General features: G+C 72.1%; 48 protein-coding genes, 1 tRNA gene and 3 pseudogenes (2 of these 52 cut by a window edge). 29 read left to right on the plus strand and 23 right to left on the minus strand.

Translation table 11 applies throughout. The features are described from left to right. A protein-coding gene (gene uvrA, locus IF88_RS0103315; protein ID WP_030707043.1) for an excinuclease ABC subunit UvrA crosses the window boundary here: on the minus strand, window positions 1-2,308 show its 5' portion. It extends 677 nt beyond the left edge of the window; only the first 2,308 of its 2,985 coding nucleotides appear in the window; the start codon lies at window positions 2,306-2,308; its stop codon lies beyond the left edge, outside the window. Between the two features lie 185 nt (window positions 2,309-2,493). On the opposite strand from uvrA, the gene IF88_RS0103320 reads away from it, so the two are divergent. The 3 genes from IF88_RS0103320 (at window position 2,494) to IF88_RS0103330 (ending at window position 5,428) form a co-directional block, all read left to right on the plus strand. Further along, entirely contained in the window at window positions 2,494-3,183 is a 690-nt protein-coding gene (locus IF88_RS0103320; protein ID WP_030707045.1) for a maleylpyruvate isomerase family mycothiol-dependent enzyme, read from the plus strand. Between the two features lie 9 nt (window positions 3,184-3,192). Beyond that, complete coding sequence (locus tag IF88_RS0103325; protein WP_030707047.1) at window positions 3,193-3,849, plus strand: MBL fold metallo-hydrolase; 657 nt, start codon at window positions 3,193-3,195, stop codon at window positions 3,847-3,849. Between the two features lie 262 nt (window positions 3,850-4,111). Next, the gene (locus IF88_RS0103330) at window positions 4,112-5,428 is read left to right on the plus strand and encodes an MFS transporter (RefSeq protein ID WP_030707049.1); all 1,317 of its coding nucleotides are present in this window, start codon (window positions 4,112-4,114) and stop codon (window positions 5,426-5,428) included. 13 nt (window positions 5,429-5,441) lie between these two features. Here the strand turns inward: IF88_RS0103330 and IF88_RS0103335 are convergent, their stop codons facing one another. From IF88_RS0103335 to uvrB, 4 genes are all read right to left on the minus strand, one after another. Beyond that, window positions 5,442-6,425 (minus strand): TerC family protein, encoded by a 984-nt coding sequence (locus IF88_RS0103335; protein WP_030707051.1) that lies wholly within the window; start codon window positions 6,423-6,425, stop codon window positions 5,442-5,444. A gap of 238 nt (window positions 6,426-6,663) precedes the next feature. After that, window positions 6,664-8,646: a TerD family protein gene (locus tag IF88_RS0103340; RefSeq protein WP_030707053.1), complete on the minus strand. Its 1,983-nt coding sequence runs from the start codon at window positions 8,644-8,646 to the stop codon at window positions 6,664-6,666. 55 nt (window positions 8,647-8,701) lie between these two features. Continuing rightward, window positions 8,702-9,280 carry a TerD family protein gene (locus IF88_RS0103345; protein ID WP_030707055.1) on the minus strand — a complete coding sequence of 193 codons (579 nt, stop codon included), beginning with the start codon at window positions 9,278-9,280 and terminating at the stop codon, window positions 8,702-8,704. A gap of 88 nt (window positions 9,281-9,368) precedes the next feature. Then, window positions 9,369-11,525, minus strand: coding sequence for an excinuclease ABC subunit UvrB (gene uvrB / locus IF88_RS0103350; protein WP_030707057.1), 2,157 nt, complete (start codon window positions 11,523-11,525; stop codon window positions 9,369-9,371). A 234-nt stretch (window positions 11,526-11,759) separates the two neighbouring features. Here uvrB and IF88_RS0103355 point away from each other — a divergent pair, with 234 nt between their 5' ends. The 3 genes from IF88_RS0103355 to IF88_RS0103365 all read left to right on the plus strand — a co-directional run bounded on the left by IF88_RS0103355 (window position 11,760) and on the right by IF88_RS0103365 (window position 14,785). After that, entirely contained in the window at window positions 11,760-12,662 is a 903-nt protein-coding gene (locus tag IF88_RS0103355) for a glycerophosphodiester phosphodiesterase (RefSeq protein WP_030707059.1), read from the plus strand. A 107-nt stretch (window positions 12,663-12,769) separates the two neighbouring features. Then, window positions 12,770-13,333 (plus strand): methylated-DNA--[protein]-cysteine S-methyltransferase, encoded by a 564-nt coding sequence (locus tag IF88_RS0103360; RefSeq protein WP_030707061.1) that lies wholly within the window; start codon window positions 12,770-12,772, stop codon window positions 13,331-13,333. 156 nt (window positions 13,334-13,489) lie between these two features. Next, the gene (locus tag IF88_RS0103365; RefSeq protein WP_030707063.1) at window positions 13,490-14,785 is read left to right on the plus strand and encodes an MFS transporter; all 1,296 of its coding nucleotides are present in this window, start codon (window positions 13,490-13,492) and stop codon (window positions 14,783-14,785) included. A 25-nt stretch (window positions 14,786-14,810) separates the two neighbouring features. Here IF88_RS0103365 and IF88_RS0103370 read toward each other — a convergent pair whose 3' ends face one another. Together IF88_RS0103370 and IF88_RS40000 are read right to left on the minus strand one after the other, a co-directional pair. Beyond that, window positions 14,811-15,179 carry a cupin domain-containing protein gene (locus IF88_RS0103370; RefSeq protein WP_030707065.1) on the minus strand — a complete coding sequence of 123 codons (369 nt, stop codon included), beginning with the start codon at window positions 15,177-15,179 and terminating at the stop codon, window positions 14,811-14,813. A 73-nt stretch (window positions 15,180-15,252) separates the two neighbouring features. Next, window positions 15,253-16,061 (minus strand): annotated as a pseudogene (locus IF88_RS40000) (class I SAM-dependent methyltransferase). Window positions 16,062-16,143: 82 nt separating this feature from the next. Here IF88_RS40000 and IF88_RS0103380 point away from each other — a divergent pair. Next, on the plus strand, window positions 16,144-17,088 hold the full coding sequence (locus IF88_RS0103380; protein ID WP_030707066.1) for a pseudouridine-5'-phosphate glycosidase: 945 nt from the start codon (window positions 16,144-16,146) through the stop codon (window positions 17,086-17,088). Continuing rightward, the gene (locus tag IF88_RS0103385) at window positions 17,085-17,984 is read left to right on the plus strand and encodes a carbohydrate kinase family protein (protein ID WP_030707068.1); all 900 of its coding nucleotides are present in this window, start codon (window positions 17,085-17,087) and stop codon (window positions 17,982-17,984) included. Before IF88_RS0103380 ends, IF88_RS0103385 begins: the two co-directional genes overlap by 4 nt. Window positions 17,985-18,192: 208 nt before the next feature. Here IF88_RS0103385 and IF88_RS0103390 read toward each other — a convergent pair whose 3' ends face one another. After that, entirely contained in the window at window positions 18,193-18,846 is a 654-nt protein-coding gene (locus tag IF88_RS0103390) for a uridine kinase (protein WP_030707070.1), read from the minus strand. 93 nt (window positions 18,847-18,939) lie between these two features. On the opposite strand from IF88_RS0103390, the gene IF88_RS0103395 reads away from it, so the two are divergent. Continuing rightward, window positions 18,940-20,394 carry a WGR domain-containing protein gene (locus tag IF88_RS0103395; protein WP_030707072.1) on the plus strand — a complete coding sequence of 485 codons (1,455 nt, stop codon included), beginning with the start codon at window positions 18,940-18,942 and terminating at the stop codon, window positions 20,392-20,394. Here IF88_RS0103395 and IF88_RS41930 read toward each other — a convergent pair. After that, window positions 20,347-20,751 (minus strand): cupin domain-containing protein, encoded by a 405-nt coding sequence (locus IF88_RS41930; RefSeq protein ID WP_051836376.1) that lies wholly within the window; start codon window positions 20,749-20,751, stop codon window positions 20,347-20,349. The genes IF88_RS0103395 and IF88_RS41930 overlap by 48 nt on opposite strands. Before the next feature lie 138 nt (window positions 20,752-20,889). Here IF88_RS41930 and IF88_RS0103405 point away from each other — a divergent pair, with 138 nt between their 5' ends. After that, window positions 20,890-21,546, plus strand: a complete 657-nt coding sequence (locus IF88_RS0103405) for a DUF2293 domain-containing protein (protein ID WP_030707078.1) — start codon at window positions 20,890-20,892, stop codon at window positions 21,544-21,546. Here the strand turns inward: IF88_RS0103405 and IF88_RS49290 are convergent. After that, window positions 21,539-22,252: a chaplin gene (locus IF88_RS49290; protein WP_030707080.1), complete on the minus strand. Its 714-nt coding sequence runs from the start codon at window positions 22,250-22,252 to the stop codon at window positions 21,539-21,541. The genes IF88_RS0103405 and IF88_RS49290 overlap by 8 nt on opposite strands. A 127-nt stretch (window positions 22,253-22,379) precedes the next feature. On the opposite strand from IF88_RS49290, the gene IF88_RS0103415 reads away from it, so the two are divergent. Beyond that, the gene (locus IF88_RS0103415) at window positions 22,380-22,928 is read left to right on the plus strand and encodes a hypothetical protein (protein ID WP_030707082.1); all 549 of its coding nucleotides are present in this window, start codon (window positions 22,380-22,382) and stop codon (window positions 22,926-22,928) included. On the opposite strand, the gene IF88_RS0103420 is transcribed toward IF88_RS0103415, so the two are convergent. The 3 genes and pseudogenes from IF88_RS0103420 to IF88_RS48980 form a co-directional block, all read right to left on the minus strand. Beyond that, window positions 22,909-24,114, minus strand: a complete 1,206-nt coding sequence (locus tag IF88_RS0103420; protein WP_030707084.1) for an SWIM zinc finger family protein — start codon at window positions 24,112-24,114, stop codon at window positions 22,909-22,911. The genes IF88_RS0103415 and IF88_RS0103420 overlap by 20 nt on opposite strands. Next, window positions 24,111-26,781: pseudogene (locus IF88_RS40005) on the minus strand (DEAD/DEAH box helicase). The gene IF88_RS0103420 and the pseudogene IF88_RS40005 overlap by 4 nt, the downstream one beginning before the upstream one ends. Window positions 26,782-26,901: 120 nt before the next feature. Beyond that, a complete protein-coding gene (locus tag IF88_RS48980; RefSeq protein ID WP_051836381.1) occupies window positions 26,902-28,251 on the minus strand; it encodes a helix-turn-helix domain-containing protein in 1,350 nt (449 codons plus the stop codon). A 172-nt stretch (window positions 28,252-28,423) separates the two neighbouring features. On the opposite strand from IF88_RS48980, the gene IF88_RS45220 reads away from it, so the two are divergent. After that, window positions 28,424-29,053 carry a hypothetical protein gene (locus tag IF88_RS45220; RefSeq protein WP_030707088.1) on the plus strand — a complete coding sequence of 210 codons (630 nt, stop codon included), beginning with the start codon at window positions 28,424-28,426 and terminating at the stop codon, window positions 29,051-29,053. A 69-nt stretch (window positions 29,054-29,122) separates the two neighbouring features. Beyond that, window positions 29,123-29,383, plus strand: a complete 261-nt coding sequence (locus tag IF88_RS0103440; protein WP_030707090.1) for a DUF6343 family protein — start codon at window positions 29,123-29,125, stop codon at window positions 29,381-29,383. A gap of 34 nt (window positions 29,384-29,417) precedes the next feature. On the opposite strand, the gene IF88_RS0103445 is transcribed toward IF88_RS0103440, so the two are convergent. Further along, complete coding sequence (locus IF88_RS0103445) at window positions 29,418-29,804, minus strand: tetratricopeptide repeat protein (protein ID WP_030707092.1); 387 nt, start codon at window positions 29,802-29,804, stop codon at window positions 29,418-29,420. Window positions 29,805-29,911: 107 nt separating this feature from the next. Continuing rightward, window positions 29,912-30,520 (minus strand): dephospho-CoA kinase, encoded by a 609-nt coding sequence (gene coaE / locus IF88_RS0103450; RefSeq protein WP_030707094.1) that lies wholly within the window; start codon window positions 30,518-30,520, stop codon window positions 29,912-29,914. 198 nt (window positions 30,521-30,718) lie between these two features. On the opposite strand from coaE, the gene IF88_RS0103455 reads away from it, so the two are divergent. Both IF88_RS0103455 and IF88_RS0103460 read left to right on the plus strand, forming a co-directional pair. Then, the gene (locus tag IF88_RS0103455) at window positions 30,719-31,546 is read left to right on the plus strand and encodes a PhzF family phenazine biosynthesis protein (RefSeq protein WP_030707096.1); all 828 of its coding nucleotides are present in this window, start codon (window positions 30,719-30,721) and stop codon (window positions 31,544-31,546) included. A 99-nt stretch (window positions 31,547-31,645) separates the two neighbouring features. Further along, window positions 31,646-31,891: pseudogene (locus tag IF88_RS0103460) on the plus strand (hypothetical protein); the annotation flags it as partial. 99 nt (window positions 31,892-31,990) lie between these two features. Here the strand turns inward: IF88_RS0103460 and IF88_RS0103465 are convergent. Both IF88_RS0103465 and rpsA read right to left on the minus strand, forming a co-directional pair. Next, window positions 31,991-32,929, minus strand: a complete 939-nt coding sequence (locus IF88_RS0103465; protein ID WP_030707100.1) for a PAC2 family protein — start codon at window positions 32,927-32,929, stop codon at window positions 31,991-31,993. Between the two features lie 237 nt (window positions 32,930-33,166). Continuing rightward, window positions 33,167-34,675, minus strand: coding sequence for a 30S ribosomal protein S1 (gene rpsA / locus IF88_RS0103470; protein ID WP_030707101.1), 1,509 nt, complete (start codon window positions 34,673-34,675; stop codon window positions 33,167-33,169). A 353-nt stretch (window positions 34,676-35,028) separates the two neighbouring features. On the opposite strand from rpsA, the gene IF88_RS0103475 reads away from it, so the two are divergent. After that, window positions 35,029-35,877 carry a class I SAM-dependent methyltransferase gene (locus tag IF88_RS0103475; RefSeq protein ID WP_030707103.1) on the plus strand — a complete coding sequence of 283 codons (849 nt, stop codon included), beginning with the start codon at window positions 35,029-35,031 and terminating at the stop codon, window positions 35,875-35,877. Window positions 35,878-35,881: 4 nt separating this feature from the next. Continuing rightward, window positions 35,882-38,512, plus strand: a complete 2,631-nt coding sequence (locus tag IF88_RS0103480; protein ID WP_030707105.1) for an ATP-dependent RNA helicase — start codon at window positions 35,882-35,884, stop codon at window positions 38,510-38,512. On the opposite strand, the gene IF88_RS0103485 is transcribed toward IF88_RS0103480, so the two are convergent. From IF88_RS0103485 to IF88_RS41935, 3 genes are all read right to left on the minus strand, one after another. Then, on the minus strand, window positions 38,502-39,488 hold the full coding sequence (locus tag IF88_RS0103485; protein ID WP_030707107.1) for a DUF3068 domain-containing protein: 987 nt from the start codon (window positions 39,486-39,488) through the stop codon (window positions 38,502-38,504). The genes IF88_RS0103480 and IF88_RS0103485 overlap by 11 nt on opposite strands. Before the next feature lie 14 nt (window positions 39,489-39,502). Continuing rightward, window positions 39,503-39,643 carry an SPW_0924 family protein gene (locus IF88_RS45225; protein WP_107050459.1) on the minus strand — a complete coding sequence of 47 codons (141 nt, stop codon included), beginning with the start codon at window positions 39,641-39,643 and terminating at the stop codon, window positions 39,503-39,505. 170 nt (window positions 39,644-39,813) lie between these two features. Continuing rightward, window positions 39,814-40,467 carry a hypothetical protein gene (locus tag IF88_RS41935; RefSeq protein ID WP_234323430.1) on the minus strand — a complete coding sequence of 218 codons (654 nt, stop codon included), beginning with the start codon at window positions 40,465-40,467 and terminating at the stop codon, window positions 39,814-39,816. Between the two features lie 402 nt (window positions 40,468-40,869). Here IF88_RS41935 and IF88_RS0103500 point away from each other — a divergent pair, with 402 nt between their 5' ends. After that, window positions 40,870-41,049: a hypothetical protein gene (locus IF88_RS0103500; RefSeq protein WP_030707111.1), complete on the plus strand. Its 180-nt coding sequence runs from the start codon at window positions 40,870-40,872 to the stop codon at window positions 41,047-41,049. Here the strand turns inward: IF88_RS0103500 and IF88_RS0103505 are convergent, their stop codons facing one another. Next, complete coding sequence (locus IF88_RS0103505) at window positions 41,050-42,345, minus strand: lytic transglycosylase domain-containing protein (RefSeq protein WP_051836383.1); 1,296 nt, start codon at window positions 42,343-42,345, stop codon at window positions 41,050-41,052. It lies immediately after the preceding gene. 197 nt (window positions 42,346-42,542) lie between these two features. Between IF88_RS0103505 and IF88_RS0103510 the strand changes: the two genes are divergently transcribed. Next, complete coding sequence (locus tag IF88_RS0103510) at window positions 42,543-43,400, plus strand: DUF4184 family protein (RefSeq protein ID WP_051836385.1); 858 nt, start codon at window positions 42,543-42,545, stop codon at window positions 43,398-43,400. A gap of 35 nt (window positions 43,401-43,435) precedes the next feature. Here the strand turns inward: IF88_RS0103510 and polA are convergent, their stop codons facing one another. Further along, a complete protein-coding gene (gene polA / locus IF88_RS0103515; RefSeq protein WP_030707117.1) occupies window positions 43,436-46,156 on the minus strand; it encodes a DNA polymerase I in 2,721 nt (906 codons plus the stop codon). A gap of 130 nt (window positions 46,157-46,286) precedes the next feature. Here polA and IF88_RS0103520 point away from each other — a divergent pair, with 130 nt between their 5' ends. The 8 genes from IF88_RS0103520 (at window position 46,287) to IF88_RS0103555 (ending at window position 56,009) form a co-directional block, all read left to right on the plus strand. Continuing rightward, a complete protein-coding gene (locus tag IF88_RS0103520) occupies window positions 46,287-48,557 on the plus strand; it encodes an FdhF/YdeP family oxidoreductase (protein ID WP_030707119.1) in 2,271 nt (756 codons plus the stop codon). Window positions 48,558-48,611: 54 nt separating this feature from the next. After that, window positions 48,612-49,106 carry a PaaI family thioesterase gene (locus IF88_RS0103525; protein WP_030707121.1) on the plus strand — a complete coding sequence of 165 codons (495 nt, stop codon included), beginning with the start codon at window positions 48,612-48,614 and terminating at the stop codon, window positions 49,104-49,106. 175 nt (window positions 49,107-49,281) lie between these two features. Then, on the plus strand, window positions 49,282-49,680 hold the full coding sequence (locus tag IF88_RS0103530) for a hypothetical protein (RefSeq protein ID WP_030707123.1): 399 nt from the start codon (window positions 49,282-49,284) through the stop codon (window positions 49,678-49,680). A gap of 541 nt (window positions 49,681-50,221) precedes the next feature. Next, the gene (locus IF88_RS0103535) at window positions 50,222-51,454 is read left to right on the plus strand and encodes a branched-chain amino acid ABC transporter substrate-binding protein (protein ID WP_030707125.1); all 1,233 of its coding nucleotides are present in this window, start codon (window positions 50,222-50,224) and stop codon (window positions 51,452-51,454) included. Between the two features lie 109 nt (window positions 51,455-51,563). Beyond that, window positions 51,564-52,496 (plus strand): branched-chain amino acid ABC transporter permease, encoded by a 933-nt coding sequence (locus IF88_RS0103540; protein WP_030707127.1) that lies wholly within the window; start codon window positions 51,564-51,566, stop codon window positions 52,494-52,496. 5 nt (window positions 52,497-52,501) lie between these two features. Continuing rightward, on the plus strand, window positions 52,502-54,223 hold the full coding sequence (locus IF88_RS0103545; protein ID WP_030707129.1) for a branched-chain amino acid ABC transporter permease: 1,722 nt from the start codon (window positions 52,502-52,504) through the stop codon (window positions 54,221-54,223). Between the two features lie 5 nt (window positions 54,224-54,228). After that, window positions 54,229-55,296 (plus strand): ABC transporter ATP-binding protein, encoded by a 1,068-nt coding sequence (locus IF88_RS40015; RefSeq protein ID WP_051836442.1) that lies wholly within the window; start codon window positions 54,229-54,231, stop codon window positions 55,294-55,296. Beyond that, entirely contained in the window at window positions 55,293-56,009 is a 717-nt protein-coding gene (locus IF88_RS0103555) for an ABC transporter ATP-binding protein (protein ID WP_030707133.1), read from the plus strand. Before IF88_RS40015 ends, IF88_RS0103555 begins: the two co-directional genes overlap by 4 nt. Window positions 56,010-56,078: 69 nt before the next feature. Here IF88_RS0103555 and IF88_RS0103560 read toward each other — a convergent pair whose 3' ends face one another. After that, window positions 56,079-56,705, minus strand: coding sequence for an ANTAR domain-containing response regulator (locus IF88_RS0103560; RefSeq protein WP_030707135.1), 627 nt, complete (start codon window positions 56,703-56,705; stop codon window positions 56,079-56,081). A 119-nt stretch (window positions 56,706-56,824) separates the two neighbouring features. Between IF88_RS0103560 and IF88_RS0103565 the strand changes: the two genes are divergently transcribed. Beyond that, a tRNA-Leu gene (locus IF88_RS0103565) sits at window positions 56,825-56,907 on the plus strand. A gap of 86 nt (window positions 56,908-56,993) precedes the next feature. Further along, window positions 56,994-57,115, plus strand: the start of a protein-coding gene (locus tag IF88_RS0103570) for a hypothetical protein (RefSeq protein WP_030707137.1). The gene runs 667 nt beyond the window's last position; only the first 122 of its 789 coding nucleotides appear in the window; the start codon lies at window positions 56,994-56,996; its stop codon lies beyond the right edge, outside the window.

The raw sequence follows: 57,115 nt of genomic DNA on the forward strand, positions 1-57,115 counted from the left end.
ACACCTCGCACGGGACGTAGACGTCCGGCAGGAAGTTCATCTCGATCTTGATCGTGCCGTCGCCGGAGCAGTTCTCGCAGCGGCCGCCCTTCACGTTGAAGGAGAAGCGGCCCGGCAGGTAGCCGCGCACCTTCGCCTCCATCGTCTCCGCGAAGAGCTTGCGCACGTGGTCGAAGACACCGGTGTACGTGGCCGGGTTGGACCGCGGGGTCCGGCCGATCGGCGACTGGTCGACGTGCACGACCTTGTCGACGAGGTCGTCCCCGTCCACCCGGGTGTGCCGCCCCGGCACCGAGCGGGCGCCGTTCAGCTCGCGCGCCAGGTGCGTGTAGAGGATGTCGTTGACCAGCGTCGACTTGCCCGAGCCGGACACGCCGGTCACGGCCGTGAGGACGCCCAGCGGGAAGGACACGTCGATGTCCCGCAGGTTGTTCTCCTTGGCGCCGTGGACCGTGAGCCTGCGCTCGCCGTTCACGGGCCGGCGCACGTCCGGGATCGCGATGGAGCGCTTGCCCGACAGGTACTGCCCGGTCATCGACTCGGTGTTCTTCAGCAGGTCCTTCAGCGAACCGCTGTGCACCACCTTGCCGCCGTGCTCACCCGCGCCCGGGCCGATGTCGACGACCCAGTCGGCCACCTTGATGGTGTCCTCGTCGTGCTCGACCACGATGAGCGTGTTGCCCATGTCCCGCAGCCGGACCAGCGTCTCGATCAGCCGGTGGTTGTCCCGCTGGTGCAGGCCGATGGAGGGCTCGTCCAGCACGTACAGCACGCCGACCAGGCCGGAGCCGATCTGCGTGGCGAGCCGGATGCGCTGGGCCTCGCCGCCCGACAGGGTGCCGGCGGCCCGGTTGAGCGAGAGGTAGTCGAGACCGACGTCGACGAGGAAGCGGAGCCGCTCGTTGACCTCCTTCAGGACCCGCTCGGCGATCTTCTTGTCGCGGGCGTCGAGCCGCATCCGTCCCAGGAAGTCCGCGCACTCGCTGATCGACATGGCGGCGACCTCGGCGATGGACTTCTCCATCACCGTCACGGCGAGCACGATCGGCTTGAGGCGGGTGCCCTCACAGGTCGGGCAGGGAACCTCGCGCATGTAGCCCTCGAAGCGCTCGCGGCTGGCGTCGCTCTCCGATTCCGCATGCCGCCGCTTGACGAACGGCACGGCCCCCTCGAAGGCCGTCGTGTACGCCCGCTCGCGCCCGTACCGGTTGCGGTAGCGGACCTCGATCTGCGTCTTGTGCCCGTAGAGCAGGGCCTTCTTCGCGCGCGCCGGCAGCCCGGCCCACGCGATGTCGGTCCGGAAGCCCAGCTCCCCGGCGAGCGCGCCGATCAGCCGCTGGAAGTAGTCCTTGGTGTGGCCGAGCGACCACGGCGAGACCGCGCCCTCGTCCAGGGACTTGTCCTCATCCGGAATGATCAGCTCGGGGTCGACCTCCATGCGCGTGCCGATGCCGGTGCACTCGGGGCAGGCGCCGAAGGGAGAGTTGAAGGAGAAGGAGCGCGGCTCCAGCTCCTCGAAGGAGAGGTCGTCGTACGGGCAGTAGAGGTGCTCGGAGTACATCCGCTCACGCTCGGGGTCGTCCTGGGCGAGGTCGACGAAGTCCAGGATCACCATGCCGCCGGAGAGGCCGAGGGCCGTCTCCACGGAGTCGGTGAGCCGGCGCTTGGCGCTGTCCTTGACGGTCAGGCGGTCGATGACCACCTCGATCGTGTGCTTCTCCTGCTTCTTCAGGGTGGGCGGCTCGGAGAGCTGGATGGTCTCCCCGTCCACCCGGGCCCGGCTGTAGCCCTTGGTCTGCAGGTCGGCGAAGAGGTCGACGAACTCGCCCTTGCGCTCGCGCACCAGCGGCGAGAGCACCTGGAAGCGGCTGCCCTCGGGGAGCGCGAGCACCTTGTCGACGATCGCCTGCGGTGACTGCCGCGAGATGGGGCGGCGGCACTCGGGACAGTGCGGCTTGCCGATGCGGGCGAAGAGGAGGCGGAGGTAGTCGTAGACCTCGGTGATGGTGCCCACGGTCGAGCGCGGGTTGCGCGAGGTGGACTTCTGGTCGATCGAGACGGCCGGGGAGAGGCCCTCGATGAAGTCGACGTCGGGCTTGTCCATCTGCCCGAGGAACTGGCGTGCGTACGACGAGAGCGACTCGACGTAGCGGCGCTGGCCCTCGGCGAAGATCGTGTCGAAGGCCAGGGAGGACTTGCCCGAGCCGGAGAGTCCGGTGAAAACGATGAGTGAGTCGCGGGGCAGGTCGAGCGAGACGTTCTTCAGGTTGTGCTCGCGAGCGCCACGAACGATGAGACGGTCGGTCACGCCGGTCCGCACCTTTCTTGAGAGAGCGGGGGCACGGGCCCCCGTCCCAGGGTATGGGGGGCGCCTCTGCGGTGGAGATGGAGTCTGGACTTCGAGCGTATAGCACGCACATTCGATTTACGGCACTCCGAAGACCTCTTCACCCGATCGTGTGGCCGAAGTCCCGGGACCACTAGGCTCGACTCATGACTGATCATGTGCACGACCTGCGATCTGTACGTGAAGCCACGGACCGGCTGCTGACCGCAGTCGCGAAAATGGACGACGCGGCCCTCGCCGAGGAGTCACATCTCCCCGGCTGGACGCGCGGCCACGTCCTGGCCCACCTCGCGCGCAACGCCGACGCCCTGGTGAACGTCTTCGAGGGGCGCCCGATGTACGAGAGCGCCGCCTCGCGCGACGCGGACATCGCACGCGACGCCGGCCGGCCCCTGGAAGAACACCTCACGGACCTCCGTGATTCCGGGGCCCGCTTCCTCGCCATTACGGAGCCCGACCAGGACTGGTCCCGCACCGTCGAACTGCGCAACGGCATCACCGACCTCGCCGCCAACGTGCCGTTCCGCCGCTGGGTCGAGGTCGAGCTGCACCACGTCGACCTGAACATCGGCTACGAGCTCGACGACCTGCCCGCGGAGTTCACCGACCGCGAGATCACCTTCCTCGCCGACCGCTGGTCCGCGCGCCCGGAAGTGCCGCCGACGGCCCTGGTCACCACCGACGGGCGGACCTGGCGCACCGGATCCGCCGGGGAGCCCGTCGTGACCGTGTCCGGCACCGCCGCCGGCCTGCTGGCCTGGCTGGCCGGCCGCGGCGACAAGGGCGCCTCCCTGACCACCGCGGGCGGCCCCCTGCCCGAGCTCCCGCCGCTCTAGGATCAGGACATGACGTACACCGGAGAGGTCAAGGTCGGCGGTCCGGCCGACGTGCACGAGCTCGCGGACCTGATGATTTCCAAGGTCGCGGTGGGCCCCATGAACAACAACGCGTACCTGCTGCGCTGCCGGGCCACCGACGAGCAGCTGCTCATCGACGCGGCCGCCGAGGCGGACACGCTGCTGAGCCTGATCGGGGACGACGGCATCGCGTCCGTCGTCACCACCCACCGGCACGGCGACCACTGGGGCGCGCTCGCCGAGGTCGTCGCGGCGACCGGCGCGCGGACCTACGCGGGTGCCCAGGACGTCGAGGGCATCCCGGTGGCGACCGACGTGGCCGTGGCGGACGGGGACACGGTCCAGGTCGGGCGGGTCAAGCTGACCGCCCGCCACCTGGTCGGACACACCCCCGGCTCGATCGCCCTGATCTACGACGACCCGCACGGCCACGCGCACGTGTTCACCGGCGACTGCCTCTTCCCCGGCGGCGTCGGCAACACCCAGGGCGACCCGAAGGCCTTCGCGAGCCTGATCGACGACGTGCAGCACAAGCTCTTCGAGCAGCTGTCGGACGAGACCTGGGTCTACCCGGGCCACGGCAACGACACCACGCTCGGCGCGGAGCGTCCGCACCTGGCCGAATGGCGCGAGCGCGGCTGGTAGCCGGGGCGACGCGTCAACTTCGGTACGCGACGCACTCCTTCCGGTCGTTGACGGCCGAACGCACGTCCCGAGGGGCGGGGGACGGGGTAATTGGTGCACCATGCACCAGGACCCCTCCCCGCCCCTCGCGTCCTCCCCCGTTCCCTCCCCCGCCTCACCCGTCTCGCCCGTCTCCCCGACCACCGCCGCGTCCGCCGGCGCCCGGCCCGCCGATGCCGATACCGACGCCGATACCGGGGCCGACGACGCGACCCGCCCCGGCATGCTGCGGCTCGCCTTGGCCTCGCTCGCCGGTACCGCGATCGAGTTCTACGACTTCTTCGTGTACGGAACGGCCGCCGCCCTCGTGCTCGGCCCGCTCTTCTTCCCTTCCTTCTCCCCGCTCGCCGGGACCCTCGCCGCGTTCGGCACCTTCGCCGTCGGCTTCCTCGCCCGCCCGCTCGGGTCGGCGGTCTTCGGCCACATCGGCGACCGCTACGGCCGGCGCCCGGTGCTCCTCGCCTCCCTCCTCCTCACGGGCCTCGCCACGGTCGCCGTCGGCTGCGTGCCCACGTACGGCTCGATCGGCGTGGCCGCGCCCGTGCTGCTGCTCCTGCTGCGCTTCGTGCAGGGCCTCGGGCTCGGCGGCGAGTGGGGCGGCGCGGTGCTGCTGACCGCCGAGCACGCGCCGGAACAGCGGCGCGGGCTGTGGTCGAGCTTCCCGCAGATCGGCCCGCCGGTGGGCTTCCTGCTGGCCAACGGCCTGATGCTGGGGCTGTCCGCGTCGCTGAGCGACGCGCAGTTCACCTCGTGGGGGTGGCGGGTGCCGTTCTGGGCCGCCGGGCTGCTTGCGCTGGCCGGTCTGTGGCTGCGCCGCTCGGTGGAGGAGACCCCGCAGTTCAAGGCGCTGACCGGGACCGGGCGGCGGGCCGAGGCTCCGCTGGCCGAGGTGGTCCGCGGCCACTGGCGGCTGCTCCTGCTGACCGGCGGGGCGCTCGCCGTGGCCTACGCCGTCTTCTACACGGTCACCACCTGGGCCCTCGCGTACGCCACCGAGCGCCTCGGCCTGGCCCGGACGGGGGTCCTGGCCTGCATCATGGGCGCCGTGGCGCTGATGGGCCTGGTCACCCCGCTGGTGGCGGTGCTCGGCGACCGGTACGGACGTCGGCCGCTGTGCCTGGCCGGGTGCACGGCCTGCGTCCTGTCGATGTTCCCGCTGGTGGCACTGCTCGGTACGGCCGACCCGCTGCTGATGACGCTGGGCTTCGCGGTGGCGCTGCTGGGCATGGTGACGATGTTCGCGGTGGTGGGCGCGTACCTGCCGGAGCTGTACGCCCCGCGCATCCGCTGCACCGGCGCGGCCGTCGGCTACAACCTGGGCGGGGTGCTGGGCGGGGCGCTCACCCCGGTCGTGGCGACGGCGTTGGCGGACGGCCCGGGTCCGCCGTGGGGCGTCGCGGTGTACCTGACCGGGATCGCCCTGCTCAGCCTGGGCTGCTTCGCGCTGCTGCCGGAGACCAGTCCGCTGGTCGTCCGGGCGGGATCGGGCGCCGGGAGGGAAACGGAAGCGGGGGCGGCCGAAGCGGCCGCCCCCGCATAGCTCGTAGCCGCGGTTACGCGTCGATGCTCTCCTCGCGGGTGGCGGCCTCGGCCGCCGCCTGCTTCTTCGAGGCCATCAGGCTGGTGATCGTGGTGATGACCAGGACACCGCAGATGACGCCCAGGGAGACCGGGATCGAGATCACCGGGACGTGCACCCCGTTCTCGTGCAGGGCGTGCAGCACCAGCTTGACGCCGATGAAGCCCAGGATGATCGACAGGCCGTAGCTGAGGTGGACCAGCTTCTTCAGCAGGCCGCCGATGAGGAAGTACAGCTGGCGCAGGCCCATCAGGGCGAAGGCGTTGGCGGTGAAGACGATGTACGGGTCCTGGGTGAGGCCGAAGATCGCGGGGATCGAGTCCAGGGCGAACAGCACGTCGGTGGTGCCGATGGCGAGCATGACGACCATCAGCGGGGTCAGCACGCGCTTGCCGTTGCTGACGATGAAGAGCTTGGTGCCGTGGTACCGGTCGGCGACGCCGAACTTCTTCTCGACGGACTTGAGGAGACGGTTCTCCTCGAACTCCTCGTCGTCCTCGTCCTTGCGGGCCTCCTGGATCAGCTTCCACGCGGTGTAGATCAGGAACGCGCCGAAGATGTAGAAGACCCAGGAGAAGCTGGCGATGATCGCGGCGCCGGCGGCGATGAAGACCGCGCGCAGGACCAGGGCGATCAGTACGCCGATGAGCAGCACGCGCTGCTGGAGGTGGGACGGCACCGCGAACTTCGCCATGATCAGGACGAAGACGAAGAGGTTGTCGACGCTCAGCGACTTCTCGGTGATGAAGCCCGCGAAGAACTCCTGGGACGCCTGGGGGGTGCCGAAGAACCACAGGCCGAGGCCGAAGAGCGCGGCGAGGACGATCCAGACGACCGTCCAGGTACCGGCTTCCTTGATCGATACGTCGTGCGGCTTGCGGCCGATGAAGAAGTCGGCACCGATGAGGAGGGACAGACCGAGAATGGTCGCGGCCCACAGGGCCCAGGAAACTTCCATGGTGAACACGCCTCCGGCGGATGGCTCAGGACTACGTCAGCGTCATCGCTGCCGGAGGTCTCTTCCACCCGGGCGGCCTGGAGGCCGTGGGCCGACGCCCCGGGACCGACCGCGGTCACATCACCGCAGTGGTCCGTATTGACGGGTACGCCGTAGCAGGAAAGCAGGAATACTCCCCTCCGCACACACGAGCATACCCATCGAGGGCCGAAAAGGTAAAGGGAATACCAAGCGATGGTCACGGGCGGGTAGTGCGTCGCGCCTCCGCCACCCGGTCCAGCGCCTGTTCGAGGACCCGGCTGCCCTGCGGCGGCAGGTCCGGTTCGAAGGTCCAGGCGTGATGGACCCAGGGATCGGCGAGGTGGCTGTCCGGAACCGGCGACAGCCGCATCAGCGAGCGCCACAGCGGGTCGAGCAGCGGCCCGTAGGCCGAGGCCTCGTCGCGGTCGGCGACCATCAGCAGGTGCACGCCGACCGCCGGGCCCTCGTCGGCGAGGTACCGCAGCTGGGTGACGGCGCGGTCGTCGAAACCGTGCGGGAAGTCGTGCACGATCAGCAGCTGCTCGGCCGTGTCCACGTCAGGCGGCAGGTCCTCGGGCGCCCCGGCCCGCAGCGCCATCTGTACGAGGTCCACCCGCCGGGTGAGGCCGGCCAGCGTCTGGGTGACCCCGTGGGCTCCTGCGGCGGGCGGCGCGGCCAGCACCCCGGCGCGGACGAGGGGCGCCAGGGAGGCGGTGCCCGCCCCGGCCGCGTCGATGACGTGGACGGAGAACCGGTCGGCCGGGTGGACCGCGAGCAGCCGCACCGCGTGCGCGACGGCCATGTCCATGGCGGCCCGACGCAGCCGGTCGGTGTCCATGGCCATCGCCGCCTCGGAGCCGGTACGGCCGTTGTCGATCCAGATCCCGCGCTCCAGCGGGACCCGCATCAGCATGGGGATCCGCAGGTCGGGGCGCTCGGGCAGGCAGAGGTCGCCCAGGCGCAGGGCCAGCGGGTTCTCCTCGGGCGGCGCGGTCGCCCGGCTGTCGTGCCAGACCGGGTTGCCCCAGCGGGCGTACGCGGCCGGCAGCGCGGGCTCGACCACCTCCGACTCGGCGATCAGCTGGGCGAGGTCCCGGTCGAGGACGGCCTGGGCCTGGGCGACGAGCTCCTCGCGGCGGGCCCGGGCGGTGTCGCGGGCGGCGTTGCCGGAGCCGCCGAGGCGGTGGCGCGGGTCGGAGAGGGCCTCGTCGAGCTCGCGGTCCATGCGGGAGTCGGCGAACTCCACGGCGCTGCGGTAGGCGGCCACCGTGCGGGCCAGGTCCTCGAACATGCCCCAGACCTGGTTGTAGAGCCGCTCCTCCATGGACCAGCCGCTGGCGTCACCGGCGACGGGCCGCGGGGGCTGTCCGGGCTCCTGCGGCGCGGCGGCCCGCGGCGCCGGCTCGGGCGGCTCGGTGCTGCTGCGGCGACGGCGCGGGTGCGCGTAGTCGATGGTGGGCGGCGAGCCCCCCGTGTCGCCGCCGGGCGCGGGCCCGGGCGTGCCGGCGTACGGGATCCCGGAGACGGGGACCGGGTCGGGCGGCTCGGGGGCGGCCGCGGGGCCCTGGGCCGGGTCCTGGGCCGACGTCTGCGGGACGCGCAGGTCACCGGCCAGGGTCCGCACGGCCGCGCGCGTGGCGTCGCCCTGCGCGGCCGGGGCGGCCGTGCGCAGCGCGGCGGCGGCCAGGGCCGCGGCGTCCGCCGCGGGCAGTCCGCCGTCGGCCAGCAGGGCGCCGAGGCCGTCGGCGTAGCCCTGGCCCACGGCGCGGACCTTCCAGGCGCCCTGGCGCCGGTACAGCTCCAGGGCGACCACGGCGGTCTCGGCGTCCAGCCCGGTCAGGGTGTAGCAGGCCAGCTCACCGCCCGCCGGGTCGGCCACGGCCACGGAGGAGGCCGGGACGGAGCCGAAGCGCACCGGGCCGCCGGGCGGCAGGACGAGCAGCACGCCGACCCGGTGGACGTCCGCCGCGACCGCGTCGAGGTCGACGGCGAAGGTGTGCCTGTCGGCGAGCTCCCCGGGCGCCTGCACGCCGGGGAGGGACCTGGCCCCCGGGTGGGCCAGTACCGCGTCGCCGGCGAACCGGCCCTGTTCGTCGGCGAGCGAGGCCAGGGCGAGCACGGCCGTGCCCGCCGAGACCCTGATCTCCACCCGGCTGTGGGACACGGGGTGGTTCTGCCCCCGGACCAGTTCGGCCGTCATCGTGCAGCCCTCCCCCGTGCCTTGTTCTCTCGTGCCTTCGTCTCGTCCGGTACTGCTACAGGTGCGGCAGGATCGCCGGCATGAGGTCCTGGAAGGTGCGGCCGTTGGCCGGGTTTCCGAGGGCCGTCATCTGCCAGCCGCCGCCCACGCGCGACACCTTCGCCATGATCTGCGCGGTGTACTGACCGCCGCCGTCGAGGGTGTAGCGGGCCAGCTCCTGGCCGTTGGTCTCGTCGACGATGCGGCAGAACGCGTTCTGCACCTCCTGGAACGTCTGGCCGGTGAAGGAGTTCACCGTGAAGACGATCTGGTCGATGTGGACCGGCACGCGCTGGAGGTCGACGAGGATCGCCTCGTCGTCCCCGCCCTGGCCGACGCCGCCGACGAGGTTGTCACCGGTGTGCCGGACGGAGCCGTCGTCGCTCTGCAGGTGACGGAAGAACACGACGTCCACCGGCTGCTTGTCGGCGAAGAGCACGGCCGAGGCGTCGAGGTCGATCTCCCGCGTCCGCGAGCCGAACAGTCCGCGGCGCTTCGCCGCCTGCCAGCCGAGGCCCATCCGGACCGCGGTCAGCGTTCCCCCGTCCGCCTTCTGCAGACTGATGGCCTGACCCTTGGTCATATTGACCGTCACGTGCTGTCCCCTCTCCATGGCCCGCCCCATTAACGGGCGCGCAGGGTGTACCTGCGGCTGTGATTCAACCCTACTGACCCGCTCCGGGTCAGGCGAGGCCCGCTTCCTTCATCTGACGCAACTCCTTCTTCAGCTCGCCCACCTCGTCCCGGATCCGGGCCGCGACCTCGAACTGCAGCTCCGCGGCCGCCCCGCGCATGCGCTCGGTCATCTGCTCGATGAGCGCGGCCAGCTCCTCGGCGGGCCGGTCGGTGAGCACCTCGGCGCCCTTGGCGGCCTTGGCCCCCTTCACGCCCTTGCCGCCCGCCTTGGTCTGGGCGGCCCGGCCGCCGAGCGCCGGCACCGGCGCCTTGGCCCCCTTGCCGTCCTTCGCCTGCCGGTACCCGGTGCCGAGGAGCTCCTCGGTGTCGAGCTCCTCGCGGGCGATCGTGGCGACGATGTCGTTGATCTTCTTGCGCAGGGGCTGCGGGTCGATGCCGTTCGCCGTGTTGTAGGCGATCTGCTTCTCCCGGCGCCGGTTGGTCTCGTCGATGGCCTTTTCCATCGCCGGGGTCATCTTGTCCGCGTACATGTGGACCTGGCCCGAGACGTTGCGCGCCGCGCGGCCGATGGTCTGGATCAGGGAGGTCCCGGAGCGCAGGAAGCCCTCCTTGTCGGCGTCGAGGATCGCCACCAGGGACACCTCGGGCAGGTCGAGGCCCTCGCGGAGCAGGTTGATGCCGACCAGGACGTCGTACTCGCCGGCCCGGAGCTCGCGCAGCAGCTCGATGCGGCGCAGGGTGTCCACGTCGCTGTGCAGGTAGCGGACCTGGATGCCGAGCTCCAGGAAGTAGTCGGTGAGGTCCTCGGCCATCTTCTTGGTGAGGGTGGTGACGAGGATCCGCTCGTCCTTCTCCACCCGCTGCCGGATCTCGTGGACCAGGTCGTCGATCTGCCCTTCGGTGGGCTTGACCACGACTTCGGGGTCGATGAGGCCGGTGGGGCGGATGATCTGCTCGACGAAGCCGTCGCCGCGCGAGAGCTCGTACTTCCCGGGGGTCGCGGACAGGTAGACGGTCTGGCCGATGCGCTCCTGGAACTCCTCCCACTTCAGCGGACGGTTGTCGAGGGCGGACGGCAGCCGGAAGCCGTGGTCCACCAGGGTCCGCTTGCGGGAGGCGTCGCCCTCGTACATGGCGCCGATCTGCGGCACGGTCACGTGCGACTCGTCGATGACCAGGAGGAAGTCCTCCGGGAAGTAGTCGATGAGGGTGTTCGGCGCGGAGCCGCGCTCTCGGTCGTCCATGTGCAGCGAGTAGTTCTCGATGCCGGAGCAGGACCCGATCTGCCGCATCATCTCCAGGTCGTACGTGGTGCGCATGCGCAGCCGCTGCGCCTCCAGCATCTTGCCCTGCTTCTCCAGCTCGGCGAGGCGCTCGGCCAGCTCGGCCTCGATGCCGTTGATCGCCTTCTCCATGCGCTCGGGGCCGGCGACGTAATGGCTGGCGGGGAAGACGTACAGCTCGCGGTCCTCGCTGATGACCTCGCCGGTCAGCGGGTGGAGGGTGGAGAGGGCCTCGATCTCGTCGCCGAACATCTCGATGCGGACGGCCAGTTCCTCGTAGACCGGGAAGATCTCGATGGTGTCGCCGCGCACCCGGAAGGTGCCGCGGGTGAAGGCCACGTCGTTGCGCGTGTACTGGATGTCGACGAAGCGTCGCAGCAGCTGGTCCCGGTCGATCTCCTCGCCGACCTTGAGGGAGACCATCCGGTCGACGTACTCCTGCGGGGTGCCGAGGCCGTAGATGCAGGACACGGAGGCGACGACGATCACGTCGCGCCGGGTCAGCAGCGAGTTGGTGGCGGAGTGGCGCAGCCGCTCCACCTCCTCGTTGATCGAGGAGTCCTTCTCGATGTACGTGTCCGACTGCGGTACGTACGCCTCGGGCTGGTAGTAGTCGTAGTACGAGACGAAGTACTCGACGGCGTTGTTCGGCAGGAGCTCGCGGAACTCGTTCGCCAGCTGGGCGGCGAGCGTCTTGTTCGGCGCCATGACCAGGGTGGGGCGCTGAAGCTTCTCGATCATCCAGGCGGTGGTCGCCGACTTGCCGGTGCCGGTCGCACCCAGCAGGACGACATCCTTCTCACCTGCGCGGATGCGCTTCTCCAGGTCGGCGATGGCCGCCGGCTGGTCGCCGCTGGGCTGGTAGGGGCTGACGACCTCGAAAGGCGCCACCGTGCGTTCGATCTTCGATACGGGCCGCATGAGTCAACCGTACGACCCCCCACTGACACTCACGCATCCCCGCCGGTCCGCGGCGCGCTCCGGCGGCTCCGGACGCCCGGGAGCCCCGTCATCCGTTCTGGTCCGTTTGTCGTAGTTCGGTGGCGGCTCGGTGATCTTCAACCCCATGATCGCCGTGAAGTGCATCGCCACAACGTCTGCCGCTCCGCACCCGTCTGACGCAGGAACAGGGCTCACGACCCGAGGAGAACGCACATGTACGTCCGACCCGCCGCCGCGGCCGCCGCCGCATTCCTGGGCTTCACCCTCACGCTGCTGGGCGGGACGGCCTCGTACGCCGCCAGCGGCCCCGGATCCGCCGCCGACCGGGCAGCGCTGGGGGAACCTGTCGTGTACGCCCACCGGGGGGCCTCGGCGTACGCCCCGGAGAACACCCTGGCCGCGATCGACCTGGCCATGCGGCTGGGCTTCGACTGGGTCGAGAACGACGTGCAGCGCACCAGCGACGGCGAGCTGGTGGTGATCCACGACGACACCCTGGCCCGGACCACGAACGTCGAGCAGGTGTTCCCCGGCCGCTCCCCCTGGAAGGTCAAGGACTTCACCGCGGCCGAGATCACCCGGCTGGACGCGGGCAGCTGGTTCGGCGAGGAGTACGCGGGCGCGCGCGTGCCGACCCTGCGCCAGTACCTCAACCGGGTACAGCGCAACCAGCAGAAACTGCTGCTGGAGATCAAGAAGCCGGAGCTCTACCCGGGGATCGAGGAGCAGACCCTGAAGGTACTGGGCGACGCCGGCTGGCTCGACGAGCGGCACGTGACGAAGCGCCTGGTGGTCCAGAGCTTCAGCGCCGACTGCGTGCGCGTCGTGCACCGGCTGCGCCCGGACCTGCTGACCGCCTTCCTGGGCACCCCCACCGTGGCCGAACTGCCGCTGTACGCGGAGTTCACCGACCGGATCAACCCCTGGCACACCACGATCTCGGCCGACTGGGTCGCGGCCGTGCACGGCCTGCTGGGGGCCCACGGCAGGGCCATGGAGGTGGACACCTGGATCGTGGACGACGCGGCGACCGCCCGGAAGGTCCAGGACATGGGCGTGGACGGGATCATCACCAACGCCCCGGACGTGGTGCAGGAGGCGGTCGACGGGTTCTGAGCCCGCCGACGTGCCGCGGCGGGCGTGGGTGATGCGGGTGGTGCGGGCGAGGGGGCGATGTGGCCGAAGCGGCCGGGTTTGTCAGGGGGGAGCCGTACGGTGGACGGGTGGACACCACCGAGCGGCCCCGCGGGCCGCACCTCGAATGGACCGTCGTCGCCAGCGACATCGGCCCCCTGCTCCTGGCCGCGACCCCGGAGGGCCTGGTCCGGGTCGAGTTCCATGCCACCCCGGACCGGGTCGAGAAGATGATCGGCCCGCTCGTCTCCCGGCTGGGCGCCGACGCGCGCCGTCCCGCGCCGGGCGAGGAGGTCCTGCTGGCCGAGCCCATACGCCAGCTCCAGGCGTACTTCGCCGGCACGCTGCGCCGCTTCGAGCTGCCGCTGGACTGGCGCCTCAGCTCCGGATTCAACCGTCAGGTGCTCCAGGAGCTGGACCGCACCGTGCCGTACGGATCGGTCGTCGGCTACGGGGAACTGGCCGCCCGCGCCGGACAGCCCGGCGCCGCCCAGGCCGTGGGCAACGCCATGGGCTCGAATCCGCTGCCGCTGGTGGTGGCCTGCCACCGGGTCGTGGAGACCGACGGGGGCATCGGGGGATTCGGCGGCGGGGTGGAGACCAAGCGGCAGCTGCTCGCACTGGAGGGCGTGCTTCCGCAGGCGTTGTTCTGATCGGGGTCCTGACCTGCGGGCCGGCCGGTACGCACGGACGGTTCCGCCGGGCGGTAAGGGGTGGCACACTGCGGCGGTGACTACTGCTGCCGCCGCACCCGGCTCCCCCGCGCCCTCCGGGCCCCGCGTCACGCACCCGCGGAAGCGGGGTGCGGCATGACGGCCTCCCCCGGCACGGACCGGCCGGCTCCGCCGCTCGACCTCCCGGACGTGGCCCGGCTGCAGCGACGCACCTCCTGGGTCCTCATCGCCGGCCAGATCCTCGGCGGCCTCGGCGTGCCCATCAGCATCGCCCTGGCCCCCGTGCTCGCCACCGAGATCAGCGGCACCGAGGCCCTGTCCGGCCTCGCCTCCACCGCCGCGGTGATCGGCACCGCCCTGGTCTCGCTGCCGCTCGCCGCCCTGATGACCGCGCGCGGCCGACGCCCCGGCCTGGTCCTCGCCTACGCGATCGGCGCCGTCGGGGCGGGGCTCGTCGTCCTCGCCGCGACGATCCGGAACTTCCCGCTGCTGCTGCTCGGCATGGCCGCCTTCGGCGCCGCCTCCTCGGCGAACCTGCAAGCCCGGTTCGCCGCCGCGGACCTCGCCGCCCCGGACCGCCGGGCCCGGGCGATCTCCGTCGTCGTGTGGGCGTCCACCCTCGGCGCGGTGCTCGGCCCCAACCTCTCCGCGCCGGCCAGCCGCAGCTTCGCCGGGACCGCGATACCCGAGACGGCGGGCCCCTTCGTGTGGGCCGCCGTCGTCTTCCTGCTCACCGGCACGCTGATCGGCGTACTCCTGCGCCCCGACCCGCTGCTGACGGCCCGGGCGCTCGCCGCTCCGGCGGAGCAGACCCGCGAGGGCCGCTCGCTGCGCGCCGGGTTCGCCGCCGTCCAGGCCTCCCCGCGGGCCCGGCTCGCGCTCGTCACCGTCGCCGTGTCGCACACCGTCATGGTCTCGATCATGGTGATGACCCCGATGGACCTGGGCCACCACGGCGCCGGCCTGGAGCTCATCGGGTTGGTCATCAGCATCCACATCGCGGGCATGTTCGCCTTCTCCCCGCTGATGGGGTGGCTCGCGGACCGGCTCGGACGGCTGTCCGTCATCGGCCTGGCCGCCGGGCTCCTGTCGGTCGCCGCGCTGCTCGCCGGGACGGCCGGGCCCAGCCACGGCCGGAGCATGCTCGGGCTCTTCCTGCTCGGGCTCGGCTGGTCCGCCGGGATGGTGTCCGGCTCGGCCCTGCTGACCGACTCGGTGCCGCAGCCCGCGCGGGCCGCCGTACAGGGTCTGAGCGACCTCACGATGAACGCGTCCGCGGGGGTGGGCGGCGCGGCCGCCGGCCTGGTCATGTCCCAGGCGGGCTACGGCTGGCTGAACGCCGTCGGCGCCGCGCTGCTGCTGCCGATGGCGGCGCTCGCCCTGTTCACGGCGCGCCGCCACCCCGTCGCCGCGAAGACCGTCGGCGGCTGAAGGGGCGGCCCGTGGCCGGAGGGCCTCAGTAGCTGATGTGGTAGGCCTTGCGGAGCGTCTCGTGCACGGTCCAGGTGGTCTTGTCGCCCTCGCGCAGGACGCAGGCGGAGCCGGGACCCACCTCCAGGGTCTCGCCGCCCTCGACCTCGACGGTGGCGCGGCCGCTGACCACCACGAACAGCTCGTTGGCCTCGGTGTCGGTGACCACGCCCGGCGTGATCTGCCAGATCCCGCGCACCTGGCTGCCGTCCGGCGACTCCCAGAGCACCTTGCCCGTCACGACGGGCTCCCCGGAGACGATCTGGTCGGGGTCGAGGTCCTCGGGCTCCAGTTCCACGTCCGCGACGGAGACGGAGAAGGAGGCGGGGGCGGCGGAGTGATCACTGGTGCTCATGGCGCGCCAGCCTAGACCGGCCCGCCCCTGCGTCGCGGTGACCACAGCGTCCAGGAACGGCCCGGCCCACGAGTCACCCTGTCCAGTCGGGCCCGGGCGGCGGCGGTGGCCGGTGGGCGGTGAGGACCGGCTGGTGGAACCCGGTGTCCGCCGGTGCGTGCCAGACCGGGTCGCGCAGGCCGGCCTCCCGGGCGAACTCGGCGGTCCGCTCCTGCGGCGGCGCCCAGTACGTCGCGCTCGACGTCCGCGTGGTCCAGGTGTCGCCGGTCGGCAGCAGCTGGAAGAGCTCAGGTCGTAGCGTTCCCCGTCGGCGTGCCAGTGCGTGCCAGTGCCACAGCTGGAAGGTGATGGTCCGCCCGTCCGGGCCGGTGCGTACGCGCGGGGCCTCGCTCTGCGGGCGGGCCCGGAGCAGTTCGCCGTACGGGCGGGTGGAGAGCAGCAGCAGTCCGCCGGGGCGCAGGACCCGCCGGGTTTCGGCCAGCGCGGCGCGCACGTCCTGAGCGGTGAGCAGGTGCGGCAGCGCGTTGTCGGCGCAGACCACGGCGTCGAAGGAGGCGTCCGGGAAGGGCAGGGCTCGCATGTCGGCGGCCGCGACGGGCAGGTCGAGTCCCCGGCCGGCGCCCTCCTGGGCCGCGCGGGCCGCGGAGGCGGGGCTCAGGTCGGTCCCGGTGACCCGGTGGCCCGGTGGCCCAGGGCCGCGAGGCCCAGGGCCTGGGTGCCGATGCCGCAGGCGTTGTCGAGGACGGTGTGCGGTCCGGGGCCCAGCGCGGTGCTGAGGAGGGCGTCGAGGGCCCGGCCCTGCCGGGCGACGGAGGCGCGCCAATCCGCGTACAGGAGGTCGTAGCGGTCGGCCGGCTCGTCGTAGAACCCGCGCGTGTCCATGGGGGAACGCTACTCGGACAGGTTGGGACGGGTGTGGCGGGAGTGCGTTTGGGGGCGTCAATCCCGTGCCATGGATGGGGACATGTCACAGCACACAGCAACTGCACCCTTGTCGGGCGGACCGGTCCTGTCGGAAGAGGTACGCGACGCACTCGCCCGGGGCAAGCCCGTGGTGGCCCTGGAGTCGACGATCCTCGCGCACGGCCTGCCGCGCCCCCGCAACCTGGCCGTGGGCCTCGAACTGGAGGCGCTGGTCCGCGCGGAGGGTGCGGTTCCGGCGACGGTGGCGGTCGTGGACGGGGTGGCGTACGCGGGCTTGGACAAGGCGCAGCTGGAGCGGATCGCGGGCGGCGACGGCGTGCGCAAGCTCGGCCACCGGGACCTGGCCCCCGCGCTGGCGACGCGGGCCACCGGGGCGACGACGGTGTCCGCGACGGCCTTCCTGGCCGCGCGGGCGGGCCTGCGGGTCTTCGCCACGGGCGGGCTGGGCGGCGTACACCGGGAGTGGGCGCAGACGCAGGACGAGTCGGCGGACCTCGCGCTGCTGGCGCGGACGCGGATCACGGTGGTGTGCGCGGGGGTGAAGTCGATCCTGGACGTGCCGGCCACGCTGCAGCGGCTGGAGACGCTGGGGGTCGGGGTCCTCGGGTACGGAACCGACCGCTTCCCGGGGTTCTACCTGGCCGATTCCGGCGAACCGGTGGACTGGACGGTGCACCGGCCCGAGGAGGTCGCGGCGGTGATGGCCGCTCAGGACGCGCTGGGCGGAGCGGAGTCGGCGCTCTTGGTGGCCAATCCGGTGGCCGAGGCGGAGCAGCTGGACCCGGAGCTGCACGACCGGGTGCTGGCGGAGGCGCTCGCGGAATGCCGTGAGCGGGGGATCACGGGGCAGGCGGTGACCCCGTTCTTGCTGGGGTTCCTGGTACGGGCCACCGATGGCGCCTCCCTGGAGGCCAACCTGGCGGCGGTCCGCGGCAATGTGCGGCTCGGGGCCAGGATCGCGGGAGCCTGGGCGGCGCGGGGATGACCGCGCCGGGAGCCCTGGTCGTCGTCGGGGACGTGGTGACGGACGTGGTGGCGATACATCCGGAGCCGCTCGCCCCGGCCACGGACACGGCCGCCCGCATCCGCACCCTGCCGGGCGGCGCCGGAGCCAACGCCGCCTGCTGGGCGGCCCGTACGGGGACCGCGGAGGTACGCCTCCTCGCGCGGGTGGGCAGCGAGTCGGCGCGGTGGCACGAACGCGCACTGGTCGACGCGGGGGTGCGGCCGCGGCTGGTGATCGACCCGGAGGAGCCGACCGGGACGGTGGTCGCGCTGGTCGGGAAGGACGCGGAGCGCACCTTCCTGACCGACAGCGGGGCCTCGCTGCGGCTGTGCCCCGCCGACTGGGCCCCGTCGCTGCTGGACGGGGCGGCCCACCTCCACCTGTCCGGCTACCTGTTCTTCGCCGACAGCAGCCGGGAGCTCGCCCTGGTCGCGCTGCGGGCGGCCCGGACCCGGGGAGTTCCGGTGAGCGTGGACCCCGCCTCGGCCGGATTCCTGGCCGCCCTGGGCCCGCGGCGCTTCCTGGACGCGGTGGCGGGGGCGGAGGTCCTGCTGCCCAACGAGGACGAGGCCCGGCTGCTGGCCGGGCTGCCGGAGCCGGCCGGGGTGGCCCGCGCGGCGGTGGAGCTCAGCCGGCGGACACCACTGGTGGTGGTGACGTTGGGCTCGGCCGGCGCGCTGGTCGCCGAGGGCGGCCGGATCACCGCCGAGGTCGCCGCCGAGCCGGCCGAAGCGGTGGACTCCACGGGCGCCGGAGACGCCTTCACCGGCGGCTTCCTCGCAGCCCGCCTCCAGGGCGCGGACCCCACGGAAGCCACCCGAGCCGGCTGCCGCACCGCCGCCCTCTCGGTAACCCGCCCAGGCGGCCGCCCGTAAACCACTCGCGCCAGCCCCGCCGGCAAGCCCAACCCCGCCGGCGTTTGAGGCGCGGGGTCCGGGGCGCAGCCCCGATCTCTCAGCCGCACCGGCAACCCCAACCGCACCACCCCACTCCGGCCCCGCCGCACCATCCAGCCCCGCCGGCGTTTGAGGCGCGGGGGTCCGGGGTCAGCGCCCCGGCAACGGCGCCGCGCCCGGACCCACGTCACCGCCCCGGAACCCGCACCCCCGTCCACGCGGGATGCCTGGAATCATCGGCCCGCACCACCACGTCCGCGCCGGCCCCGGGATCCGCCTCCGCCTCGTACCGCGCGAACGCCGCCACCGTCCACCGCTCCGACTCCTCCGTCCGACGGCCCAGCGCCCCCGGCGACAGCCGGATGTGGACGCTCAGGTCGAAGGGGAACCACTGCCCGAGCAGCAGCGGACCGTGCACCAGCAACACCCCTCCGGCCGGGAGTTCGGCGTACGGGCTGCGCGTCGCCCGGTCGGTCACCGGGTCCCACAGGTCCGGCAGCACCCGCCCGGTCCCGCCGGGATCGGTCGGGCCGAACACCTCCCGCCAGAGCGCGGCCGTGTCGTACCAGCCGCCGAGGTACGAGTCCACGTCCTGCCGCCCGAACTCGAAGCGGAGGGAGGCGGGCCGCAGGAACCCATCCGTCGCCACCACCAGCACCGCCCGTCCTCGCCTCCGCAACGCCTCCGCGAGCTCCTCCGCGAGCACGCCGGTCCGGGCGACCGGCGCTCCGTCAATGCCCACCCGCTGCCAACTGCCCTGCTCGGGCAGGTTCTCGGGGTCGTCGAGGTGACCGGCGAGCCGCTCGGCCATCCGTTGCCATGTGATCGCTTCCCACTTCACCGGCCCATTGTCAGTGGTGGGACTTAGCGTTTTTCACGAGGGATCACCGGCGGAAACGGAGCCGGCGGCCCGGCCTTCGGGGAGGGGTTTGTCATGGCTCGGGAGACGACGTATCTGGAGCTGTCGCAGGACGGCGGCGGGGCGCACAAGTTCTACGAGGTGACCGTCGACGGCACGGCCGTCTCCGTGCGGTACGGACGCATCGGCGCGGACGGCCAGCTGCAGAGCTCCTCGTTCCCGACCGCCGAGAAGGCCCGGGCGGCCGCCGCGAAGAAGATCGGCGAGAAGGTCCGCAAGGGGTACGCCCCGGCGGTGCGGGGGCAGCGCGCCGCCCGCTCGGTGACCCGCCGCCAGGTGACGTCGGCGCCGTCGACGGCGCGGGCGGTGGCCCCGGTGCTGTGGCGTTTCCGCACCGGCTCCTCCGCTTTCGGGATCCACGTGGACGAGGACCGCTGCTGGGTCGGCAACCAGGCCGGCGACGTCTACACGCTGAGCCACGGCGGTGAGGTGCTGGCCCGGTATTCGCTGCCGGACGGGGTGAAGTGCCTGGTGGCGGACGAGTTCTGGATATACGCGGGCTGTGACGACGGCACGGTGTACGACCTGTCGTCGAAGGTTCCCTTCGGTGCGTACGACATCGCGGAGGACGTGGACATCTTCTGGCTCGACATCCGCGAGGGCGTCCTGAACGTCTCGGACCGCAACGGCGGGCTGACGGTCATCGACCACGAGGACGAGTTCCAGTGGTCGAGGCGCTCGGCCGGCTCCAACGCGTGGATGGTCCGGGCGGACGCGGACGCCGTCTACCACGGGCACAGCAAGGGGGTGACTGCGTACGCGCCGGACGGCGGCCGGGAGCTGTGGCACACCGCGACCAACGGCTCGGTGCTGTTCGGCTGGCAGGAGGACCACGCGGTGTACGCGGGCACCGGGCGGAACACCGTGCAGCGGCTGTCGAAGACGACGGGCGCGGTGGAGGCCACCTACCGGTGCGACGCGGCGGTGTACTCGTGCGCCACCTCGCCGGACGGGCGGCACGTCTTCGCCGGCGACCTCTCCTCCTCGGTGTACTGCTTCGACGCCGACGGGCAGCGGCTGTGGAAGCTGGGCACGGGCAGTGGGTCCGCGCTGTCCATGCAGTACCTGGACGAGCGGCTGTACCTGGTCACCACGGACGGCTCGCTGGTCTGCGTGGATGCGAGCGGGCAGGCGATCGCGGCGGCCCAGCAGGGCTCGGTGCCGGCTCCGGTGGACGTGAAGTCGGCGGCGGCCCTGCCGGTGTTCACCCCGGCCGCGTCGGCCTCTGCGGTGGCGACCGTTTCGATGGCCGTGGTGACCTCGGAGCCGGCCGGCGGTGTGGTGGTGGAGTGCGTCCAGCAGGGTGGCCGGATGCGGGTGCAGGTGGTGTCGGACGGCTTCGAGCCCTCGTGGAACGTGCAGTTCCCGCGCGGGATACGGGAGCCGGGCGCCCGGTACGTGGTCGAGGGGCTGCACGCGGCCTCAGGTGGCTTCTACCGGGTCCGCGGAGAAATACGACGGCTTGTGTGAGCGGCAGGCCGCCGGGGTGGCACCGGCGGGGGCCGGCGTGGGTATCGCGAAGGGCGTTCCTTCGGGGAGCGCGGGGGTCACGTACAGCACGACCGGTTCGGTGCCGAGGTTGTGGCCCAGGTGGATGTGCCCGATGCCCGCGGGTTCCACGAAGGTGGTCCCGGCCCGATGCACCTCGACGGTGCGGTCGTGGAGGACCCGGGTCAGGGTCCCCGCCAGCACCACGGCGTCCAGCCGGACCCGGTGGAAGTGCCAGCCGGTGCAGCCGCCGGGCGGGATGACGATCTCCCGGCCCGACGGGGCCGCGGCACCACGTGCCCTGCCCGGCCGTGCCGTCGTCGCCTGCCGTCCACCCATGAGCCCTCCTCCGTGGACCGGCCTCCGGTCCACGGCCCCACCGTAGAAGGCGTCCCGGTATCGAGGAAGAGTTGGTGAAACATCAACCGCCCCTCGCCACCAGGTGATATGAGGCCCCTACGGCGGTATCACACCTCTATGAGCCTGGTGGTTTTCGAGTCGCTGAAGCAGATCCACTGCGCCGAGTGCCGACAGGGCCCGCTCCGGCACCTCGTGCGCGAGGCTGGCGTGCCGCGCTGTCTGGACTGCGCGGATCTGGGACACCTGGTCTACCTGCCGCGCGGGGACGCGGCGCTCACCCGCCGTTCACGTGAGGCCAGTTCGCTCTCGGCCGTCGTCGTCCGCTTCCACAGGCGCCGCCGTCGGTACGAGCGCCTGGGGCTCCTCGTCGAGGACGCCGCCCTGGCCCGGGCGGAGCGCGACTGTCTCGCGGACTCCGAGGCACGGGCGCGCCGGCGGGAGCGCGACCGGCTGCGCCGCGCGGCCGAGGACACCCGGTTCACGGCGGCGTTCGCCGCCGAGATAGTGCGGCTGTTCCCCGGGTGTCCGGCCGACCGGGCGGTGGCGATCGCCCAGCACGCCTCGGTGCGCGGCAGCGGCCGGGTGGGCCGCACCGCGGCCGGCCGGGCCCTCGACGAGTCGGCGGTCTCGGTCGCGGTGCGGGCGGCGGTGCGGCACACCGACACCGAGTACGACGCGCTGCTGATGGCGGGCGTCCCCCGGTTCGCGGCCCGCGCCCGGCTGGCCGCGCGGATCGACGCCATCCTGGACGGGTGGCGTTCCCTGCCTAGTTGAGGCGGAAGCGACGGTAGAGGAGGACACCGCCGAGCAGGAGGGCTCCGCTGCCGGGCAGCAGGTATCCGAGGCCGTCGGCCCCGGTGTGGGCGAGGGCCTCGGTGTGCCGCGGCGGTGCGGGCGGGGTGACCGGCCGTTCTGTGACGGGCGGTTCGGTGACTGGCGGTTCGGTGACGGGCGGTTCGGTGACGGGCGGCTGGGCGGGCTTGCCACCGGTGGGCTCCTCACCGTTGACGGAGGTGTTGCCGTGCGAGGAGTTGCCGACGCCGACGACGCTCACGGAATTGCCGCTGAGGTTCAGCGGGAGCTCGACGGGAAGCTGCAGGCCGTTGCCGGACAGCACTCCGGGCGAATCCTTTTCGCGCCCTTCCGCCACTGCCCCTCCCCCGTTTCCCGCTCCCGGTTTCGACGGATGTGATGAGGTCCCCTGCCCGGGATGCCCGCCACCGCCTCCCGGTGTCTCGTTGGCACAGCGGTTCCCGGCGGCCGAGTTGAGCACGCCGACCACGCTCACGGTGTTCCCGCACACGTTCACCGGGACGTGCACGGGCAGCTGCGCCAGATTCCCGGACAGCAGCCCGGGCGAGCCTTCGGCCCGGCCGCCCGCGTCCGCATCGGCGTAGGCGAAGCCGCTCACGCCCGCGACCGCCAGTCCACCTCCCGCAACCACCGCCGCGATCAAGCCATTCCGACGACTGTGACGCATGAGTTTCCCTGCTTTCCGGAGGATTCAGCGGGTGCTGCACCCGCACCGGAGATAACGCGGTAAACCCATTCGGGTTATAGAGGCGATCGGCATTTCACTCCATCGTGTACTGGGTAATGCCTACTTCATGACTGATCGCCCGCTGCTCCTCCTCGACGTGGACGGACCGCTCAATCCCTTCCGTTCGCCCCTCGCCGGCCTGCGCGGCTACCGGAGCCACCGGATGCGGCCGGACGTCTGGCTCTCCTACCGCGACCCCGATTCGCGCAGCGCCCGGCGCGGTGCGCGGGTCCGCCTCCACCCGTCCCACGGGGCCCGGCTGTTGGCCCTGCCCTTCGAACTCGCCTGGGCCACCGCCTGGACGCACCAGGCCAACACACTGATCGCCCCGCACATCGGACTCCCCGGCGACCTGTCCGTCATCGACTGGCCGGAACTCTTCGTCGAGGACCCCGACGGCCTCTCCTGGAAGACCCGCCATCTCGTCGACTGGGCGGCGGGGCGGCCCTTCGCATGGGTCGACGACATGATCAACCCGCGCGACCGCGCCTGGGTCGCCGCCCACTACCCGGCCCCCGCCCTCCTCCTGCGCATCCACCCCCGCCACGGTCTGCGGGACCGCGACTTCACCACGTTGACGGGCTGGGCCGCCGGGCTCAGCCCAGCAGAGCGGTGACCGGGTCCGCCGAGGGACGGCCCCTGGGCCACCAGTCGTTGTCGCCCAAGCGGTCCTCGTAGCAGTACCAGAGGCCTTCGCGGCCTAGGCGGAGCTGGCGGGTGCGGATCGTCAGGCGGTTGCGGTCCGGGCGGAAGGAACCCTGGCCCGCGGCGAGCAGAGCCGGCCGGGCCCGGTCGAAGGGACCCGCCGGCGGGTCCCAGGGCTCCTCCAGGGCGGCCAGTGCCGGGCGGCCGCCCTGGCGCCACGCAGCGGCGGCCCTGGCGAGCTCGGTGGTGGTACGGCCGGTCGCGCGGGCCAGGTCCCGGTAGAGGGTGCGGGCCGTGCCCGTCAGGCCCGCCGTGGGGTGCGCGGAGGCGAGCCGGACCGCGTCCTGCCAGAGGTCGAGCCCGGCGATCGGGTCCTCGCCGGTGGTGAGGAGGGCCAGGGCGCGGGCCGCCGCGTCGCAGGCGAGCTGGTCCAGGGCCAGCGGGTCCGGGGCCGCCGGATCGGCCGGATACGCGGGCGGGAGGCCCGCGGCGGCGGGCGCCGGGAGCGGCGCGGGCAGCGGCGGCAGACCGGTGCGCGCGAGCGCCGCCCGGGCCGGCACGCCCGGGAAGTCCGGCGCCGCGTCGGGCTGTTCGCGCGCGGCGTGGGCGGCGTTGCGGCGGGTGAGCTCGTCGAGGAGCTCCCGCTCGCCCCGGCCGCGCAGGAGCAGCAGGACGAAGGGGTCCTCGTCGAGGAGGCGGGCCGCCCGGTAGCAGAGGGCCGCCGCGTGCTTGCACGGCGGACGCCCGAAGTCCGGGCAGGAGCAGTGCGGGACGAGCTCGCCCGCGCGAGGCAGGACGCTCTGCGCGAGCGACTGCGGAACCTCCCGCTCCAGCAGGGCGGCGAGCGCGCCGGGGTCGGCCGCGACCGCCTCCAGGAGCTCGTCCCACTCCGGTTCCGCGAAGGCGGGCAGGGTCAGCTCGGTACGGTACGGGCGGGCCCGGCTGCCCCGGACGTACGCCACGATCCGGCCGGGCGTAACGGTCACCGCGTCGACGTGCCCCTCCTCGGCGTACGCTCGGCCCCGGGCCAGCCGGGCCGCATCGTGCGAGACCTCCTCCAGCGCCGTCACCCAGGCCCGGCCCCACCAGCTCACGGCCGCCGCCCCGGCGGGCACGGTCTCGAAGGTGCGGCGGCGGTCGTCCCGCGCGGTGATCATGCGGGCCTTCGCAGGGAGACGAGGTCGGCCAGCTCGCGGTCGGTCAGCTCGGTCAGGGCCGACTCGCCCGAGCCGAGGACGGCGTCGGCCAGGGCCCGCTTCGCCTCCAGCATCTCGGCGATGCGGTCCTCGACGGTGCCTTCGGCGATGATCCGGTGGACCTGGACGGGCTGGGTCTGGCCGATGCGGTAGGCACGGTCGGTGGCCTGTTCCTCCACGGCCGGGTTCCACCAGCGGTCGAAGTGGATGACGTGGCCGGCCCGGGTGAGGTTCAAGCCTGTGCCCGCCGCCTTCAGGGACAGCAGGAACACGGGGACCTCGCCCGCCTGGAAACGGTCGACGAGCTCCTCCCGGCGCGGCACCGGCGTCCCGCCGTGCCATGCCGCGTCGTTCCATGCCCTCGCTCGACTCGATCACGGCCATCGCCTCGTCCACCGCGGCCTGGTAGAGCGAGGCCTGCTCCCGGGTGAGCGAGACGGGGTGGTCGGTCTCCGTCTTCGGCGGCAGCTCGGGCGCGATGCCGGGGTCGGACTTCTTGCGCCGCAGCAGGAACGGCCGTACGAGCGCGGACAGCCGGGCGACCGCCGCCTCGTTGCCGCCGTCCTCCTCCGTCTGGTGCTCCACCGGGCGGGCGTGGCGGGCCCTGAAGGCGGTGAGCGGCCCCAGCAGACCCGGCGTGGTCCAGTCGAGCAGCGCCCACAGCTCGGAGAGGTTGTTCTCCACCGGGGTGCCGGTCAGCGCCACGCGGGCCGGCGCCGGCACCGTGCGCAGCGCCTTCGCGGTCGCCGAATGCGGGTTCTTGACGTGCTGCGCCTCGTCGGCGACGACCATGCCCCAGCTCTGTGCCGCCAGCAGGGCGGCGCTGGCGCGCATGGTGCCGTACGTGGTGAGCACGAACCCGCCCTCACAGGACGTCAGGTCCTCGATGCTGCGCCCGCCGCCGTGGAAGCGGCGCACGGGCGTGCCGGGAGCGAACTTCTCGATCTCCCGCTGCCAGTTGCCCAGGAGGGACGCGGGACACACCACGAGCGTCGGCTCGGGCCGGTCCCGGTGCAGGTGCAGCGCGATCAGGGTGACGGTCTTGCCCAGGCCCATGTCGTCGGCGAGGCAGCCGCCGAGACCGAGGGAGGTCATCAGGTCCAGCCAGGCCAGGCCGCGGGCCTGGTAGTCGCGCAGGGTGGCCTTGAGGGCGGCGGGCTGCGGGAGCGGGGCAAGCTCCCCCGTCAGCCGCTCCCGCAGGGCGGCCAGGGCCCCCACCGGCACCGCCTCGACCGGCTCGCCGTCGACCTCGGCCGTCCCCGACAGCGCGACGGCCAGCGCGTCCACCGGGTCCAGCACGCCCAGCTCCCGCTTGCGCGCCTTGCGCACCAGCTCCGGATCGACCCGCACCCACTGGTCCCGCAGCCGCACGACGGGCCGGTGGGCCTGCGCCAGCGCGTCCATCTCACCCGGGGTGAGCCGGTCCCCGCCCAGCGCCAGCTCCCAGGAGAAGGCGAAGAGGTGCTCGGCGTCGAAGAAGGCGGTGCCCTCGGTCGCGGAACCGGGCGCGGTGGACCGTACGACGGCGGTCGCGGACAGCGTACGGGCCAGCTCGCGCGGCCAGTGGACCAGGACCCCGGCGGCCGCCAGCCGGCTCGCGGCCACCCCCAGCAGGTCCTCCAGCTCCGGGTCTGACAGGGCGAGGGCATCGGGCACGGGCTGGTCCAGCAGCCGCAGCAGGGGCGGCCAGACCCGAGCGGCCCGGCGCAGCGCGAGCACGGCGTCGATCCGGGCGCGGGATCCGAAACCGGCGGCCGCCGTGCCCGCCCACAACTGCGCCGCGTCGGTGACCAGGGTCGGGTCGGCGAGGCTGTGCACCTGGACGACGGCGGCCCCGGCGCGCCGGACGTCCTCGCCCTCGGCTTCGTCGAAGAGGCGGAAGGAGGACAAGTCGAGCCGCAGCGAGATCCCGACGCCCGCGTCGGCCCCGGCCGCGACCTGCGCGGCCCAGTCCTGTATCCCGGGCACCCGCTGCGCCTCCCGCGCGGCGAACGGCCGCCCGGCGGCCACGGCCGCGGCCGGGGTACGGGGCAGGCTGTCGGCGACGGCGTCGAGGAACGCGCGGACCAGCGCCTCCGGTTCGGGCAGCTGGAGCGGACGGCGGCCGGCGAGGGGCGTCGCGTACCCCTCGTGCGGAAGGGCCGCGGCGACCGCGCGCAGGTGGTCGATGTCGGCGGCATCGAGCGGCCCGGCGCGCCAGGCGTCCATGCCCTCGGGGGTGAGCCCGGGGAGCAGCCGGCCGCGGGCGGCCAGGGTGAGCGCCTGCGTGGCGGCGGTCCCCCAGGCGCGGGTGGCGGGGTGCGCGGCGGGGCTCCGGGGCGCCCGCGCGAGCAGGGGCAGGGCGGAGGCGACGGAGAAGGTCACGGCGGGCACGGTCCGGCTGCGGACCCCCTCGCCGTGCGGGCGCACGACGGTGAGCGGCGCCGGCGTACCCATCTCGGGCAGGGCGTCCCCGTCGGGTGCCCAGAAGGCGACCCGCCCCTCGCGGGGGACGGCGGCGGGCAGGAAGACGGCGGCGTGGCGCAGCAGCGCGGCTGCCCGCGGCTGCGACCCCGACTGCGGCTGCGACCCGGGCTGCGGCTGTGGCTGCGACCCGGACTGCGGCTGCGGCTCCCACTGCGGTGTCACGTGTCCCCCTCCCCCGGCTTTCCCGTCGATCTGCTTGCGGATCCGCTGATTGCGGATCTGCTGACATCCCCTGCCGACGAGTCTAGGCGCGGCCACCGACAAAGGCCTCTGACCTGCGGATCAGCGCCCCCAGCGGCCCTGCTCCGTCGCGTAGCCGTACACCGGCCGGCCGGGCGCGGCGCTCGTGCGCAGCGGCCGCCCGCCGTCGTCGATGCGCAGGGTGCCCGAGCCGGAAGGCCCGGACCACCGGAGGTCGAGGAACCAGTCGCAGTCGCAGCCCGTGGTGATGGCCTCCACCCGCAGGACGACCGGTTCGGCCGCCGAGACGCGCATCGGGAAGGCGGGGGCGGGCAGGGTGCCCCCGGCGTCGTTCCCGGCGACCGGGCGGGCCAGCGGCCGCGGCGCGTCCAGGTTGACGGCGAAGACGGCCGGGGTGAGCGCCCCGCCGCAGCCCTGCGACATCTGGTAGACGTTCCAGGCCGGCGGGGTGCGGCGGCCTGCCACGCGGACCTCCAGGTCCTCCAGGACCACGGCTCCCGGGCCCGTCCCGTGCAGGGTGAACTCCACGATCTGCGTCCCGGCGTGCACGGCGCGCAGTTTCGACGCCCAGGCGGGCGCGTCCGCCTCCACGGGCGGCGGGGGCACCGACCCCGGACCCCGCTCGGACAGGTAGGCATGATCGCAGCCCGCGGTCCACACGTGCGACCGCACCGCCGCCCTCAAGGGTGCTGCCGGAGCCGGGGACGGGGCCGGGACCGCCCGTGACGAGGTGGAGGGCGCGGCGGACGCCGGACCCGGACCACCGGCCGGTGGCGGAGTTTCCGTTGCGGTCGCGGCCTCGGATGCCGACGCCGGGACGGACGCCGTTCCGGAGGCACCGGCGGATGCCGCGGGCGCCGTCATGCCCGGCCCGGACCCCGTCACCCCGTCCGTCCACGCTCCGGACCGCGGCGCACGGGGCTCGGGGCCGGCCGCCACCAGCAGAGCCACGGCCACCGCGCCCGCCGCCACCCCCGCGGCGGCGACCACGGCCGCCCGCCTCCGGTACCAGGGCCTGCCGCCCGCCGGCTCCGCGACGACGGCCGGTTCCCCCACGACGACGGCGGCCTCCGCCCCCGAATCCGAGCCGAAGCCCGAATCCGAGCCGAAGCCCGACTCCGGCTCCGGCTCCTCCATCGCCACTGAGCCCGCCACCGGCACCGGCTCCCGCACCGGTGGCGCCACCGCCCGCCGCCGCGCATCGGCCAGCAGCCACGCCCGGTGCAGGTTCACCGCCTCCCCCGGCGACGCCCCGCAGGCCCGTGCGAAGCGGTCCACCACCGCGAACTCCGTGGGCAGCGCCTCCCCCTTGCAATAGCGGTGCAAGGTCGACGTGCTCGTGTGCAGGCGGCGCGCCAGGGCGCCGTAGCTCAGCCCGCCACGCTCCTTCAGTTCCCGCATCAGCCGCGCGAAATTCTCGGCCTCGCTCACCGCGTTCCCCCGTCCGACGTCCCGTGACCGCGTTCCATGCCTGAGGTGTTCCCCCAGGTGACAGCCCGTACGGCCGTTCCAGCGTCCCGAATTCACCCCAAACCGTGGCCGGCGGGGCGGCCCGGGGAACAGGCTCGTCAGGCACACCGAACCACTCACGGGGAGACCGTTCATGTTCCGACGCACCGACACCGTCGCCACGCTCGCCACCGCGCTCGTCGCGGCGGCCGCCGCACTCGTCCTGACCGCCTCGGCCTCCGCCACGGCCGCCACCGCGACGCCCGTCCCGCCCGGCTTCCTGGCCGGCGCCGACCTGCCGCCGCACCCCGGCTCGGCCTGGTACCCGGGCAAGATCACCAAGGGGCTGCCCGAGTTCGCGCCGTTCTGCCTGGACGGCGTCCTTCCGGCGGCGGGCAGCTGGCACCGCGCCTTCGGCAGCGAGTTCGACACCAGCGCCGTGCAGGTCTCCGTACGGTCCGCCTCGCCCTCCGCGGCGGCCGAGCTCGTCGGCACGCTGGAGCGCAAGGTCGCGGCCTGCGCCGCCGACTGGCTGCGGACGACCCCGGGCGGCACCGCCTCCTGGGACGACTACGGGAAGCTCACCGTCGAGGAGGGCGCACACGTCTACGGGGTCCACGCCTCGATTCCCGACTCCGAGCCCGGCGTGCACCTGTTCGGGATCGGGCGCGACGGCTCCACCGTCACCGTCGTGAAGTGGAGCGAGATGGGCGACCTGTCCCACGCCCCGGTCGCCGCGTTCAAGAAGACGACCACGGCGGCCGTGAACAAGCTCAACCCGTAGCCGGGAGCCGGGCCGCCCCCAGGCCGCCGGAGCCCCGGCGTGGGACCATGGACAGGAGAGGCGATGGCCATGCGTTCCGGAAATGAGCCTGTGACCGCGCGCAGTCCGCTGCGGCTGCGGTTCTGGTTGGGTGTCTGGGGGCTGATCTGGGCCGCCGCCGGGACGGTCGCCTTCGCGCTGGCGGGCCGTCCCGGATGGGCGGCCGCCTGCGGGGCCCTGGCGGTCGTCGTGACCGTGGACCTGGTCATGATCGTGCGCCACATCCGGCAGGGGCCGCACTACCAGCCCGGCCCGGACATCCCTCCGTACGAACCGCCCCGCGGCCGGTGATCCGACAGCCGGCGGGCACCCGTGGGCGGCCGGATCAGGCCTGGTCCTCGAAGCGGGCCGCCGCCAGGTACTCCGGCTGCGGGTCGAGGGCGGCGGCCAGGCGGAAGTGCTTGCGCGCCTGCTCCGGCCGGCCCGCGCGCTCATGGGTACGGGCCAGCGCGAAGTGGGCGAAGGCGTTGTCCGGCTCCCGTTCCAGCACCAGCTCGAACTCCAGCTCCGCCGGCCGCAGTTGGGCGGCGGCGAAGAAGGCCCGGGCCCGCAGCAGGCGGGCCGCCGTGTTCTCCGGGTGGGCGGCTATGACCGAGTCGAGCAGCTTGACCGCGCCGCGCGGGTCGCGCGCGGCCAGCAGCTGCTCCGCGGCCCGGAAGTCTATGACGTGGGTTTCCGGGCTGGACGGCGTGGGGCGCGTGGTCTCGGACACGGTCTGGATCCTTCCCTCTACGGGCGCGTTCAACGCCCGCACTACGGCCGGTATTCCATGCACACGACAGGGCCCACGTCAGGGCGCCCGGCCGGTCACCCGGGACGTCAGGGGGTCCCGGCGGCGGCCCGCGCCGTGAGCTCCTCCCACACCTTGCGCACCTGCGGCTCCAGCGCCTCCAGCGCCCCGTCGTTGTCGATCACGAGGGTCGCCACCGCGAGCCGCTGCTCCCGCGTGGCCTGCGCGGCCATCCGGGCCCGCGCCTCCTCCTCGGCCATCCCGCGCAGGGCGGTCAGCCGCGCCAGCTGCGTCTGCGGCGCCGCGTCCACCACGACCACCAGGTCGTAGAGCGGTGCCAGGCCGTTCTCCGCGAGCAGCGGTACGTCGTGCACCACGATCGCGTCCGCCCCCGCGGCGGCTTCCAGCTCGGCCGACCGGGCCCCGACCAGCGGGTGCACGATCGCGTTGAGCGTCTGGAGCTTTGCCGGGTCCGCGAACACGATGGATCCGAGCTTCGGCCGGTCCAGCACCCCCTCGGCGGTCAGCACCGACTCCCCGAAGGCCGCCACGACGGCAGCGAGCCCCGGCGTACCGGGCTCCACCACCTCGCGCGCGATCCGGTCGGCGTCGACGACGATCGCCCCGTACCCCGCCAGCAGTCGCGAGACCTCGCTCTTGCCGGCACCGATTCCGCCCGTCAGTCCTACTTTCAGCATGCCCGCAGCCTAGATGATCGATTCCAAGGGGTCAGTGATCGTAGGCGGGCACAGCGATCAGCCCGCCCCAACTGATCGATCTGGCCCGGCCTTCGCGGCACAGATCGGTGTGCGGTGGGATGCTCCGGGCGGAAAAGGAGTCCACTTTCATCAAATTGGACTTCGCGTGACCATGATTGGCGTCTATACGGTCGCGGCATGCATATCCACGTCGTAGACGCCTTCACCGACCGGCCGTTCGCTGGCAACCCCGCGGGCGTATGCCTGCTCGATACCGAAGACTGGCCTGAGGATGCCTGGATGCAGCAGGTAGCAGCCGAGATGAACCACTCGGAGACCGCCTTCGCGCGGCCGCTCCCCTCCGGCGACGACGCCGACTGGGAGATCCGCTGGTTCACCCCACTCGTCGAGACCAATCTGTGCGGCCATGCCACTTTGGCCACGGCGCACACACTGAGGCGGGAGCGTGGGGTTGTCGGCGCGCTGCGTTTCCGCAGCCGGTTCAGCGGCATCCTCACCGCGCATACGCACGAGGACGGCCGCGTCACCCTGGACTTCCCGGCCGCGCCCGGCACTGAAAGCCCATTGCCGGAAGGCCTGTCGGAGGCCCTGGGGGTGAAGCCGGAGGCCGCCTTCCGCACCGGTGCGCTCGGCGATCTGTTGACCGTCCTGCCGGACGAGGCCACCGTCCGGGCCGTGATCCCCAACCTCGACGTGATGGCCGACATGACCCGCCGCGAGGGCCTGCGCGGCGTCATCATCACAGCCCCAGCGCCCAGTCCCGGCCTGGAGTACGACTTCGTCTCCCGCTTCTTCTCACCCGCCGAGGGCATCCTCGAGGATCCGGTCACGGGCAGCGCCCACACCGCGCTGGCCCCCTACTGGTCGACGCGGATCGACCGCGACGAGCTCACCGGCCTGCAGGTATCCGCGCGCACCGGGCTGGTCAGGACCGCCATGCACGGTGACCGCGTTCATCTCACCGGGCACGCGGTCACCGTTTTTGACGGGGCCCTGCATGTTTAACTGATCGATTCCGCAGGATCGGCTGCGCGGATGGGCGAGGGGGCCCAACGTCATTGTGTGAGAACAGAATTGGACTCCCTCGCCACCGACGATGTGTGGATCGTGGACTCCACGCCAGTGGAGTGCGGCCGCGCGCGGGAGACCGTCAAACGCTCCGACCTGGCCGGATGGGCCGAGTACGGGTACTGCGCCAGCCAACTCGACCTCGAACAGCACCGAGGGCGAACGTCCGGCGGTGTCGTCGCCCGCGTCATGCAGCGCATCCTCGCGCTGACCGCCGCCATCTGGCACAACGGCCACACCGGACAGCCCATCCTTCGCTCACTGACCGCCTATGACCACTGACCCCTTGGAATAGATCATCTAGGCCCTGTCCGGCCGGTCTTCGTCAGGCCCGCGGCGTCACCCGGACCCTGCCCCCGGTGCCCCTGCTGCCCGTCGGCGTCAGTTCTCGCCCTCGCGCTCCGCCAGGAACCGCTCGAACTCGCGCCCGATCTCGTCGGCCGACGGAATCTCCGCGGGCTCGGCGATCATGTTGCCCCGGGTCTCGGCTCCGGCGGCCGCGTCGAACTGGTGCTCCAGCCCCTGCACCAGGGCGACGAGTTCCTCGTCGCCCTCCCGGATCTGCCGGTCGATCTCCGTCTGCGTGCGGTGTGCCTCGGTCCGCAGCGCGTGCGCCACGGCCGGCAGGACCAGCCCGGTCGCCGCCGTGATCGCCTCCAGCACCGTCAGAGCGGCGTCCGGGTACGGGGAGCGCGCGACGTAGTGCGGTACGTGCGCGGCGACACCCAGCACGTCGTGCCCGGCCTGGGCCAGGCGGAACTCCACCAGGGACTCCGCGCTGCCCGGCACCTGGGCCTCGTCGAAGGGGCTGCGGTGCCCCGGCATGAGGTCGGTCCGGTTGCCGTGCGGGGTGATGCCCACGGGACGGGTGTGCGGCACGCCCATCGGAATGCCGTGGAAGTTGACCGAGAGCCGGACCCCGAGGCGCTCGACGATCTGCCGGACGGCGACGGCGAAGCGCTCCCACTCCACGTCCGGCTCCGGGCCGGACAGCAGCAGGAACGGCGCACCCGTGGCGTCCTGGACCAGCCGGACCTCCAGCCGGGGCTCTTCGAACTCCGTCCAGTGGTCGCGCTGGAAGGTCAGCAGCGGGCGCCGCGCCCGGTAGTCCACCAGCCGGTCCGCGTCGAAGCGGGCGACCACCTGGTGGGGCAGCGTGTCCAGCAGCCGCTCGACGATCTGCTCGCCGGCCTCACCGGCGTCGATGTACCCCTCGAAGTGGTACAGCATGACCAACCCGGCCGAGTCCTGGGCGACCGCCAGGTCGGCCACCGCCAGACCCTTGGCATCCCATTCGTACAAACCCTGTGGATCAAGCACCGTCACCACTCCTCCTCGCCGCGTTCTCTGCCAAGAACGTCCAAGGCGGCGCCACCATTCCCCAGTTGGCCGCATTCACAGGAACGCAACGGATCAACGAACGGTTCAGCGCAGGGATCGACGGCGGGATCGGCGGATCGAGGGAAAACGCGGTGAGGCCCGCCCCCCGAAGGGGACGGGCCTCACCGTTCAACTCGACTCAGCTCTGCTCACACCGGAGTGTGATGCGCGCTGCGATCAGCTCTGGCCGCCGGCCAGCTTCTCGCGGAGCGCGGCCAGGGCCTCGTCCGACGCCAGGGCGCCGGAGGTCTCGTCCGACTCCGAGGAGTACGAACCACCCGAGATGCCCGCACCGGCGTTGCCACCGGCGGCCGGGGCGGCAGCGCCCTCGGCGGCAGCGGCCTCGTCGGCCTCGCGGCTCTTGATGACCTGGGCCTGGTGCTGCTCGAAGCGCTGCTGCGCCTCGGCGTACTGGGTCTCCCAGGCCTCGCGCTGCTTCTCGTAGCCCTCGAGCCAGTCGTTGGTCTCGGGGTCGAAGCCCTCGGGGTAGATGTAGTTGCCCTGGTCGTCGTAAGACGCGGCCATGCCGTACAGGGTCGGGTCGAACTCGACCGACGCCGGGTCGGCACCGAAGGACTCGTTGGCCTGCTTCAGGGACAGCGAGATCCGGCGACGCTCGAGGTCGATGTCGATGACCTTGACGAAGATCTCGTCGTTGACCTGGACGACCTGCTCCGGGATCTCCACGTGGCGCTCGGCCAGCTCGGAGATGTGGACCAGACCCTCGATGCCCTCGTCCACGCGGACGAACGCACCGAACGGAACCAGCTTGGTGACCTTACCCGGGACGACCTGACCGATCTGGTGGGTCCGGGCGAACTGCTGCCACGGGTCCTCCTGCGTCGCCTTCAGCGACAGGGAGACGCGCTCGCGGTCCATGTCCACGTCGAGGACCTCGACGGTGACTTCCTGGCCGACCTCGACAACCTCGGACGGGTGGTCGATGTGCTTCCAGGACAGCTCCGAGACGTGCACGAGACCGTCGACGCCACCCAGGTCCACGAAGGCACCGAAGTTGACGATCGAGGAGACGACGCCGGAGCGGACCTGACCCTTCTGCAGGGTGGTGAGGAACGTCTGGCGAACCTCGGACTGGGTCTGCTCGAGCCAGGCGCGGCGGGACAGGACCACGTTGTTGCGGTTCTTGTCCAGCTCGATGATCTTCGCCTCGAGCTCCTTGCCCACGTAGGGCTGGAGGTCGCGGACGCGACGCATCTCGACGAGAGAGGCCGGCAGGAAGCCGCGGAGGCCGATGTCGAGGATGAGACCACCCTTGACGACCTCGATGACGGTACCGGTGACGATGCCGTCTTCTTCCTTGATCTTCTCGATGGTGCCCCAGGCACGCTCGTACTGAGCGCGCTTCTTCGAGAGGATCAGGCGGCCTTCCTTGTCCTCCTTCTGGAGAACCAGGGCCTCGATCTCGTCGCCGACCTTGACGACCTCGTTCGGGTCGACGTCGTGCTTGATCGAGAGCTCGCGGCTCGGGATGACGCCTTCGGTCTTGTAACCGATGTCGAGGAGAACCTCGTCCCGGTCAACCTTGACGATGACGCCGTCGACGATGTCCCCATCGTTGAAGTACTTGATCGTCTCGTCGATCGCCGCGAGGAACGCGTCCGCGTCGCCGATGTCGTTGACCGCAACCTGCGGAGTGGTGGCGGTGGTCTCGGTGCTGCTCGTCATGTGGGAAAGGGCTCCGGTTACGGACAGAAAGTCGTAGGTACTGCTACGCCGGGAGCCCTTATCGGCATCCACCGAAGACCGGACAGCCAAGGAGGCCCCCGATCTGCGGAAGAGCGGCGGGACCTCGAAAACCGAGGGGACATCAACAGATGCAAGCGCAGCCTGCTAGGTCTGAGGAGCACAGGCTCGCAGCGCAACTTGTAGCATACGGGGGCGGCCGGGCAGGGTCAATGCGCGAAGGCGCACACCCCGGGCGGATCACCGCATAACCGGCACAATTCGCGGGCGGAAGCGCGTTCCTGACGCTTCCTGCCACTTTCCGAAGACATTCGCAGACTACGACGACGGGCCCCATGAACCAAGAGGACTACGCCTCCGAAGACGCGTACGAAGCCGATCCCGGCTCTGTGGAAGACGCCGAGGCCACACGGCGTGACGCGGGGGAAGCGGAGAGCAGCCGGGCGAGCCGCGGCTGGTGGGACCGCAACGCCGACGACTACCAGAGCGAGCACGGCGCCTTCCTCGGAGACGACCGCTTCGTATGGGGACCCGAGGGGCTGGACGAGGCGCAGGCGGCCCTCCTCGGCCCCGCCGCCTCCCTCAAGGACAAGGACGTCCTGGAGATCGGCGCCGGCGCCGCCCAGTGCTCGCGCTGGCTCGCCGCGCAGGGCGCCCGCCCGGTGGCCCTCGACCTCTCCCACCGCCAGCTCCAGCACGCCCTGCGCATCGGCGACGACGTCCCCCTGGTCGAGGCCGACGCCGGCCGGCTGCCCTTCCGCGACGGCTCCTTCGACCTGGCCTGCTCCGCCTACGGGGCCGTCCCCTTCGTCGCCGACCCCGTCAACGTCATGCGCGAGGTGCGCCGCGTCCTGCGCCCCGGCGGCCGCTGGGTCTTCTCCGTCACCCACCCCATCCGCTGGGCGTTCCCCGACGAGCCCGGCCCCGAGGGGCTGTCCGTCGCCGCCTCCTACTTCGACCGGACCCCGTACGTGGAGCAGGACGAGCAGGGCCGCGCCGTGTACGTCGAGCACCACCGCACCCTCGGCGACCGGGTCCGCGACGTGGTGGCGGGCGGCTTCCGCCTCGTCGACCTGGTCGAGCCGGAGTGGCCCGAGTGGAACAGCCAGGAGTGGGGCGGCTGGTCCCCGCTGCGCGGCAACCTGATCCCCGGCACCGCGATCTTCGTGTGCGAGAGGGACTGATCCCTTGATCCGCCAGGCCGCCCTCGACGCCCTTCCCGTGCGGGAGGCCGTGCCCGCGCTCGTCTCCGCGCTGGACGGCCACGGCGCCGCGGTGCTCTGCGCCCCGCCGGGCACCGGCAAGACCACGCTGGTGCCGCTGGTGCTGGCGGGGCTGGTGGGCGGTGGGCCGCGGCGCCGGGTCGTGGTCGCCGAGCCGCGCCGGATCGCCGCCCGTGCGGCGGCGCGGCGGATGGCCTGGCTGCTGGGCGGGGCCGTCGGCGGTTCGGTCGGCTTCACGGTGCGCGGGGAGCGGGTGGCCGGCCCGGACACCGTGGTGGAGGTGGTGACCACCGGAGTGCTCCTCCAGCGGCTCCAGCGCGACCAGGAGCTGACCGGGGTCGACGTGGTGGTCCTGGACGAGTGCCACGAGCGGCACCTGGACGCCGACACGGTCGCCGCGTTCCTCGTGGACGTACGGGAGACCCTGCGCCCGGAGCTGCGGCTGGTGGCGGCCTCGGCGACCACGGACTCCGCCGGCTGGGCGCGGGTGCTGGGCGGCGCGCCGGTGGTGGAGGCCGCGGGCATCTCGTACCCGGTGGAGACGGTCTGGGCGCCGCCGGCCCGGCCGGTGCGGCCCCCGCACGGGATGCGGGTGGATCCGGCGCAGCTGACGCACGTGGCCTCGATGGTACGGCGGGCGCTGGCGGAGCGCGACGGCGACGTCCTGTGCTTCCTGCCCGGCGTGGGCGAGATCGCCCGCGTGGCCGGGCAGCTGGGCGGGGTGGACGCGGAGGTGCTCCAGGTCCACGGCCGGGCCCCGGCGGCCGTGCAGGACGCGGCGCTGACCGCCTCGGACCACCGCCGGGTGATCCTTTCCACCGCGGTGGCGGAGTCGAGCCTGACCGTTCCCGGGGTTCGGGTGGTGGTGGATTCGGGGCTGGCCCGCGAACCCCGGGTGGACCATGCCCGGGGGCTGGGCGCGCTGGCGACCGTACGGGCGTCCCGCGCGGCCGGGCGCCAGCGGGCGGGCCGGGCCGGACGTGAGGCGCCGGGCGCGGTGTACCGCTGCTGGGCCGAGGCGGAGGACGGCCGGCTGCCCGCGTTCCCGTCGCCGGAGATACGCATCGCCGACCTGGCGCAGTTCGCCCTGCAGGCGGCGTGCTGGGGCGATCCGGACGCGGCCGGGCTGGCGCTGCCGGACCCGCCGCCGGCCGGCGCCATGGCCGCGGCGCGGGAGGTGCTGCTCGCGGTGGGCGCGGTGTCCCCGGCGGGGCGGCCCACCGCGCGCGGGCTGCGGATGGCCCGCCTGGGGCTGCACCCGCGGCTGGCCCGCGCCCTGCTGGACGGCTCGGCCGCGGTCGGGGCCCGTCGGGCGGCGGAGCTGGTGGCGCTGCTGAGCGAGGAGCCGCCGCGCGAGTACGGGGACGACCTGGCCGCGGCCTGGCGGCGGGCCCGCGCGGGCGGCGATGCCTACGCGGCGCGCTGGCGCACGGAGGTGGCCCGCCTGGACCGTGCCGTCCGGGACCCTGCGGGGCTCTCCCCCACCCCGCCCCTTCCCGAAACCGGGGGCTCCGCCCCCAGCCCCCCGTCCCGGGGCTCCGCCCCGGACCCCACGGGGGCTCCGCCCCCGGGGGAGCGGGGTCCGGGGCGGAGCCCCGGCAGCGGCGCGGTACCCGACGACGGCGCCGCAGGGCTGATCGCCGCGCTCGCGTTTCCCGAGCGGGTCGCCAGGGCCAGGGGTCAGGGCGCCTTCCTCATGGCCTCCGGGACCGGGGCCGAGCTCGGTGACGGCTCGGGCCTGCGGCAGGCGGCCTGGTTGGCCGTCGCCGTCGCCGACAGGCCCCCGCACTCCGCCTCCGCCCGGATCCGGCTGGCCGCCGTCATCGACGAGGACACCGCCCGGGCCGCCGCCGCCCACCTGTGGACCGAAGGCGAAGAGGTGCGCTGGGAGGACGGGGACCTGATCGCCCGCGCCGCGGAACGGCTCGGGGCGATCGAGCTCTCCGTACGCCCCCTGCGCACCCCGGACCCGGCTCTCGTACGGGCCGCCCTCCTCGACGGGCTCCGCACCGAGGGCCTCGGCCTGCTGCGCTGGTCCCCGGACGCGCGGGCGCTCCGGGCCCGGCTGGGCTTCCTGCACCGCACGCTCGGCGCGCCCTGGCCCGACGTGGAAGAGGACGGCGCCCTGCTGGCCCGCGCCGACGACTGGCTGGAGCCCGAGCTGTCGCGGGCCCGGCGCCGCTCGGACCTCGGGCGGATCGACGCGGGGCAGGCCCTGAACCGGCTGCTGCCGTGGGCCACCGGGGAGGCCGCCCGCCTCGACGAGCTGGCTCCGGAACGCCTGGAGGTGCCCAGCGGATCCCGGATCCGGCTGGACTACTCCGCCGAGCACGGGCAGCCGGTGCTCGCGGTGAAGCTCCAGGAGCTGTTCGGGCTGGCCGAGACCCCGAAGGTGGCCGGCGTGCCGGTGCTGGTGCACCTGCTGTCGCCCGCCGGCCGGCCCGCGGCCGTCACGGCCGACCTCGCCTCCTTCTGGCAGGGCGGCTACCGCGCCGTCCGTGCCGAGCTGCGCGGCCGCTACCCCAAGCACCCCTGGCCGGAGGACCCGGCCACCGCCGAGCCCACCCGCCACACCAACGCCCGCCTCAGGCGCTGACCCCTTCCTCTGCCTCCCGCTCCCGCACCCGGCGGCCGCGGGCCTCCAGCCACAGCGCGGCCCCGAGCAGCGCGAGCCCGCCGGCCGCCAGGCCGAACGGCGCGTAGGTGTGCAGCGCGAGGACCTTCGTACGGTTGGACTTGACGAGGTCGACCGTGTAATCGGAGTAGTCCTCACGCATCGTCACGTGCCCGGCGAAGGCGGTGAGCTTGCCGTCGGGGCCGCCCGCCGCGATGCCGCCGCGCATCTCCTGCTGGATGTCCTGCTCGGCGTTGACGGGCGCCCCGGTCACCGGGTCGACCCAGAACCTCACCTTGGCCGTGTACCAGAGGGTGGTGCCGGTGGCCGCCTCGATCGTCGACGGGTCGATGCCCTCGATGGGCATCTTCTTGGGCATGGGGACCTTGGTCCACGGCACGGTCTGCTCGAAGTAGTAGACGTCCATGCCCTTGAACGTGCGCGGTCCGACGTAGTGGATCGGCGAGGAGGTGCGGGTCTGGGCGTCGAAGTACAGGTAGTCGCGCGGCTCGGTGAAGAACGGCCACTTGAACTCGATGCCCTCGCGCTTGACGGCGTCCCCGTCGACCATCTCCCCGGTGGCGTGCACCGGGTCCTGGGTGTGGGCGTCGAAGACGTAGCGCTCGGGGATCTGGGAGACCATCTTGCCGTCGGGGCCGATGATGTAGGACAGGGTGTCCCAGACGACGACGTCCTTGCCTGCGCTCGACTCGATCTCCTTCGACGCCTCCACGTTGCCCTTGAGGGTCTGGACGATCGTGACCTTGTCGACCTTCTTGGGCTGCATGCCGCCGGTGTAGTCGAGGAGGGTCGCGTCCTTCGCCTCCAGGACCATCTCCTGGTACTGGCTCGGCGGGATCTTGGCGAGGCGGGGGTACGCGTACCAGCGCAGCAGCGGCGCGAGGGCTGCGCAGAACACGGCTAGGGCCAGCAGGACAAGGCTCGCTCTGCGTCGCAAGGCCGGGCCCTCCTCTACTTTCCGGGCGCGGGGGGCGCGGTGGTGAGCAGGGGCCTGGGCGAGGTCTTGCCCTCGGGCGCCCCGAACGCCGTGACGGCGAGGACGAGGAGTACCGCGAGGACGAGCCCGCTGGCGGCGGCGATGAACGCGCGCATACCGGGCCTCCGGAATCTGATAGGGCGTCAGGGCGGAGGCACCGTAGCAATGCGGAGGCGAGATGAGAACCGTCTGCGCGGCGGATCACGCGAAACGCCCCCTGACCTGCGAGCGAGCCGCATGCCGGAGGGTGTTTACCTGTGGTTGCTCCGGTTCGTCCCCGCCCGGTTCACGGTCCGGCGGGGTCCGGATCCCTGTTCTGCACGGCGGCCAGCTTGTCCCCTCGATCGCGGTCACCGTCGCCCTTGGTGCTGAGGATCGTGTCGCAGATCTCGCGCAGCTTGTCCGTCGCCTGCTTGGAGAACAGGCCGCACAGCCCGGCGATGCCGGAGAAGCCGTACGGGTTCGTCGCTCCCGCGCCGGAGCTCCCCGCGAACAGGCCTCCCCGCAGGAGCAGGTACACCAGCAGGGCCAGCGCGACGCCGATGCCCGCCCTGAGCAGGTACCACCACAGCCAGCTCGCGTACAGCCGCCGGTTGCCCACGTACGTCGCGAACGAGGTGGCCGCGTGGACGAAGCTGCCGAGGGCGCTGCAGAGGATCACGGCGAGGAGCATGGCGACATCGGCGGTGAGCGCCCATTCCCCCAGGCCCAGGGGCGACCACCGCGCCGTGGCCGCTGCGTCCGTCCCGGGCGCGACCAGGGCGAGGAGGATCGGCCACAGGCTCAGCAACCCGCCGCACAGCAGGACCACTTCCGCCAGCAGGAGGACGCCGAGGGCCGCCGTGGCCGCGGTCGGCAGGTGGTGTTGTCGAGCGGCGGCGCCGGCGCCGTCCGTGTGCTCCGCCGCCTCGTCGTGCTGCCGAGGTACCGTCCCGCTCACCCGTTCGCCCCCGTCGATCGCTGGTCCGGGCGCTACCGTCCGCCACCCGTCCGGCCGATCACTATGTCGCTCAAGTATCCGGTCCCACAAGTTCGTTGGCGCACGGTCGGCCTGCACACGGCAATAGACTCCCTTGCCTTTGCAAGGCAACAACGCGACGCATGAGAGACCTTCGATGAACACGATCGGATTCAAGGCCGGCGAGGAGAAGGCCCTCGTCTACCGGTTGAGGTCGCTGCTGACCGAGCGCACCCGGCCGGTGGCCTTCATCGTCGGCTCGGGCGTCAGTGCGGGTGCGGTCGACGGCGGGCGGGCGATCGTTGCCCCGCCTGGCGGGACTCCGGCGCACTGCGCGAACTCGCCAGGACACCCGAACGCGAACGGGCCGGCAAACTGGTCGACTTGTCGCAAGCGACCTTCGGGCGGCAGGAAAGCCTGGCCGGTGAGGACGACGCCTGGGACGCGCTGCAGGCCGCCATCGACAAGCTGCGGCCGGACGCGCACCCCACGCTGGTTCCGCATCTGAAGTCCGCCGGCACATCGGTACGCCCGCCGAAGGGCGCCCCGGCGCCCTCCGTGTGACTACGGGGTGGCCCCGGGGGTCGGCCGGGCCGCCTCCGGTGTGGAGGACGGGGACGCGGGGGCGGACGGGGACGTCGACGCGGACGGTGTGGGCTTCGGCGTCGGGGTGGCCTTCGGCGTCGGGGTCGTCGTCGGCGAGGGTTTGGGCGTCGGCGTGGTCGACGGAGTCGGCGTCGGGGTGGGGCTGGGCGTGGGAGCCGGGGTCGGTGTGGGCGTGGGAGCCGGGGTCGGGGTCGGTGTGGGCGTGGGAGTCGGCGTCGGGTCCGGCGTCGGCGTAGGTGTGGGCTTCGGGTCCGGCGTCGGCGTAGGTGTGGGCTTCGGGTCCGGCCTCGGCGTAGGTGTGGGCTTCGGGTCCGGCGTCGGCGTAGGCGTGGGGGTCGGCGTAGGGCTGGGCTTCGGTGCCGGTGCCGGTGCCGTGGGCGTGGGCGTGCCCGCCGCCGTGCCTGGGCTGTCCGGGACCTCGTGCGTGCCCTTGAGGTAGTACGTGAACCAGGACCGGACCGTCCGCAGGTACTCCGTGGAGTGGTTGTAGGAGAGCACCGCCCGGTCCAGGTCCGCGTCCGTCCGCAGGTCCCGGGTGCCCGCGCACAGGTACCGCCCGGCCGCGAGGGCCGCGTCGTGCACGTTGTTCGGGTTGCGGCGCCCGTCGCCGTCCGCGTCCTGGCCCCACGCCGCCCACGTGGACGGGATGAACTGCATCGGCCCGACCGCCCTGTCGTACCGGGCGTCCCCGTCGTAGGCCCCGCCGTCCGTGTCGGAGATGTTCGCGAAGCCGTTGCCGTCGAGCACGGGCCCCAGGATCGGCCGCAGGGTGGTCCCGGCCGCGTCCACCTGGCCGCCGCGCGCCTGGCCGCACTCCACCTTGCCGATCGCCGCGAGGAGTTGCCAGCGCAGTCCGCATCCGGGGTCGCTCTGCCCCACGGTCTTCTCCGCGCGCAAGTAGGCCGCCAGCACGCTCGCCGGTATCCCCTGCGCGCCTTCGGCCGGTCCGGTCCCGGCGAGCACCGGCACCGTCGCCGTCTCCGGGGGCTGCGGCCCCGTCGGCTGCGCCTCGTCCGGCAGCACCACGGCCGGCGGCTCCGGGCTCACCAGGGGCGGGAGTTCGGTGATGTAGTCGGAGTCGCCGCCGCTCGCCTCCGCCGGGAGGGCCGGTTCGTCCTCACCGACGGCGACCGTGCGGTCCTCGCCCGCGCCCGCCGGCCCCTGCGAGGCGGTGAGCGCGGCGGCCACCAGCGCGGAGACCAGGGCGGCTGCCGCCCCCTTGCGCAGCCTGCGTCCGATTATTCGAGCCGACATGATCCGGACCCCCTCCCCCTCGACGTCCGCGTGACCATACGTCAACTCCCTGTAAAGGGCACGGAAAGAGGGCCGGAATTCACCACATCGCCACGTCCGTGCGCAGGTCACGCATACTGTCGGGATCCTTCGGGCGCATTGGCCCGAAGTAAGGAACACGCACGACAGCATCCACGAGAGCGTCCAGGAGAGGTGCCATGCCCTTCACTCTCAGCCATGCGGCCGCCGTACTTCCGGCCGTCCGCCGGACAGGGCGTGCGCGGGGCCCACTCGTCGCCTCGGCCCTGGTCCTCGGGTCGTTCGCGCCGGACACCTTCTACTTCACGGACGCGGTCGTCGAGGGCGTCATGGCCTACGGGACCTTCACGCACTCGCTTGCCGGGGTGTTCACCCTGGACGCCGTGCTCACCGCCGTCCTCGTGGGGTGCTGGCTGCTGCTGCGCGAGCCGCTGATCGCACTCCTGCCGCGCGGGTGGCGGGGCAGGGTGCACGCCTTCGTGCGCGGTGAGGAGTGGCGCGAGCGCCGCCGACTGCCGGCGCTCGCCGCGTGGTTCTACGTGTCGGCCGTCGCCGGCTCCCTCACGCACGTGGTGTGGGACAGCTTCACGCACATCGACCGCTGGGGGACGAACGCGCTGCCGGAGCTGGCGGAGCCGCTCGCCTTCGGCCTGCCCCTCTACTCGTACCTCCAGTACGGCACTTCGGCGGTCGCGGCCTGCGCGCTGCTCTGGTTCACGGTGACCGCCCTGCGGCGGCTGCCCGCCTCCCCCGCCCCCGCGTCCGTGCCGGTGCTCGGCCGGGCGGAGGTCTGGGGTGCGCTCGCCCTGGTCGCGGGGTGCGTGGCGGCCGGGGTCACGATGCGCGTGATCCGCTTCTTCACCTTCTTCGACCGGATCCGGACGCCGCTCGACATCATCCCGACCGTCTGCTTCGGCGCGGGCGGCGGCCTCGCCGTGGCCCTGCTGCTGTACGGGGTGCTCGTACGGCTGCGGCACCGCGGCGACCGCTCCGCCCGTACGGACGAGGAAACGCGGACGCCCGTCCCCACCGGCTGAGCGGGAACGGGCGCTGCCCTGGGGCCGTACGGGCCTCAGTGCGCGGCGGACTCCCAGTCCGGGCCGACGCCGACGGACACGTCCAGTGCGGCCCGGAGCTCCACGGCGGCGCCCATCTCGCGCCGCACCAGCTCCTCGACCTGCTCGCGCTCGCCCGGGGCGATCTCCAGCACGATTTCGTCGTGGACCTGGAGCAGCATCCGCGAGCGCAGGCCGGCCCCGGTGATCGCCTTGTCCACGCGCAGCATCGCGACCTTGACGATGTCGGCGGCCGTGCCCTGGATGGGGGCGTTGAGCGCCATCCGCTCGGCGGCCTCGCGGCGCTGGCGGTTGTCGCTGTTGAGGTCGGGCAGGTACCGGCGGCGGCCGAAGACGGTCGCCGTGTAGCCCGTGGCCCGGGCCTCGTCGACGACGCGCCGCAGGTAGTCCCGCACGCCGCCGAACCGCTCGAAGTACGTCTCCATCAGGCCGCGCGCCTCGGCGGGCTCGATGTTCAGCTGCTGGGCGAGACCGAACGCGGAGAGCCCGTACGCGAGGCCGTACGACATGGCCTTGATCTTGCGGCGCATCTCGGCGTCGACCTGGGACCGCTCCACGGCGAAGACCTGGGAGGCGACCGTGGTGTGCAGGTCCTCGCCGGTCGCGAAGGCCTCGATCAGGCCTTCGTCCTCGGAGAGGTGGGCCATCACGCGCAGCTCGATCTGGCTGTAGTCGGCCGTCATGAGGGACTCGAAGCCCTCGCCGACGACGAAGCCGCGGCGGATGGCGCGGCCCTCGTCGGTGCGCACCGGCACGTTCTGCAGGTTGGGGTCGGTGGAGGACAGCCGGCCGGTCGCGGCGACGGTCTGGCTGAAGCTGGTGTGCACCCGGCCGTCGGCGGCGATGGTCTTGACCAGGCCCTCGACGGTGACGCGCAGCTTGGCCTGCTCCCGGTGGCGGAGCATGATCACGGGCAGGTCGTGGTCGGTCTGCGTGGCCAGCCAGGCCAGCGCGTCCGCGTCCGTGGTGTACCCGGTCTTGGTCTTCTTGGTCTTCGGCAGGTCCAGCTCGCCGAAGAAGACCTCCTGGAGCTGCTTGGGCGAGCCGAGGTTGAACTCGTGGCCGACGGCCGCGTGCGCCTCCTTCACCGCCTGCTGCACGGCTCCGGCGAACTGCTGCTCCATGGCCTCCAGGTGGTCGCGGTCGGCGGCGATGCCGGACCGCTCCATCCGGGCGAGGAGCTCGGAGGTCGGCAGCTCCATGCCGTGCAGCAGCTCGGCGGCGCCCACCTCGGCGAGCTTGTCGGTGAAGGCGTCGCCCAGGTCGAGGACCGCGCGGGCCTGAGCCATCAGCGCCTCGGCCTCGGCCGTGTCGTCGGCGCCGAAGGCCAGCTGGCCGTCGGCGGCGGCGGGCGCCAGCTCGCGGTGCAGGTACTCCATGGACAGGACGTCCAGGCCGAAGGACCGGCGGCCGGGCTTGACCAGGTACGCGGCGAGCGCGGTGTCCATGGCGACGCCGCCCAGCGACCAGCCGTGTTCGGGGAAGACCCGCCACAGCGCCTTCGCGTTGTGCACGACCTTGGGGCGGGCCTCGTCCGAGGCCCAGGCGCGGAAGGCCAGCTCGTCGGCCTCGTCCAGCGACAGCGGCTCGAACCAGGCGGCCGCCCCGCCGGCCGCGGCCAGCGCGACCTCGGTGATCCGGCCGGCGCCCAGCGCCCAGCTGTCGACGGTGGCGATGCCCAGCGGTCCGCCCGCGTGGGCCTCCAGCCACGGCGCCAGCTCGCCCGCGCCCAGGACGGAGGCGTCCAGCTCCACGCCGGCCGCCGGAGCCGGGGGTTCCTCCTCGGCCGCGCCCGGGTCCACGGCGAGCAGCCGCTCGCGCAGCGAGGCGTTGCGGATCTCCAGGACGTCCAGCACACCGAGCATGGCGGTCCGGTCGTACGGGAGGCGGACCAGGTCGGCGGGGGTCCTGGGCAGCTCCACGTCCTTGACCATCTCGGTCAGGACCCGGTTGAGCTTGACGGCCTCCAGGTGGTCCCGGAGGGCCTGCCCGGCCTTGCCCTTGACCTCCTCGGCGCGCTCCACGAGCTCCGCGAACGACCCGAACTCGGTGATCCACTTGGTGGCGGTCTTCGGGCCGACACCGGGGATGCCCGGCAGGTTGTCGGACGGGTCGCCGCGCAGCGCCGCGAAGTCCGGGTACTGCTGCGGGGTGAGCCCGTACTTCTCCTCGACCTTCTCGGGCGTGAACCGGGTGAGCTCGGAGACGCCCTTGGTCGGGTAGAGCACGGTGGTGTGCTCGGACACCAGCTGGAAGGAGTCCCGGTCGCCGGTGACGATCAGCACGTCGAAGCCGAGGGCCTCCGCCTGCGTCGCCAGCGTCGCGATCACGTCGTCGGCCTCGAAGCCGTCGACCGCGAACCGCGGCACGTGCATCGCGTCGAGCAGCTCGCCGATCAGCTCGACCTGCCCCTTGAACTCGTCGGGGGTCTTGGAGCGGTTCGCCTTGTACTCGGGGAACTCCGTCGAGCGCCACGTCTTGCGCGAGACGTCGAACGCCACCGCGAAGTGCGTGGGCGCCTCGTCGCGCAGCGTGTTCGCCAGCATCGACGCGAAGCCGTAGATGGCGTTGGTCGGCTGGCCGGTCGCCGTCGTGAAGTTCTCCGCGGGCAGCGCGAAGAACGCCCGGTACGCCAGGGAGTGCCCGTCCATGAGCATCAGGCGGGGGCGGTCCGCTGCGGTCGTCTGGTCCGTCTTCTTCGATGCTGTCTCTGCCACGCCCCCGATCCTAGGCGCCCCCACCGACAAATCCGGACGGCCTGTGCGGAGGGGCAAATCCGCCGTCGGCGATGCCTGCGGGGCGTGACAGGATCGGTGCATACGACAGGACTGTTCAAAGGGGAGCGTCATGGCCACCAAGCCGCCCGCAGGTGATCCGGTACAGGATGCTCCGCAGGTCGCGCCCCCCCAACACGCGGCCGCGGGGCTGCGCGCGATCGGGCACACCCTGCGGATCGCCCAGCAGCAGATGGGCGTGGCCCGCACCGCCCGCACCCTGCTCAAGGTCAACCAGAAGGACGGCTTCGACTGCCCGGGCTGTGCCTGGCCCGAGGGCGACAAGCGGCACACCGCCGAGTTCTGCGAGAACGGCGCCAAGGCCGTCGCGGAGGAGGCCACGCTGCGCCGGGTCACCCCGGAGTTCTTCGCCGCGCACCCGCTGGCCGATCTGGCCGCCCGCTCCGGGTACTGGCTGGGGCAGCAGGGCCGGATCACCCAGCCGATGTACCTGCCCGAGGGCGGCGACCGCTACGAGGCGATCAGCTGGGAGCGGGCCTTCGCGGTCATCGCCGAGGAGCTGACCGCCCTCGCCTCCCCCGACGAGGCCCTCTTCTACACCTCCGGGCGCACCAGCAACGAGGCCGCGTTCCTCTTCCAGCTCTTCGCCCGCGAGTTCGGCACGAACAACCTGCCCGACTGCTCCAACATGTGCCACGAGTCCTCGGGCTCCGCGCTGAACGAGACGATCGGCATCGGCAAGGGCAGCGTCTCCCTGGAGGACCTCCACCGGGCCGACCTGATCATCGTCGCCGGGCAGAATCCCGGTACGAACCACCCGCGCATGCTCTCCGCCCTCGAACAGGCCAAGTCCGCCGGCGCGAAGATCATCTCGGTGAATCCGCTGCCCGAGGCCGGCATGGAGCGGTTCAAGAACCCGCAGACCCCCCTCGGCATGCTCAAGGGCACCGCCCTCAACGACCTCTTCCTGCAGATCCGCATCGGCGGCGACCAGGCCCTCTTCCGCCTCCTGAACAAGCTGGTCATCGAGGCGGGCGGCGCGACCGACGAGGCCTTCATCCGGGAGCACACCCACGGCTACGAGGAGTTCGCGGCCGCCGCCAAGGAGGCCGACTGGGCGCAGACCCTCACCGCCACCGGCCTGACCCGGACGGAGATCGAGCAGGCACTGGCCATGGTGCTGGCCTCGGAGCGCACCATCGTCTGCTGGGCCATGGGCCTCACCCAGCACAAGCACGCCGTCGCCACCATCCGCGAGGTCGTCAACCTGCTCCTGCTGCGCGGCAACATCGGGCGGCCCGGCGCCGGCGTCTGCCCGGTCCGCGGCCACTCCAACGTGCAGGGCGACCGCACCATGGGGATCTTCGAGCGGCCCGCGGCCGCCTTCCTCGACGCCCTCGACAAGGAATTCGGCATCACCTCGCCGCGCGGGCACGGCTTCGACGTGGTCCGCTCCATCGAGGCCCTGCGCGACGGCCAGGCCAAGGTCCTCTTCGCCATGGGCGGCAACTTCGTCGGCGCCACCCCCGACACCGAGGTCACCGAGGCCGCGATCCGCCGCGCCTCCCTGACCGTGCACGTGTCCACCAAGCTGAACCGCTCCCACGCGGTCACGGGCCGACGCGCCCTGATCCTGCCCACCCTCGGCCGCACCGACAAGGACGTACAGGCCTCCGGCAAGCAGTTCGTCACGGTCGAGGACTCCATGGGCATGGTCCACTCCTCCCGCGGCAACCTCGCCCCCGCGTCCCCGCACCTGCTCTCCGAGCCCGCGATCGTGGCCCGGATGGCCCGCGCCGTCCTCGGCGCCGCCTCCGCCACCCCGTGGGAGGAGTTCGAGCGGGACTACGCCTCGATCCGCGACCGGATCGCCCGCGTGATCCCCGGCTTCGAGGACTTCAACGCCAAGGTGGCCCGCCCCGGCGGCTTCCGGCTGCCGCACGCCCCGCGCGACGAGCGCCGCTTCCCCACCGCCACCGGCAAGGCGAACTTCACCGCCGCGCCCGTCGAGTACCCGAAGATCCCCGAAGGCCGGCTGCTCCTGCAGACCCTGCGCAGCCACGACCAGTACAACACCACGATCTACGGCCTCGACGACCGCTACCGCGGCATCACCGGCGGCCGCCGCGTGGTCATGGTCAACCCGGAGGACGCGGCCGAGCTGGGCCTGGCCGACGGCTCGTACACCGACCTGGTGAGCGAATGGAGGGACGGCGTGGAGCGGCGCGCGCCCGGCTTCCGCGTCGTGCACTACCCGACGGCCCGCGGCTGCGCCGCCGCGTACTACCCCGAGACGAACGTGCTGGTCCCGCTGGACTCCACCGCGGACACCAGCAATACCCCGGCGAGCAAGTCCGTCGTCGTGCGTTTCGAACCGGCCTGATAGAACGACCTCAGGACAAGAAGGTTAACGAGCGTTGACGAACGGAGCCTGACCATGGGCGAGCAGCACGCAGTGAAGTTCCCGCAGGAGGTCCTCGACGAGTACGCGGCCCTGGGGATCGACCTCCCCGCGCTGTTCTCGGCGGGAGACCTCGGCGAGCGGATGGACATCCGCATCCTGGAGGCCTCGGCCGACCGCGTCGTCGGCACCATGCCCGTCAAGGGCAACACCCAGCCGTACGGACTGCTGCACGGCGGGGCCTCCGCCGTCCTGGCCGAAACCCTCGGCTCGATCGGCGCGATGATGCACGGCGGCATCACCAAGATCGCCGTCGGCGTGGACCTGAACTGCACCCACCACCGGGGCGCCCGCACCGGCATCGTCACCGGCGTCGCCACCCCCGTGCACCGCGGCCGCTCGACCACCACCTTCGAGATCGTCATCACCGACGAGCAGGACAAGCGGATCTGCACCGCCCGCCTGACCTGCCTGCTGCGCGACGTCGACCAGGCCGCCGGCGCCGCCACCGAGGCCCCCGCGGGGACCTGACCCGGTTCACAGGCCCGGTTCCACAGGCCCGGATCCGCCGCCCCGGGGGCGTGCGATCCGGGCCTGCACACGTTCCCGGACCGGGGCCCGGCCGCAACCGCCCGGAATCCGCCAGTCCGCACGCTTCGCGGTGACATCTGTTGTGTCACCGATGGTGACCGCCTACCTTCCCCTCATGGGGACCATGCCACGTCCGGCCCGGTACGCCGCCCACACCCTCCTCGCGGCGCTCGCCCTGACCGGATGCTCTTCCTCCGCACCACCCCCCGCGGCGGCCTCGGAGAGCCCTTCCGCCAGCCCTTCCTCCCCCGCGCAGGTCTGCACGAGCCTGGTCTCGTACTGGGCGAAGGAGACCCTCATGGGCACCAAGTGGTCCGGTCTCGACTGGGAGCAGAAGGGCCTGTCGAACGACCAGTACGCGATCCACGAGGACGCCGTCGCCGCCGGCCGCGCCGAGGAGCGAACTGCCGGACGGGACAAGGCACTTGAGCTGATCGACCGCTTCGTGGCCCGGCGCTGCACCGAGCAGGACGGCGCGACCGGCAGCTCGGAGAACTGGCGACCCCCGACGTGACCCGGGTCACCGCATTCCCGAGCGCGCTGTCCGGCTTCCGGGCAGACCGCGCAAACGGCCGAACCGCAGGTCGGAGGCCGTGCCGCAGACCCGGACAAGATCCATCCGACAGGGCCGCATCACCCGCGTCATTACTCTGAGTAATTCACATGCCGTACGCAATCCGTCTTTTCCTCCGAGAATCGCCACTGGGGGGATTCCTTCAGACACGCACCGCCACATTCGGCCGAATTTGATCTAAGACAGGTGCATGGAGGCCTCAAGCCCCTTAGGGGAACAGGTATTTCTCAGGATGCGGACACTATTCACCGTCACTAAATGTCCGTTGTGTCCACACTCCCGCCACACATTCTTGGCCTTGGCATAACAAGAGCGTCACATCCTCCTTTCCCGCCTCCCGGTGCTCGCCACCTCGGGCCTAGAGTCACGGCCAGTCACCGCGCCGCAGGGCGCGAATCAGCACGGCCGTGGACCTCCCAGTGCGGCCCGGCGACCCAACGGCACCTCGAATGAGAGCGCCGCGCCAGGGAAAGGAAGAATCGTGCGACACCGTTCTTTGCTCGTCCTCACCACCGTGATCACCACGGGAGCACTGACCCTCACCGCTTGCGGATCGCGCGACGGAGACTCCAAGGACAACGGCGGCGGCAAGAAGACCGTCGTGGTCATCGGCGTGGACGCCCCGCTCACCGGCTCGCTCTCCGCTCTCGGCCAGGGCATCAAGAACTCCGTCGACCTCGCGGCCAAGACGGCCAACAAGAACAACGAGGTCCCGGGCATCGAGTTCAAGGTCGAGGCCCTCGACGACCAGGCCGTCCCCGCCTCCGGTCAGGCCAACGCCACCAAGCTCGTCGGCAACAAGGACGTCCTCGGCGTCGTCGGCCCGCTGAACTCCGGCGTGGCCCAGCAGATGCAGGGCGTCTTCGCCTCCGCCAACCTGGCGCAGGTCTCGCCCGCCAACACCAACCCCGCGCTCAGCCAGGGCGACAACTGGGGCAAGGGCGAGTTCAAGCGCGGCTTCAAGACCTACTTCCGCACCGCCGCCACCGACGTGGTCCAGGGCAAGTTCGCCGCCCAGTACCTCTTCAAGGACGCCGGCAAGAAGAAGGTCTTCATCGTCGACGACAAGCAGACCTACGGCGCCGGCCTCGCCGCGATCTTCGCCGACGAGTTCAAGAAGCTCGGCGGCGAGGTCGTCGGCACCGACCACGTCACCGTGAAGGAGACCGACTTCTCCTCCACCGCCGACAAGGTCAAGGCCTCCGGCGCCGACTCCGTCTACTTCGGCGGCCAGTACCCCGAGGGCGGCCTGCTCGCCGACCAGATCAAGAAGACCGGCGCCAACGTCCCCCTCATGGGCGGCGACGGCATCCAGGACCCGGCCTTCATCAGCGCCTCCGGTGAGGCCAACGAGGGCGACCTCGCCACCTCCATCGGCTACCCGGTCGAGAAGCTGGACACCGCCAAGAAGTTCATCGAGGACTACAAGGCCGAGGGTTACAAGGACCCGTACGCCGCCTACGGTGGCTACTCCTACGACGCCGGCTGGGCCGTCATCCAGGCCGTCAAGGCCGCCGTCGCCGCCAACAGCGGCAAGCTGCCCACCGACGCCCGCGCCAAGGTCGTCGAGGCGCTCGGCAAGGTCTCCTTCGAGGGCGTGACCGGCAAGGTCGCCTTCGACGAGTACGGCGACACCACCAACAAGCAGCTCACGGTCTACAAGGTCGAGGGCGGCAAGTGGGTCGACGTCAAGAGCGACACCTTCAACCAGTAAGCCCGTAGTCCCCAGCACCACCCGCACCACCTGAACCAATCGCCGCGCGAGGGCGCAAACAGCGCCCTCGCGCGGAGTCTTATCCGACACGCTCATCGGAGGCCCTGCGGTGCACGAACTGCCGCAACAGCTGGCCAACGGCCTGGCCCTCGGTGCTCTCTATGGCCTCATCGCCATCGGGTACACCATGGTCTACGGCATCGTCCAGCTCATCAACTTCGCCCACGGCGAGATCTTCATGATCGGCGGCTTCGGCGCACTCAGCGCCTACGCCATCCTCCCGACCGGCACCTCCCTGCTGATCGCGATACCCGTCATGATCGTCGGAGGTGCTGCCACCTCCGTCGCCGTGGCCTGCGCAGCCGAACGCTTCGCCTACCGCCCCCTGCGCAGCGCCCCCCGGCTCGCACCCCTCATCACCGCAATCGGCCTCTCGATCGCGCTCCAGCAGCTCGTCTGGCAGTTCTACCCGGACGCCAAGAAGGCAGTCAGCTTCCCCGAGTTCAAGGGCGCGGCCTTCAAGATCACCGACAGCCTGGCGATCCAGCGCGCGGACCTCTTCGTCCTCATCCTCGCCCCGCTCTGCATGCTCGCCCTCGGCATCTTCGTCCAGAAGAGCCGCAGCGGCCGCGCCATGCAGGCCACCGCGCAGGACCCGGACACCGCGAAGCTGATGGGCATCAACACCGACCGCATCATCGTCATGGCCTTCGCCATCGGTGCCGCGTTCGCGGCCGTCGCGGCCGTCGCCTACGGCCTCGACAAGGGCCAGATCAACTTCGAGATGGGCTTCATCCTCGGCCTCAAGGCCTTCACCGCGGCCGTCCTCGGCGGCATCGGCAACATCTACGGAGCCATGGTCGGCGGCGTCGTCCTCGGACTCGCCGAAGCCCTCTCGATCGCCTACATCGAAGAGATCCCCGGCATGCAGCAGCTCGGCGGTGGAGCCTGGTCCAACGTCTGGGCGTTCGTACTCCTCATCGTCGTCCTCCTCGTGCGGCCACAAGGCCTGCTCGGTGAGCGCGTCGCGGATCGGGCGTGAGAACCATGACCACCAACACCACCCCGCAGACCGACACGGTCAAGCAGGGCCCCGCGCCCGCCGCGCTCCTGTACGCGGTCATCGGCGGCAGCCTCCTCACCATCGTCAGCGCCTTCCTCGCGTGGACGTGGACCGCCGAGTTCCCCGGCGACCTGACCTACTACGGCAGCCCCGCCGGCCTCCAGTACGTCACCCTCGCCGGAGCCGCCCTCACCCTCGCCTACGCGCTCTCCGCGCTCGGCGTCAAGGGCCTCGGCTGGCTCACCCCCGCCGGCTCCCGCAAGGCCGTCTGGTTCCTGGCCCTCGGCAGCCTCGCCGCCACCTGGTTCACGGTCATCTCCATCACCGTCGTCCTCGGCGGAGTGATCAACCTCGAACCCGGCGCGTACGTCGCCCTCGTCGGCTCGGCCATCCCGGCCCTCGCCGCGTACAAGCTCCCGGACGACACCCGCAAGGCGGCCCCCGCCCAGCAGCTGCCCTCCTGGGCCGAAATCCTCATCATCACCGGCGTCTTCGCCATCGGCCTCTTCGTCATCACCTTCGGCATCGACACCGATGACAAGGAACCGCAGCTCTTCGTCGCCTACCTGATCACCGTCGGCTTCGTGGCCCTCGCGCTGAACAAGGCAGGCCTCTTCGCCCGCCTCGGCGGCATCACCGCCAAGCACCGCCAGGTCACCCTCATCGGTACCGCGGCCGCGGCGATCGCCTTCCCGTTCATCCAGCAGAGCGGCGACACCTACACGCTGATCGCGGTCAACATCCTGATCTTCGCGACCGTCGCCCTCGGCCTCAACGTCGTCGTCGGCCTCGCCGGCCTCCTCGACCTCGGCTACGTCGCCTTCCTCGGCGTCGGCGCCTACGCCGCGGCCCTGGTCTCCGGAAGCACCGCCTCCGCCTTCGGCATCCACCTCCCCTTCTGGGCGGCGGTCATCGTCGGCGCCCTCGCCTCGCTCGTCTTCGGCGTGGTCATCGGCGCACCGACCCTGCGCCTGCGCGGCGACTACCTCGCCATCGTCACCCTCGGCTTCGGAGAAATCTTCCGCATCGCCATGGGCAACCTGGACGGCACCTCCGGCCCGGACATCACCAACGGCCCCAACGGCATCCCCAACATCCCCCACCTCGAAATCTTCGGGTGGAACTTCGGGGAATCCCACGTGGTCGGCGGCATCACCCTCGGCGCCTACGCCAACTACTACTTCCTGATGCTGCTCGTCATGGCCCTGGTCATCGTGGTCTTCGCCCGCGCCGGCAGCAGCCGCATCGGCCGCGCCTGGGTCGCCATCCGCGAGGACGAGACCGCCGCCGAAGCCATGGGCATCAACGGCTTCAAGGTCAAGCTCATCGCCTTCGCCCTCGGCGCCACCCTCGCCGGCCTCGCCGGCACCGTCCAGGCACACGTCAACAGCACGGTCGTCCCCGAGAACTACGTCTTCGCCGGGCCCGTCCCGCCGAACTCCGCGTTCCTCCTCGCCGCCGTCATCCTCGGTGGCATGGGCACCATCCGCGGCCCCATCCTCGGCGCGGCACTCCTCTTCCTGATCCCGGCGAAGCTGGCCTTCCTCCAGGACTACCAGCTCCTCGCCTTCGGCATCGCCCTCATCCTGCTCATGCGCTTCCGCCCCGAAGGCCTCATCGCCAACAAGCGCGCGCAGCTCGAGTTCCACGACGACACCGCTGACCAGGCCCCCACGGACCTGGCCACCGCCAAGGCGGGGGCGTGAACATCATGACGACCACCACGGACACCACCACCAAGACCACGGTTCTCGAAGCCAAGGGCGTCACCATGCGCTTCGGCGGCCTCACCGCCGTCAAGGGCGTCGACCTCCAGGTCAACGCGGGCGAGATCGTCGGACTCATCGGCCCCAACGGCGCCGGCAAGACCACCTTCTTCAACTGCCTCACCGGGCTGTACGTCCCCACCGAGGGCTCCGTCAGCTACAAGGGCACGGTCCTGCCTCCCAAGCCCCACAAGGTCACCGAAGCCGGCATCGCCCGTACCTTCCAGAACATCCGGCTCTTCCACAACATGACCGTGCTGGAGAACGTCCTCGTCGGACGCCACACCCGCACGAAGGAAGGCCTCTGGTCCGCCCTCCTGCGCGGCCCCGGCTTCAAGAAGGCCGAAGCCGCCAGCGAGGCGCGCGCCATGGAACTCCTGGAGTTCATCGGTCTGGAGAACAAGGCCCAGCACCTGGCCAAGAACCTCCCCTACGGCGAACAGCGCAAGCTGGAGATCGCCCGCGCCCTTGCCAGCGACCCCGGCCTCATCCTCCTGGACGAGCCCACCGCCGGCATGAACCCGCAGGAAACCCGCGCTGCCGAAGAACTCATCTTCGCCATCCGCGACATGGGCATCGCCGTCCTCGTCATCGAGCACGACATGCGCTTCATCTTCAACCTCTGCGACCGCGTCGCCTGCCTCGTCCAGGGCGAGAAGCTCATCGAAGGCACCGCGTCCGAGGTCCAGGGCGACGAGCGCGTCATCGCCGCCTACCTGGGCGAGCCCTTCGAGGGCGACCCGGGCGCCGCCGAGGACGCCGAGGTCGTGGCGGCGGAAGAGGCCGCGGAGGCCAAGGCCGAGGCCGCCGCCGAGCCGGAGCCGGAGGCCGAGGCGGAGCCCCAGGCCACCGTCGAGGCCGAGGCCGAAGCCGAGGCCGAAGCCGAAGCCGAGGCCACCGCCGAGGCGGAAGCCGAGCCGGAGACCCCGGCCGACGCCGAGTCCGCCACGGACACCGACGTCGACCCGGACAGCACCACCCGCACCACCAGCACGGAAGGAGAGGCCAAGTGACCGCACTGCTCAAGGTCGAGGACCTCAAGGTCGCCTACGGCAAGATCGAAGCCGTCAAGGGAATCTCCTTCCAGGTCAACGAAGGCGAGATCGTCTGCCTCGTCGGCACCAACGGCGCCGGCAAGACGACCACCCTGCGCACCCTCTCCGGGCTCATCAAGCCCAAGAGCGGCAGCATCACCTTCGACGGCAAGCCCCTCGCCAGCGTCCCCGCCCACAAGATCGTCTCCCTGGGCCTCGCCCACTCCCCCGAGGGACGCCACATCTTCCCCCGGCTGACGATCGCCGAGAACCTCCAGCTCGGTGCCTTCCTGCGCACCGACAAGGAGGGCATCGAGAAGGACGTCCAGCGCGCCTACGAGATGTTCCCCATCCTGGGCGAGCGTCGCAAGCAGGCCGCCGGCACCCTCTCGGGCGGTGAGCAGCAGATGCTCGCCATGGGCCGCGCGCTCATGTCCCAGCCCAAGCTGCTCATGCTGGACGAGCCCTCCATGGGTCTCTCGCCGCTGATGATGCAGAAGATCATGGCGACCATCAAGGATCTCAAGGCCGCCGGCATGACGATCCTGCTCGTCGAGCAGAACGCCCAGGCGGCGCTCTCGCTCGCCGACCACGCGCACGTCATGGAGATCGGCAAGGTCGTTCTCTCCGGCACCGGCCGGGACCTCCTCCACAACGAGGACGTCCGCAAGGCCTACCTCGGCGAGGACTGAGCCCTCCCGTACGCGTGAGGCCCGCCTCCCCTCGGGGGGAGGCGGGCCTCACTCATGCGCGGGGCGGATCTACTTGCCGCTTTCCTTCTTCTTCGCCTCGGCGTCCTCGATGACCACCTCGGCGACCTGCTGCATGGACATCCGGCGGTCCATGGAGGACTTCTGGATCCAGCGGAACGCGGCCGGCTCCGTCAGCCCGTACTGCGTCTGCAGGATGCTCTTCGCCCGGTCCACCAGCTTGCGGGTCTCCAGCCGCTGGGAGAGGTCCTCGACCTCCTTCTCCAGCGCGCGCAGCTCCGCGAAGCGGGAGACGGCCATCTCGATGGCGGGCACCACGTCGCTCTTGCTGAACGGCTTCACGAGGTACGCCATGGCCCCGGCGTCCCGGGCCCGCTCGACGAGGTCGCGCTGCGAGAACGCGGTGAGCATGAGCACGGGGGCGATGGACTCCTCCGCGATCTTCTCGGCGGCGGAGATCCCGTCCAGGACGGGCATCTTCACGTCCAGGATCACCAGGTCGGGCCGGTGCTCGCGCGCCAGCTCGACGGCCGTCTGCCCGTCCCCGGCCTCGCCGACGACCGCGTACCCCTCCTCCTCCAGCATCTCTTTCAGGTCGAGACGGATGAGCGCCTCGTCCTCGGCGATGACGACGCGGGTCGTCAGCGGCGGAACGTGCGACTGGTCGGCGTCGGGCATGGGCGTCGACTCGTGCTCGGCGGTCACGGGGGCTCCTCTTTGCGGGGCTCTGCTGCTTGGATGAGCCTACCTAGCAGCGCCGCCGCATGGTCACCCGGTACACTCCGACGTGCAACCCTGCCGGGTTGGTGGAATGGCATACACGGATGTCTCAAACACATCTGCCCGTGAGGGCTTGCGGGTTCGAGTCCCGCACCCGGCACAACGTTCGAAAAGCGGACGTTCACATTCGCGTGAACGTCCGCTTTTTGCTACACAAGGCGAGCGGCCGTCACAGACAGTGGCCCCATGGAGTTCCACAGCCTCGAGACACGACAGACGGCCCTCTCCTTATTGCGCGGCGGTACGCGGAACGCGGAAGTGGCCCGGCGCCTGGATATCCCTTTGGGCACCGTCGGCTACTGGAAACA

This window comes from Streptomyces sp. NRRL F-2580 (assembly GCF_000720115.1).
Taxonomy (GTDB): Bacteria; Actinomycetota; Actinomycetes; order Streptomycetales; family Streptomycetaceae; genus Streptomyces.

Coding starts and splice junctions, on each gene's coding strand:
- IF88_RS0103320 (WP_030707045.1), top strand. CDS start 2,494: ATGACTGATCATGTGCACGACCTGCGATCTGTACGTGAAGCCACGGAC.
- IF88_RS0103325 (WP_030707047.1), top strand. CDS start 3,193: ATGACGTACACCGGAGAGGTCAAGGTCGGCGGTCCGGCCGACGTGCAC.
- IF88_RS0103330 (WP_030707049.1), top strand. CDS start 4,112: ATGCTGCGGCTCGCCTTGGCCTCGCTCGCCGGTACCGCGATCGAGTTC.
- IF88_RS0103335 (WP_030707051.1), bottom strand. CDS start 6,425: ATGGAAGTTTCCTGGGCCCTGTGGGCCGCGACCATTCTCGGTCTGTCC.
- IF88_RS0103340 (WP_030707053.1), bottom strand. CDS start 8,646: ATGACGGCCGAACTGGTCCGGGGGCAGAACCACCCCGTGTCCCACAGC.
- uvrB (WP_030707057.1), bottom strand. CDS start 11,525: ATGCGGCCCGTATCGAAGATCGAACGCACGGTGGCGCCTTTCGAGGTC.
- IF88_RS0103355 (WP_030707059.1), top strand. CDS start 11,760: ATGTACGTCCGACCCGCCGCCGCGGCCGCCGCCGCATTCCTGGGCTTC.
- IF88_RS0103365 (WP_030707063.1), top strand. CDS start 13,490: ATGACGGCCTCCCCCGGCACGGACCGGCCGGCTCCGCCGCTCGACCTC.
- IF88_RS0103370 (WP_030707065.1), bottom strand. CDS start 15,179: ATGAGCACCAGTGATCACTCCGCCGCCCCCGCCTCCTTCTCCGTCTCC.
- IF88_RS0103380 (WP_030707066.1), top strand. CDS start 16,144: ATGTCACAGCACACAGCAACTGCACCCTTGTCGGGCGGACCGGTCCTG.
- IF88_RS0103385 (WP_030707068.1), top strand. CDS start 17,085: ATGACCGCGCCGGGAGCCCTGGTCGTCGTCGGGGACGTGGTGACGGAC.
- IF88_RS0103395 (WP_030707072.1), top strand. CDS start 18,940: ATGGCTCGGGAGACGACGTATCTGGAGCTGTCGCAGGACGGCGGCGGG.
- IF88_RS41930 (WP_051836376.1), bottom strand. CDS start 20,751: ATGGGTGGACGGCAGGCGACGACGGCACGGCCGGGCAGGGCACGTGGT.
- IF88_RS0103405 (WP_030707078.1), top strand. CDS start 20,890: ATGAGCCTGGTGGTTTTCGAGTCGCTGAAGCAGATCCACTGCGCCGAG.
- IF88_RS49290 (WP_030707080.1), bottom strand. CDS start 22,252: ATGCGTCACAGTCGTCGGAATGGCTTGATCGCGGCGGTGGTTGCGGGA.
- IF88_RS0103415 (WP_030707082.1), top strand. CDS start 22,380: ATGACTGATCGCCCGCTGCTCCTCCTCGACGTGGACGGACCGCTCAAT.
- IF88_RS0103420 (WP_030707084.1), bottom strand. CDS start 24,114: ATGATCACCGCGCGGGACGACCGCCGCCGCACCTTCGAGACCGTGCCC.
- IF88_RS45220 (WP_030707088.1), top strand. CDS start 28,424: ATGTTCCGACGCACCGACACCGTCGCCACGCTCGCCACCGCGCTCGTC.
- IF88_RS0103440 (WP_030707090.1), top strand. CDS start 29,123: ATGCGTTCCGGAAATGAGCCTGTGACCGCGCGCAGTCCGCTGCGGCTG.
- coaE (WP_030707094.1), bottom strand. CDS start 30,520: ATGCTGAAAGTAGGACTGACGGGCGGAATCGGTGCCGGCAAGAGCGAG.
- IF88_RS0103455 (WP_030707096.1), top strand. CDS start 30,719: ATGCATATCCACGTCGTAGACGCCTTCACCGACCGGCCGTTCGCTGGC.
- rpsA (WP_030707101.1), bottom strand. CDS start 34,675: ATGACGAGCAGCACCGAGACCACCGCCACCACTCCGCAGGTTGCGGTC.
- IF88_RS0103475 (WP_030707103.1), top strand. CDS start 35,029: ATGAACCAAGAGGACTACGCCTCCGAAGACGCGTACGAAGCCGATCCC.
- IF88_RS45225 (WP_107050459.1), bottom strand. CDS start 39,643: ATGCGCGCGTTCATCGCCGCCGCCAGCGGGCTCGTCCTCGCGGTACTC.
- IF88_RS0103505 (WP_051836383.1), bottom strand. CDS start 42,345: ATGTCGGCTCGAATAATCGGACGCAGGCTGCGCAAGGGGGCGGCAGCC.
- IF88_RS0103510 (WP_051836385.1), top strand. CDS start 42,543: ATGCCCTTCACTCTCAGCCATGCGGCCGCCGTACTTCCGGCCGTCCGC.
- IF88_RS0103520 (WP_030707119.1), top strand. CDS start 46,287: ATGGCCACCAAGCCGCCCGCAGGTGATCCGGTACAGGATGCTCCGCAG.
- IF88_RS0103525 (WP_030707121.1), top strand. CDS start 48,612: ATGGGCGAGCAGCACGCAGTGAAGTTCCCGCAGGAGGTCCTCGACGAG.
- IF88_RS0103530 (WP_030707123.1), top strand. CDS start 49,282: ATGGGGACCATGCCACGTCCGGCCCGGTACGCCGCCCACACCCTCCTC.
- IF88_RS0103545 (WP_030707129.1), top strand. CDS start 52,502: ATGACCACCAACACCACCCCGCAGACCGACACGGTCAAGCAGGGCCCC.
- IF88_RS40015 (WP_051836442.1), top strand. CDS start 54,229: ATGACGACCACCACGGACACCACCACCAAGACCACGGTTCTCGAAGCC.
- IF88_RS0103560 (WP_030707135.1), bottom strand. CDS start 56,705: ATGCCCGACGCCGACCAGTCGCACGTTCCGCCGCTGACGACCCGCGTC.